Annotated in this window: 54 protein-coding genes (2 of these 54 cut by a window edge); 35 read left to right on the forward strand and 19 right to left on the reverse strand. The window is 71.5% G+C overall.

Annotated elements, in window-relative coordinates:
• The 4 genes from ACF1A5_RS02465 to ACF1A5_RS02480 form a co-directional block, all read left to right on the forward strand.
• Positions 1-383: the final stretch of an IclR family transcriptional regulator gene (locus ACF1A5_RS02465; RefSeq protein ID WP_392190941.1), read on the forward strand. 391 nt of this gene lie to the left of the window's left edge; the window shows 383 of its 774 coding nt (coding positions 392-774); its start codon lies off the left edge, out of view; it ends in the stop codon at positions 381-383.
• Entirely contained in the window at positions 380-790 is a 411-nt protein-coding gene (locus ACF1A5_RS02470) for a RidA family protein (protein WP_392190942.1), read from the forward strand. The genes ACF1A5_RS02465 and ACF1A5_RS02470 overlap by 4 nt, the downstream gene beginning before the upstream one ends.
• A 134-nt stretch (positions 791-924) precedes the next feature.
• Positions 925-2,400 (forward strand): GntP family permease, encoded by a 1,476-nt coding sequence (locus tag ACF1A5_RS02475; protein ID WP_392190943.1) that lies wholly within the window; start codon positions 925-927, stop codon positions 2,398-2,400.
• Between the two features lie 121 nt (positions 2,401-2,521).
• Complete coding sequence (locus ACF1A5_RS02480; protein ID WP_392190944.1) at positions 2,522-3,130, forward strand: hypothetical protein; 609 nt, start codon at positions 2,522-2,524, stop codon at positions 3,128-3,130.
• 111 nt (positions 3,131-3,241) lie between these two features.
• Here the strand turns inward: ACF1A5_RS02480 and ACF1A5_RS02485 are convergent, their stop codons facing one another.
• The 5 genes from ACF1A5_RS02485 to ACF1A5_RS02505 form a co-directional block, all read right to left on the reverse strand.
• Complete coding sequence (locus ACF1A5_RS02485) at positions 3,242-4,936, reverse strand: chitinase (protein ID WP_392190945.1); 1,695 nt, start codon at positions 4,934-4,936, stop codon at positions 3,242-3,244.
• 215 nt (positions 4,937-5,151) lie between these two features.
• Positions 5,152-5,592, reverse strand: a complete 441-nt coding sequence (locus ACF1A5_RS02490) for a hypothetical protein (RefSeq protein ID WP_392190946.1) — start codon at positions 5,590-5,592, stop codon at positions 5,152-5,154.
• Complete coding sequence (locus tag ACF1A5_RS02495) at positions 5,592-6,023, reverse strand: DUF3592 domain-containing protein (protein ID WP_392190947.1); 432 nt, start codon at positions 6,021-6,023, stop codon at positions 5,592-5,594. The genes ACF1A5_RS02490 and ACF1A5_RS02495 overlap by 1 nt, the downstream gene beginning before the upstream one ends.
• The gene (locus ACF1A5_RS02500; RefSeq protein ID WP_392190948.1) at positions 6,023-6,601 is read right to left on the reverse strand and encodes a hypothetical protein; all 579 of its coding nucleotides are present in this window, start codon (positions 6,599-6,601) and stop codon (positions 6,023-6,025) included. Before ACF1A5_RS02500 ends, ACF1A5_RS02495 begins: the two co-directional genes overlap by 1 nt.
• Positions 6,602-6,656: 55 nt before the next feature.
• Positions 6,657-8,255, reverse strand: a complete 1,599-nt coding sequence (locus ACF1A5_RS02505) for a hypothetical protein (RefSeq protein WP_392190949.1) — start codon at positions 8,253-8,255, stop codon at positions 6,657-6,659.
• 364 nt (positions 8,256-8,619) lie between these two features.
• Here ACF1A5_RS02505 and ACF1A5_RS02510 point away from each other — a divergent pair, with 364 nt between their 5' ends.
• The 17 genes from ACF1A5_RS02510 to ACF1A5_RS02590 all read left to right on the forward strand — a co-directional run bounded on the left by ACF1A5_RS02510 (position 8,620) and on the right by ACF1A5_RS02590 (position 25,656).
• A complete protein-coding gene (locus ACF1A5_RS02510) occupies positions 8,620-9,429 on the forward strand; it encodes a hypothetical protein (protein ID WP_392191201.1) in 810 nt (269 codons plus the stop codon).
• A 123-nt stretch (positions 9,430-9,552) separates the two neighbouring features.
• Positions 9,553-10,260, forward strand: a complete 708-nt coding sequence (gene cpaB / locus ACF1A5_RS02515; RefSeq protein ID WP_392190950.1) for a Flp pilus assembly protein CpaB — start codon at positions 9,553-9,555, stop codon at positions 10,258-10,260.
• Between the two features lie 9 nt (positions 10,261-10,269).
• Complete coding sequence (locus tag ACF1A5_RS02520; protein ID WP_392190951.1) at positions 10,270-11,514, forward strand: CpaE family protein; 1,245 nt, start codon at positions 10,270-10,272, stop codon at positions 11,512-11,514.
• Positions 11,514-11,918, forward strand: coding sequence for a TadE/TadG family type IV pilus assembly protein (locus ACF1A5_RS02525; protein WP_392190952.1), 405 nt, complete (start codon positions 11,514-11,516; stop codon positions 11,916-11,918). The genes ACF1A5_RS02520 and ACF1A5_RS02525 overlap by 1 nt, the downstream gene beginning before the upstream one ends.
• 1 nt (position 11,919) lies before the next feature.
• Positions 11,920-12,366 carry a TadE/TadG family type IV pilus assembly protein gene (locus ACF1A5_RS02530; protein WP_392190953.1) on the forward strand — a complete coding sequence of 149 codons (447 nt, stop codon included), beginning with the start codon at positions 11,920-11,922 and terminating at the stop codon, positions 12,364-12,366.
• 29 nt (positions 12,367-12,395) lie between these two features.
• A complete protein-coding gene (locus ACF1A5_RS02535; RefSeq protein WP_392190954.1) occupies positions 12,396-13,733 on the forward strand; it encodes a CpaF family protein in 1,338 nt (445 codons plus the stop codon).
• 11 nt (positions 13,734-13,744) lie between these two features.
• Entirely contained in the window at positions 13,745-14,686 is a 942-nt protein-coding gene (locus tag ACF1A5_RS02540) for a type II secretion system F family protein (RefSeq protein WP_392190955.1), read from the forward strand.
• Between the two features lie 33 nt (positions 14,687-14,719).
• Positions 14,720-15,607 (forward strand): DUF5936 domain-containing protein, encoded by an 888-nt coding sequence (locus tag ACF1A5_RS02545; protein WP_392190956.1) that lies wholly within the window; start codon positions 14,720-14,722, stop codon positions 15,605-15,607.
• Between the two features lie 695 nt (positions 15,608-16,302).
• Positions 16,303-17,496, forward strand: a complete 1,194-nt coding sequence (locus tag ACF1A5_RS02550) for a sensor histidine kinase (RefSeq protein WP_392190957.1) — start codon at positions 16,303-16,305, stop codon at positions 17,494-17,496.
• 61 nt (positions 17,497-17,557) lie between these two features.
• Positions 17,558-18,460 (forward strand): response regulator, encoded by a 903-nt coding sequence (locus ACF1A5_RS02555; protein WP_392190958.1) that lies wholly within the window; start codon positions 17,558-17,560, stop codon positions 18,458-18,460.
• A 148-nt stretch (positions 18,461-18,608) separates the two neighbouring features.
• A complete protein-coding gene (locus ACF1A5_RS02560; protein ID WP_392190959.1) occupies positions 18,609-18,839 on the forward strand; it encodes a hypothetical protein in 231 nt (76 codons plus the stop codon).
• Entirely contained in the window at positions 18,839-19,435 is a 597-nt protein-coding gene (locus ACF1A5_RS02565) for a pilus assembly protein TadG-related protein (RefSeq protein ID WP_392190960.1), read from the forward strand. The genes ACF1A5_RS02560 and ACF1A5_RS02565 overlap by 1 nt, the downstream gene beginning before the upstream one ends.
• 34 nt (positions 19,436-19,469) lie before the next feature.
• The gene (locus ACF1A5_RS02570; protein WP_392190961.1) at positions 19,470-20,042 is read left to right on the forward strand and encodes a hypothetical protein; all 573 of its coding nucleotides are present in this window, start codon (positions 19,470-19,472) and stop codon (positions 20,040-20,042) included.
• Positions 20,043-20,052: 10 nt separating this feature from the next.
• Positions 20,053-20,694, forward strand: coding sequence for an OmpA family protein (locus ACF1A5_RS02575; RefSeq protein WP_392190962.1), 642 nt, complete (start codon positions 20,053-20,055; stop codon positions 20,692-20,694).
• A gap of 184 nt (positions 20,695-20,878) precedes the next feature.
• A complete protein-coding gene (locus tag ACF1A5_RS02580) occupies positions 20,879-23,419 on the forward strand; it encodes a hypothetical protein (protein ID WP_392190963.1) in 2,541 nt (846 codons plus the stop codon).
• The gene (locus ACF1A5_RS02585; protein ID WP_392190964.1) at positions 23,409-24,713 is read left to right on the forward strand and encodes a hypothetical protein; all 1,305 of its coding nucleotides are present in this window, start codon (positions 23,409-23,411) and stop codon (positions 24,711-24,713) included. The genes ACF1A5_RS02580 and ACF1A5_RS02585 overlap by 11 nt, the downstream gene beginning before the upstream one ends.
• A gap of 73 nt (positions 24,714-24,786) precedes the next feature.
• Positions 24,787-25,656, forward strand: coding sequence for a hypothetical protein (locus ACF1A5_RS02590; RefSeq protein ID WP_392190965.1), 870 nt, complete (start codon positions 24,787-24,789; stop codon positions 25,654-25,656).
• A gap of 278 nt (positions 25,657-25,934) precedes the next feature.
• On the opposite strand, the gene ACF1A5_RS02595 is transcribed toward ACF1A5_RS02590, so the two are convergent.
• Complete coding sequence (locus ACF1A5_RS02595) at positions 25,935-26,312, reverse strand: DUF192 domain-containing protein (protein ID WP_392191202.1); 378 nt, start codon at positions 26,310-26,312, stop codon at positions 25,935-25,937.
• 408 nt (positions 26,313-26,720) lie between these two features.
• Between ACF1A5_RS02595 and ACF1A5_RS02600 the strand changes: the two genes are divergently transcribed.
• The 7 genes from ACF1A5_RS02600 (at position 26,721) to ACF1A5_RS02630 (ending at position 34,444) form a co-directional block, all read left to right on the forward strand.
• Positions 26,721-27,185: a hypothetical protein gene (locus ACF1A5_RS02600; RefSeq protein ID WP_392190966.1), complete on the forward strand. Its 465-nt coding sequence runs from the start codon at positions 26,721-26,723 to the stop codon at positions 27,183-27,185.
• 74 nt (positions 27,186-27,259) lie between these two features.
• Positions 27,260-27,553, forward strand: a complete 294-nt coding sequence (locus ACF1A5_RS02605) for a hypothetical protein (protein ID WP_392190967.1) — start codon at positions 27,260-27,262, stop codon at positions 27,551-27,553.
• 121 nt (positions 27,554-27,674) lie between these two features.
• Positions 27,675-28,481 carry a methyltransferase domain-containing protein gene (locus tag ACF1A5_RS02610; RefSeq protein ID WP_392190968.1) on the forward strand — a complete coding sequence of 269 codons (807 nt, stop codon included), beginning with the start codon at positions 27,675-27,677 and terminating at the stop codon, positions 28,479-28,481.
• 847 nt (positions 28,482-29,328) lie between these two features.
• Positions 29,329-30,102, forward strand: coding sequence for an isoprenyl transferase (locus tag ACF1A5_RS02615; RefSeq protein ID WP_392190969.1), 774 nt, complete (start codon positions 29,329-29,331; stop codon positions 30,100-30,102).
• A gap of 412 nt (positions 30,103-30,514) precedes the next feature.
• Positions 30,515-31,840: a PhoH family protein gene (locus ACF1A5_RS02620; RefSeq protein WP_392190970.1), complete on the forward strand. Its 1,326-nt coding sequence runs from the start codon at positions 30,515-30,517 to the stop codon at positions 31,838-31,840.
• 431 nt (positions 31,841-32,271) lie between these two features.
• Positions 32,272-32,973: a transglycosylase SLT domain-containing protein gene (locus ACF1A5_RS02625; protein ID WP_392190971.1), complete on the forward strand. Its 702-nt coding sequence runs from the start codon at positions 32,272-32,274 to the stop codon at positions 32,971-32,973.
• A gap of 160 nt (positions 32,974-33,133) precedes the next feature.
• Positions 33,134-34,444 carry an AI-2E family transporter gene (locus tag ACF1A5_RS02630; protein WP_392190972.1) on the forward strand — a complete coding sequence of 437 codons (1,311 nt, stop codon included), beginning with the start codon at positions 33,134-33,136 and terminating at the stop codon, positions 34,442-34,444.
• A gap of 97 nt (positions 34,445-34,541) precedes the next feature.
• Here the strand turns inward: ACF1A5_RS02630 and ACF1A5_RS02635 are convergent, their stop codons facing one another.
• Together ACF1A5_RS02635 and ACF1A5_RS02640 are read right to left on the reverse strand one after the other, a co-directional pair.
• Positions 34,542-35,075, reverse strand: a complete 534-nt coding sequence (locus tag ACF1A5_RS02635; RefSeq protein ID WP_392190973.1) for an alkyl hydroperoxide reductase — start codon at positions 35,073-35,075, stop codon at positions 34,542-34,544.
• 2 nt (positions 35,076-35,077) lie between these two features.
• Entirely contained in the window at positions 35,078-35,632 is a 555-nt protein-coding gene (locus ACF1A5_RS02640; protein ID WP_392190974.1) for a peroxiredoxin, read from the reverse strand.
• A 139-nt stretch (positions 35,633-35,771) separates the two neighbouring features.
• On the opposite strand from ACF1A5_RS02640, the gene ACF1A5_RS02645 reads away from it, so the two are divergent.
• The 4 genes from ACF1A5_RS02645 (at position 35,772) to ACF1A5_RS02660 (ending at position 38,671) form a co-directional block, all read left to right on the forward strand.
• The gene (locus ACF1A5_RS02645; protein WP_392191203.1) at positions 35,772-36,803 is read left to right on the forward strand and encodes a LysR substrate-binding domain-containing protein; all 1,032 of its coding nucleotides are present in this window, start codon (positions 35,772-35,774) and stop codon (positions 36,801-36,803) included.
• A 92-nt stretch (positions 36,804-36,895) separates the two neighbouring features.
• A complete protein-coding gene (locus tag ACF1A5_RS02650) occupies positions 36,896-37,807 on the forward strand; it encodes a MarR family transcriptional regulator (RefSeq protein WP_392190975.1) in 912 nt (303 codons plus the stop codon).
• Between the two features lie 71 nt (positions 37,808-37,878).
• Positions 37,879-38,238: a roadblock/LC7 domain-containing protein gene (locus ACF1A5_RS02655; RefSeq protein ID WP_392191204.1), complete on the forward strand. Its 360-nt coding sequence runs from the start codon at positions 37,879-37,881 to the stop codon at positions 38,236-38,238.
• Between the two features lie 4 nt (positions 38,239-38,242).
• Positions 38,243-38,671 (forward strand): hypothetical protein, encoded by a 429-nt coding sequence (locus ACF1A5_RS02660; RefSeq protein ID WP_392190976.1) that lies wholly within the window; start codon positions 38,243-38,245, stop codon positions 38,669-38,671.
• Positions 38,672-38,731: 60 nt separating this feature from the next.
• On the opposite strand, the gene ACF1A5_RS02665 is transcribed toward ACF1A5_RS02660, so the two are convergent.
• The 5 genes from ACF1A5_RS02665 to ACF1A5_RS02685 all read right to left on the reverse strand — a co-directional run bounded on the left by ACF1A5_RS02665 (position 38,732) and on the right by ACF1A5_RS02685 (position 43,611).
• Positions 38,732-41,038 carry an ABC transporter permease gene (locus tag ACF1A5_RS02665; protein ID WP_392190977.1) on the reverse strand — a complete coding sequence of 769 codons (2,307 nt, stop codon included), beginning with the start codon at positions 41,036-41,038 and terminating at the stop codon, positions 38,732-38,734.
• Positions 41,039-41,106: 68 nt separating this feature from the next.
• A complete protein-coding gene (locus ACF1A5_RS02670) occupies positions 41,107-41,805 on the reverse strand; it encodes an ABC transporter ATP-binding protein (protein WP_392190978.1) in 699 nt (232 codons plus the stop codon).
• On the reverse strand, positions 41,802-42,326 hold the full coding sequence (locus ACF1A5_RS02675; protein WP_392190979.1) for a PadR family transcriptional regulator: 525 nt from the start codon (positions 42,324-42,326) through the stop codon (positions 41,802-41,804). The genes ACF1A5_RS02670 and ACF1A5_RS02675 overlap by 4 nt, the downstream gene beginning before the upstream one ends.
• Before the next feature lie 104 nt (positions 42,327-42,430).
• A complete protein-coding gene (locus ACF1A5_RS02680) occupies positions 42,431-42,730 on the reverse strand; it encodes a hypothetical protein (RefSeq protein ID WP_392190980.1) in 300 nt (99 codons plus the stop codon).
• Positions 42,676-43,611 (reverse strand): SPFH domain-containing protein, encoded by a 936-nt coding sequence (locus ACF1A5_RS02685; protein WP_392190981.1) that lies wholly within the window; start codon positions 43,609-43,611, stop codon positions 42,676-42,678. Before ACF1A5_RS02685 ends, ACF1A5_RS02680 begins: the two co-directional genes overlap by 55 nt.
• A gap of 261 nt (positions 43,612-43,872) precedes the next feature.
• On the opposite strand from ACF1A5_RS02685, the gene ACF1A5_RS02690 reads away from it, so the two are divergent.
• Positions 43,873-46,182, forward strand: coding sequence for a transglycosylase domain-containing protein (locus ACF1A5_RS02690; RefSeq protein ID WP_392190982.1), 2,310 nt, complete (start codon positions 43,873-43,875; stop codon positions 46,180-46,182).
• A 104-nt stretch (positions 46,183-46,286) separates the two neighbouring features.
• On the opposite strand, the gene ACF1A5_RS02695 is transcribed toward ACF1A5_RS02690, so the two are convergent.
• From ACF1A5_RS02695 to ACF1A5_RS02715, 5 genes are all read right to left on the reverse strand, one after another.
• Entirely contained in the window at positions 46,287-47,750 is a 1,464-nt protein-coding gene (locus tag ACF1A5_RS02695) for a catalase (RefSeq protein ID WP_392190983.1), read from the reverse strand.
• A 137-nt stretch (positions 47,751-47,887) separates the two neighbouring features.
• The gene (locus tag ACF1A5_RS02700) at positions 47,888-50,053 is read right to left on the reverse strand and encodes a SpoIIE family protein phosphatase (protein ID WP_392190984.1); all 2,166 of its coding nucleotides are present in this window, start codon (positions 50,051-50,053) and stop codon (positions 47,888-47,890) included.
• Positions 50,054-50,348: 295 nt separating this feature from the next.
• Positions 50,349-51,041, reverse strand: a complete 693-nt coding sequence (locus tag ACF1A5_RS02705; RefSeq protein ID WP_392190985.1) for a DUF402 domain-containing protein — start codon at positions 51,039-51,041, stop codon at positions 50,349-50,351.
• A gap of 104 nt (positions 51,042-51,145) precedes the next feature.
• Positions 51,146-52,555, reverse strand: a complete 1,410-nt coding sequence (locus tag ACF1A5_RS02710) for a class II fumarate hydratase (protein ID WP_392190986.1) — start codon at positions 52,553-52,555, stop codon at positions 51,146-51,148.
• Between the two features lie 319 nt (positions 52,556-52,874).
• Positions 52,875-54,545, reverse strand: coding sequence for a fumarate hydratase (locus ACF1A5_RS02715; RefSeq protein ID WP_392190987.1), 1,671 nt, complete (start codon positions 54,543-54,545; stop codon positions 52,875-52,877).
• A 165-nt stretch (positions 54,546-54,710) separates the two neighbouring features.
• Between ACF1A5_RS02715 and ACF1A5_RS02720 the strand changes: the two genes are divergently transcribed.
• Positions 54,711-55,391, forward strand: a complete 681-nt coding sequence (locus ACF1A5_RS02720) for a DUF1707 domain-containing protein (RefSeq protein WP_392190988.1) — start codon at positions 54,711-54,713, stop codon at positions 55,389-55,391.
• Positions 55,392-55,565: 174 nt separating this feature from the next.
• Positions 55,566-55,943: a WhiB family transcriptional regulator gene (locus ACF1A5_RS02725; RefSeq protein ID WP_392190989.1), complete on the forward strand. Its 378-nt coding sequence runs from the start codon at positions 55,566-55,568 to the stop codon at positions 55,941-55,943.
• A 430-nt stretch (positions 55,944-56,373) separates the two neighbouring features.
• On the opposite strand, the gene glpX is transcribed toward ACF1A5_RS02725, so the two are convergent.
• Positions 56,374-56,744 carry the 3' portion of a class II fructose-bisphosphatase gene (gene glpX / locus ACF1A5_RS02730; protein WP_356191858.1) on the reverse strand. 664 nt of this gene lie beyond the right edge of the window, so 371 of the gene's 1,035 nt are visible here — the last part of the coding sequence; its start codon lies off the right edge, out of view — the gene reads right to left on this strand; its stop codon occupies positions 56,374-56,376.

Here is a 56,744-nt window from a genome sequence, read left to right on the forward strand (position 1 = left end):
TCGCGGCCGTGGCGAAACTGCTGCTCGCCGACCTGCCCGAGGCCGAGCGCCGCGCCGTCGCGGAGCGGCTCGACTACCCCTCCTACACGCCCCGTTCGACGCCCAACGCCGCAGCCTTCCTGCGCGAGCTGGAGAAGGTGCGCGAACAGGGCTGGGCCACCGACCTCGGCGGCCACGAGGAGTCCATCAACTGCGTCGCGGCCCCCGTCCGCGGCGCCGACGGCCGGGTGGCCGCCGCGATGTCGGTGTCCGCGCCGAACGTCGTCGTCACCGCCGACGAACTCCTCGCCCTGCTCCCGCTGGTGCGCCGTACCGCGGACGCCATCAGCGGCGAGTACTCCGGCAGGACCCCCGTACCGAACCCAGACAGGGACACCGCATGACCGAGAAGACCGCGCTCGCCCCGAAGACCCACACCGTCCCGCCCGCGCAGTTCTCGCACGGCGTCCGCAAGGGGAACATCCTCCAGGTGGCCGGCCAGGTCGGCTTCCTGCCCGCCGAGGAGGGCAAGCCGCCCACGCCGACCGGTCCCACCCTGCGCGAGCAGACCCTCCAGACCCTCGCCAACGTCAAGGCGATCCTGGAGGAGGGCGGCGCCACCTGGGACGACGTGATGATGATCCGCGTCTATCTGACCGACGTGAACCACTTCGCCGAGATGAACGCGCTCTACAACGCCTACTTCGAGGAGCAGGGCCTCACCCAGCCGCCCGCCGCGCGCACGACCGTCTACGTCGGTCTCCCCGCCGGGCTCCTCATCGAGATCGACGCGCTCGCCGTACTGGGCTGAGCTTCTGACGGTCTCTCACCCCCACCCCCCGCACGCCGCACGCCCGCACGGCGCGGCGCCCCCCACCCCGTGGGGTGCCGTGCCGCGCCCCGCCCTGCCCGAAAGCTCCATGTACTTACCCAGAGGACCCCCGTATGTCCCTCCCGCTCGCCGCCCCCGCGCCGCCCGCGCCACCGCACACCGGTGGCCTGCTCCTCCTCGTCGACGGCACCGCCGGACTGCTGCTGGTCGCCGCCCTCGGCATCGCCCTGCTGCTCTTCCTGATCATCAAGGCGAGACTCCAGCCCTTCGTCGCGCTGCTCGCCGTCTCCATAGCCGTCGGCCTGCTGGCCGGCCTGTCGGTCACCGAGCTCTTCGGCACCGTCCAGCGTTCCGACGCGGTCTCCACCATCGAGGCCGGCATGGGCGGCATCCTCGGCCATGTCGCGATCATCATCGGCCTGGGCACCATGCTCGGCGCGATCCTCGAAGTCAGCGGCGGCGCCGAGGTGCTGGCGTCCCGGCTGCTGGGTCTCTTCGGCGAACGCCGGGCCCCCCTCGCCATGGGCCTGACCGGTCTGATCTTCGGCATCCCGGTCTTCTTCGACGTCGGCATCTTCGTCCTCGCGCCCCTCGTCTACGCCGCCGCCAAGCGGTCGGGCAAGTCGATCCTGCTCTACTGCCTGCCCCTGCTGGCGGGCCTGTCCATGACCCACGCCTTCCTGCCGCCGCACCCGGGCCCGGTCGCCGCCGCGGGACTGCTGCACGTGCAGCTCGGCTGGGTCATCCTCATGGGCATCGTCTGCGGCATCCCCGCGGTGCTCGCCGCCTGGGTGTTCTCCGCCTGGATCGGCCGGCGCATCTTCGTCGACGTGCCGCAGGACATGGTCGAGGCGTCGGACGAGGCCCGGCGCGCCGTGCTCGAGGAGCAGCGCTCCGCGGGCGTCGAACCGCGCGAGAAGCCGGTGCCGCCGGCCACCGTCCTCGGCATCATCGGTACGCCGCTGGTGCTCATCCTCGCCGCGACCTTCTCCTCGATCGCCCTCGGCCCCTCCACCCTCCGCTCGGTCGTCGAGTTCTTCGGCCACCCGTTCGTGGCCCTCACCATCGCCCTGCTCCTCGCCTACTATCTGCTCGGCATCCGCCGCGGCTGGTCCCGCAAGTCCCTGGAGACGGTGTCGACCTCGTCGCTGAAGCCGGTCGGCAACATCCTGCTGGTGGTCGGCGCGGGTGGGGTCTTCGGCGCGGTGCTCAAGGCGAGCGGGGTCGCGCAGGCGCTGTCGGACACCTTCAACGGCGTCGGCCTGCCGGTGATCGTGCTGGCGTACCTGATCTCCGTGGTGCTGCGGGTGGCCCAGGGCTCGGCCACGGTCGCGATCGTGACCACGGCGGGCATCGTGGCGCCGCTGCTGGCCGAGGGCCACCACTCGCAGGCCTTCGTCGCCCTCGTCATCATGGCCATCTCGGCCGGTTCGATCTTCGCCTCGCACGTCAACGACGGCGGCTTCTGGATGGTCGCCAAGTACTTCGGCATCAGCGAGCGCGACACCCTGAAGACCTGGACGGTGCTGGAGAGCGTGCTGTCGGTGGTCGGGTTCGCGGTGGCGGCGGTGCTGAGCGTCTTCGTGTAGACCGGGACGCGGACGTGACCCGCGGCCGCCCGGGGCCGCGGGGCGCGGTCGTGGCCGAGGTGAGCGCCGGGGGAGGAGGGTTGGCTGTTGCCCGCACAGGGACATCGTCCATACTTCCCGCGTGGAGCAGCGCATAGGTTCGAGCAGCCAGCCCCTCGAGGGCGCCGGATTCGACCCGGCCTTCATCCCCGGGCTCTCCTCGCCCGCCTCGGCGGAGCCGGAGGACACCGTGCCGGTGCGGCCCGGGGAGAAGGCCGCGGAGGAGACCGCCCCCGGCGAGGGCGCGGCCCCGGAGCGGGCCGAGTCCGTCGAGGATTCCGCCGAGGCGCCCTCGGGGGCCGCCTCCGCCGAGCCGGAGGCGGCCCCCGAGGGTCCCGTCTTCGAGGCGTCCGACCGCCGCGCGAGAATCGTCGCCGACGGCAGGGGCGTACGGCTCACCCTCGACGACCAGGAGTGCGAGTTCCGCTGGGACGAGATCGGCGCCGTCGAGACGGCGACGCCGCGCTTCGGCAAGCGGTTCACCGTCACCGTGCACACCCCCGACCGCCGCTGGTACCCGATCGAGATCGAGGCGACGGCCAAGAGCCTCTTCCCGGAGTGGGAGGCGCAACTGGACGCGGTGCTCGACGCGTTCTTCGAGGACGGCGAGCAGGCCCGGGACGGTGAGCCGCCCAGGGACGGCGAGCAGCCCAAGGAAGCCGAGGCCGAGCCCGCCGGCCAGGAGGCCTAGGCCTCTCTTTCGGATCTTGCCGGGGTCGCGCCTCAGAAGGCACCGTCGCCCGGAGCCGGTCTGATCCGAAAGAAAGGCCCTGGTCGCGGTACGCCGACGACGGCGCCCGGGTCACGGCAGTGCGTGCACGTGCGGGCCCACCGTGTTCGACCAGGCGTTGCCCGACGCGGCGTCCCAGTTGGTCGACCAGGTCATCGCGCCCCGCAGGTCCGGGTACGTCCGCGAGGGCCTGAAGGTGCCGCAGCCGGTGCCCTTGGTCAGGCAGTCCAGGGCGTTGTTCAGCACCGTCGGTGACACATAGCCGCTGCCGGCCCCCCTGGTGGAGGCCGGCAGGCCGAGGCCCACCTGGGACGGGGCCAGGCCGCCCTCCAGCTGGATGCAGGCCAGGGCAGTGAGGAAGTCGACCGAGCCCTGGCTGTAGACCTTGCCGTCGCAGCCCAGCATGGAACCGCTGTTGTAGTACTGCATGTTGACGACGGTGAGGATGTCCTTGATGTTCAGGGCCGTCTGGAAGTAGGCGTTCGACGTCGACTGCATGTCGATGGTCTGCGGCGCCATCGTGATGACGAGCGAGGGGCCCGCCTTCGCCGAAAGGGCCCGCAGCGCCTGCGTCATGTACGTCGCGTTCAGGCCGTTCTCCAGGTCGATGTCGACGCCGTCGAAGCCGTAGGTCCGCATCAGCGAGTGGACCGAGTCGGCGAAGTTCGCCGCCGACGCCGGATCGCTCACCGACACGGTGCCGTTCTGGCCGCCGACCGAGACGACGACCTTCCTGCCCGCCGCCTGCTCGGCTCTGATGTCCGCCTTGAACTGGTCGGCCGTGTAGCCGCCGAGGCCCGCGGAGTCCAGTGTGAAGGAGACCGCGCCCGGCGTGGCCGTCGCGTCCGCGAAGGCCACCGCGATGATGTCGTACTGGGCGGGGACGTCCGAGATCCTCTGGACCGTGGCCCCGTTGTCGAAGTTCTGCCAGTAGCCGGTCACCGCGTGCTTCGGGACCCCGGCCCCGCCGCCCCCGCCGCCGGAGGCCGCCGTGGTGCCGGTCACGGTGGCCGACTTCGCCGACTCGCCCGCCGCGTTGGCCGCGGTGACCTGGAAGGAGTACGAGGTGGCGGCGGACAGGCCGGTCGCCGTGGCCGAGGTGCCGGTCACCGCCGTCACCTCGGTGCCGTCGCGGTAGACGTGGTAACCGGTGGCGCCCGGGACCGTGTTCCAGGACAGCGAGACGGACGACGAGGTGGTGCCGGTCACCGCCAGGCCGCCGGGTGCCGACGGGACGCCCGGAGCGGGGTCGCCGCCCCCGCCGCCGTCGGGCCCGAGGACCGACACGTCGTCCGCGTAGTACGCCGCCTGGCCGTACCAGCCGTGCAGGTACACGGTCACCGACGTCGTCGACGCGCCGGTGGTGAAGGTCGTCGACAGCTGCTTCCAGGCCGTCGTGTCCGGGGTCCACGTGGACACGTCCGTGGTGCCCGTGCCGGTCGCGCCGAGATAGGCGTACCCGCCCCGCACCCAGGCGCTCAGCGTGTACGTGGCGCCGGGCCGCACCGCGACCGTCTGGACGCACCGGGCGTTGTCCTGCCCGGCCGGCGCCGCCTTCAGGGCGGCCGAGCCGCTGTGCACCGGTGAGGAGACGGTCGTGCCGCTGCCGGCCGAGCACGTCCAGTCGCCGAGGCCCGACTCGAAGCCGGGGTTCCTGGCGTTGTCGACGTCCGCCGCCGATGCCTGGCCGCCGCCGGTGAGGGCGAGGGCGAGGGCCGCGGTGACGGCTCCCGACCAGACGCGCGGAAGCCGTCTCCGTCCGGGCATTGCTGGTACGCGGTCCACTGGGGCCTCCGTGGGGGAGAGGGAAGAGGAGGGGAGGAGCAGCGGACGGTGGCCACCGTCAGGTCGTCCTGGTCGTACAAGTTGGTCCAGACCAATTGACTTGTCAAGAGGTCCAGACCAACTCGCAGGTCACCGCCGGTCCACCCCAACACCCCAGCCCGGTAACCCCCTTGGGCTCGCTCTCCGGCGCCGGACCCCTACGCCCCCGCCTCCCGCCACCGGTCGAGGAGCAGCCCCGCCGCGCACCCCGTCAGCAGCACCGCCGTGGACATCCAGAAGGTGAGGGACTCGAAGCCGGTGCGCTCCCACCGCAGCGACAGCGTCAGCACCTGGGCGGCCGCGGGCACCGCGCACGCGGCCGCCGCGTGCCGCACCGGGACCTCCCGCCACGGCTCCGGATGCACCCGTGCCGCCGCCCACACGGCGAGCGTGACGCAGACCAGGTTCGGCAGATGCACCAGCAGCAGGGCCGCGCCGAACGACCCCACGCCTCGCGGGCCGACCAGATGCGCGTACAGCAGCGACATCTGGACGTACTCCGTGACCACCAGCACGACCACGCCCGCCGCCCAGGACCGCACCAGGGACATCTGCGAGCCGGGACCGGCGGCGGGCGCTCCGTAGCCCTGGCGCGCCATCACCGGCCACCCAGGACCTGGTACACCAGCACCGTCGAGAAGCCCAGCGCCGCCAGCCCGCAGCCCGCGGTCAGCGCCAGGGCCTGCAGGACCGGGGACCAGCTGTCCCGCCCGGCCACGGTCGCCGTGCCCCCGGGGTCCCGGGGGTCGTAGGTGACGGTGACCGGGGTGCCCTCCGTCATCGACCAGCCCGCCAGGTCCTCGAACTCGACGCGGGTGCCGTCGGCGGCGTGGAAGGCGAACCAGTGGCGGGTGGCGTCGGAGCGGTGGTACGGCTCCGTCTCCACGCGGACGCACTCGCCGCCGGTGCGCACACCCCGCCGCAGGACGCGGGCCACCGTCAGCAGCCGCCCGGCGTACTTCCACGCCAGCGCGCCGAAGAGGGCCACCAGCAGGCCCAGGACCACATGACCGGCACCGGGAACCTCCACTAGTGCACCTCGACCGAGTCGACGATCTTCTTCAGGTCCGCGGCCGGCAGCGCGCCGCGGGCCGCGTCGACGCGGACGGCGTAGGTCCTGCCGTGCGAGTCCAGGCCCGTCACGATCACGCCCTTCACGGGCGTGCCCCTGGGCGGACCGCCGTCCTCGCCCGTGGCCTTGAAGGTGAAGTCGACGCGCTTGGCCCCGGCGCCGCCGGCCGGTCTCACGTCCTTCTCGCCGGTGATCCTCGCCCCCATCTCGATGCCCGCCTCGGCGGCGATGGCCGCCTGCTCGGCCGAGTCCGCCTTGGTGAAGCCCAGTTGCACGGTGATGACGGAGACCGTCCGGGCGTCCTGCTTCCGCACCGCCGCGGCCGCGTTGTACCGGCTGCGCCCGGCCGCGCTCTGCTCGGTGAAGCCCTGCGGGCCCTTCGGGTACGACACCGAGACGCCCTTGGTGTCGAGGGTTCCCCAGCCGTCGGGCACGGAGGCCGTGCCGGAGCCGTCCTTCCCGCAGGCGGACAGGGTCAGGGCGGCCGCGGTCAGCAGGCCCGTGACCACGGCTCCATGGGTACGGCGGGTGTTCATCGGTGGCGGCTCCCGTCGGGGGCGATCGGCTGGCATGACTCTTCCCCGATCCCGATCAGTTCGCACAGTAGCTGTAGGGCAGGTAGGCGCGGCCGTCTCCCCGGGGGGCGCCCAGGAACTGCGCGTCCGTCAGCGTCTCCGACTTCTTCTCGGTGCTGATCGACAGGCCGAGGCTGAGCCCGAGGTTCAGCTCGAAGCCGTACTCGGCGGCGTTCACCTCGCCGGTGTAGGTCATCCGGCTCGACTTGCCCTTGTCGAACATCAGTCGACCGAAGGGGTCGTCGTCACCGGGGCGCCTGGTCGGCGCGTGGTCGTCGAACATGTACTGGAAGGGCGTCGCGACCTGCTCGTTGTTGCTGTCCAGCCACCGCTCGGCGACGGCCCGGTCCTGGTCGCCCGCCGGGCCCGGGTCGAAGCTGACGGAGTTGGTGACCACTTCGATGCCGGTGCCGCTGTCCGTGCCCTTCTCGCTCACCCCGCCGCCGCGCTTGTCGCCGCCGGACTTCCCGTTGTCGCCGCCCGCCCTGGCGCCGTCCTTCTGGCCGCCCTGCTCGACGGTGCGGGTCATGTCGACGCGGATCAGTTTGCCGGTGCTCTTGTCGTAGGTGACGGTGATGGTGCCGGTCTGCGTGGTGGAGGCGGAGTAGTCGCCGCCCAGCGGGCCCGCCTCGTAGCCGACCTTGGTGCCGTACTCGATGGACGAGGAGTACGTGTACGACTTGGTGTTCTTGTAGGCGTTGTCGGTCCAGGTGACGTCGGGGGCGTACTTGAAGTTGCCGCCGAGTGTGGCGCCCAGCTTCTTCTCGTCACCCGCCGAGATCTTCAGGCCGCCGGCCGCGGAGGCCTCCAGCCCCACCTTGCCGTAGCTGATCTTCCGGTTGTCGCCGAGGTGGTCCTTCACCCTCTTCTCCGTCTCCTCCTCGTCCTTCAGCGGGCCGGTGCCGAAGAGGTACAGGATGCTGTCGCCGAGGCTCGCGTCCGCGCCGCCCGGCGACTCGCGCCGCATCCGGTACATCTCCAGCTTCTCGATGTCGTCGCGGAACTTCCGCGCCTCCTCCGGGCTCTCGAAGGCCCAGGTGTCGCCGTTGGTCACCTTGATCCCGGCGCCCAGCTCCACCTTGTCCATCCCGAACCTGCCCACCTTCATGCCGGGCTTGAAGTCCTTCTTGGCGGCCACCGAGGCCGCGTCCGTGAAGGTGAGGTAGACGAGTTCGTCCCGGTCGTCGACCTTGCCGTCGTGGTTGACGTCCGTGTGCGCCTTGAGGTGCTGCTCCTGGAAGCCGTACTCCTTGCCGATCTCCCAGAACAGGATCTTCGCCTTGGAGCCCGCCCTGTCGGTCACGCTCGACACCTGGCACAGGGCCGGCTCGTAGTCCCCGTCGGTGAGCGGCCGGCCCGCGTCGCCGCCGTCCGTCCCGCAGGATCCGCCGCCGGTCACCTTGCAGATCTCCGCGCTGATCCGGTCGTAGACGGTGCGGCCGACACCGGTGGCGGAGACGCCGAGCGCGATCGCGACCGAGACCACGATCATCCCGAGGTACTCGGTCCCGGTCGCGCCGCGGTCGTCGAAGCGACGCGCACGGCGCCGCGCGCCCCGCTCGGGTCTCCCGGCCGTCCCGGCTCCGTACGTCCGTATGCCGCCCCCGCCCGTCACACGGCACCCCTTCCCGCCTCACGGCCAACAGCCCCTGCGTGGACGGCGAGCGTAGGAGCGGGAGCGGGATTCAGGCGTGGGCCCGGGGGCCCAAACGAAGGCCCAGAGTCAACGGTGCGTCGCGGGCCCATACTTTTGGGTACCCGCGGGATGTTCGTCCTGCCCTGGTTTGACGTGTCTTGTGCAAGGAGAGTTGCCAGGCAGCTACAGAATCGCTGTTCTCCGGTCACAGAGGCGTGGATACAGTGCTGAGGTAGTCACGCAGTGAAGTCGACTCGGTGAGCCGTGGGGAACGGCGGCGTACCGACAGGCGTGAAACGGGGAGCTGCGCGTGCCAACTGCCATTGCTGTGACCAGTGTCGACATGGCGCTGCCCGCCCAGGACGAGCGGACGGTGCCCGCCGTCGTCCTGCGCGACCTGGACCGCCGACCGCTGGAGCAGACGCTGGCCGAGGTGCAGGCGCTGCTCGACCAGCACGGACACCTCATCGTCGTCTGCTCCGCGGCCGTCGACAGCGGTGTGGAACAACGGCTGCACACCGTCCGCTCCCTGCTGGAGAGCGACCGCATCGCGCTGTTCCGACCGGACCTGCCGCCGCTCGGACTCGCCGTACTGGCACGGCAGTTGCGCCAGCTCGCCTCCTGCGACCTCAGCCCCGGCGTGCTCGCCTCGGCGGGCCGGCTGCTCACCCACTACGTCCACGCCGGCGCCGTCCTCAACTCCGTCACCCGGCTCGACCGCGTCCCCGTCGGCCTCCGGACGCACGCCAAGTCCTGGGTGCCCGGCAGCCAGTTCGGCGTGGTCGCGCACCCCTCGCCGCAACTGGTCAGGATCGGTCCCGAAGCGACCCTGAACGGACCAGAGTTCGGCACCTGGATGGTGGTCGCCAAGGGCCAGCTCCAGTCGGACTGGGTCAGCACCACCCTCGCCCCGTCCTGGAACGTGCTGGGGCTGCGGGAGGCCGCGCTGCCCGCCGAGTCCGCGAACTGGTGGGGGACCGGCAAGCTCGTCGAGTTCTGCACCTACCTGCCCGACCTGTCGGTCCTCTATCAACTGGTCACCTCGGTGCGCCGGGGCGTCTGCCACTGGTGCGGCATCGACGTCATCGGGGACCGCTGCGTCTTCTGCTCCGCCACCCCGCCCGCCTACGACGGCCCCGTCCCCGCCGGCTAGCCCGGACCGCGCAGCACCGGCCGTCCGGAGCCCCGGCGGCACCGAGTACACCCGAGGAACAGCGCACACCGCTCAGACCACTCGACTCCGCCCGACCGAATCCCCAACGAGGTTGCACGGTTCATGAACTCCCGTCAGCGCCGCGGCGTGATACTCCTGCTCCTGTCCGTCATCTGCGCCTTCGGCGCGTTCGCGGGCGTGCTCTCCGTCATCGGGGACGTCAAGTCCAAGGTGGGCCCCGAGGTCGCGGCGTACCGGCTCAGGACCGATGTGAAGCCCTACACGCCGCTGGACACGAGCCAGTTCGAGAAGATCAAGATGCCCAAGCGGTGGCTGTCGTCGAACGCCGTCACCGACCTGGCCCAGATCCAGGGCAAGATCGCGGTCACCACTCTGCGCGCGGGCTCCCTGCTGCAGAGCGACATGATCGTGAACCAGCCCGCCCTGCAGCCGGGGCAGCAGGAGGTCGCGATCATGATCGACGCGGCGACCGGCGTCGCCGGCAAGATCACGCCGGGCTCCACGGTCAACGTGTACGCCACCTTCGACGGACAGCGTGAGGGGGACCCCGCCCAGTCCAAGATCATCGTCACCAACGCCAAGGTGCTCGACGTCGGCCGGATCACCGCCCTGGAACCCGACGCCGGCAACAAGAACCAGCAGCCCACCGACGCGGTGCCCATCACGTTCGCGCTGACCACCGTCGACGCCCAGCGCATCACCTACGCCGAGTCCTTCGCCCAGCGGGTCCGGCTCGCGCTGGTCGCCCCCGGCAGCGACACCAGCGTCCCGGCCAAGGACCGGACCTACGAACTCGCGAACGACAAGTGAGAGGCCCGCATGCCCACCAGGATCCTCCCGGCAGTCGGTGACGCGGACGCGGTCCGGTCCATCACGACACTGCTCAGCCAGCTCCCCGACGCGGAGCCGGTGTCCCCGGTCGCCGACTCGACCCAGCTCATCGACACCCTGGCACGGCTGGCCGCCGAGTCCGTCGACGAACTGCCCGAGATCGTGGTGGTGCACGAGCGGATCGGCCCGGTGCCGGCCCTGGAACTGATCCGCGAAGTCGCCCTGCGCTTCCCGGCCGTCGGGGTCATCCTCGTCACCTCCGACGCGAGCCCCGGCCTCTTCGCCGCGGCCATGGACTCCGGCGCCCGCGGCCTGGTGGCGCTGCCCCTGAGCTACGAGGAACTGGTCAGCCGGGTCCAGGCGGTGGCCCAGTGGTCGGTGGGCGTCCGGCGCCACCTCGGCCACGGCAGCGACGTGTTCAGCGGTGTCGGCGGCCGGGTGGTGACCGTCAGCGGCGCCAAGGGCGGGGTGGGCGCCACGCTGGCCGCCGTCCAGCTCGCCCTCGCCGCCCAGGCCTCCGGGCACAGCACCGTCCTGGTCGACATGGACCTCCAGGCCGGGGACGTCGCCTCCTACCTCGACGTCCAGTTCCGCCGCTCGGTGGTGGACCTGGCCGCCATCACCGACATCTCGCCGCGCGTCCTGGCCGACGCCGTCTTCCGGCACGACACCGGCATCGCGCTGCTGCTCGCCCCCGGCGAGGGCGAACGCGGCGAGGAGGTCACCGACCGCGCCGCCCGCCAGATCGTCAGCGCCCTGCGCTCCCGCTACGAGGTCGTCGTCCTCGACTGCGGCGCCCAGATGAGCGGCGCGGGCGCGGCCGCCGTCGAGATGGCCGACACGGCCCTGCTGCTGACCACCCCGGACGTGGTCGCGGTCCGCGCCGCCAAGCGCACGGTGCGGATGTGGGACCGGCTGCAGATCCGCAAGGCCGAGGAGACGACCGTGGTGGTCAACCGCCACACCCGCGGTACGGAGATCCAGCCGCCGCTCGTCCGGCGGATCACCGGCACGCCGGTGGCCGGCACGGCGATCCCCGCGAACTTCAAGGAGCTCCAGGCTGCGGTGGACGCCGGGCGCATCCACGAACTGGACAGCAGGAGCGTGGTCAAACAGGCCCTGTGGGGCCTCGCGGGCGAGCTCGGACTCGTCAAGGTGCCCGACGGCACGCAGAAGGGCGGCGGCCGGGGAGCGATGAGCTTCCGGCGGCGCAGAGAGGCAGGGGGAGGGTGATGACGGTGCTGGGGATCATCTCGGGACGACGACCGCGGCTGCGTTCGGACAGCGGGCAGGTGGCCGTCGAGTTCCTCGGGATGCTGCCGACGATCATCATCACGCTGGTGCTGCTGTGGCAGGCCGTACTGGTGGGATACACGTTCACGCTCGCGGGGAATGCTGCCGACGAAGCCGTACGGGCGGGAACGGCGGCTCAGGACCGGCAGGCGGCGTGCGAACGGGAGGGCAGGCGGGACCTGCCGAGCGCATGGCAGGGCGGCGACATCAACTGCCGCTCGGGCGCGGGCGGGTACGTCACGGCCGACGTCTATCTGGAGGTGCCCGTCCTCTTCCCCGGGTCGGTGGGCTTCCCCTTCCCGAGGATCCACGGGCACGCGGGCGCCGTCGAGGAGGCGAAGTGACATGGCGTTTCAGCGCGGGTGGCACGAGCGCGGGCGGCACGGCCGCGGAAGGCGGGAGCGCGGCCGGCCCGAGCGCCGGTGGCGCGACCGCTCGCGGCACGAGGGCGGGCGACGCGACCGCGGGCAGGCCGCCCTCGAGTACCTCGGGTTCGTCCCGATCCTGATGATCGTCGCCATGGCCGTCGTCCAGATCGGGCTGATCGCGTACACCGCCCAGCAGGCGGGCACGGCGGCCCGGGCCGGGGCCCGCGCGGCCTCGCTCCGCATGGGCGCGCAAGCGGGCTGCCGGCAGGCGGTGGCCGACTGGCTGGCCGGCCGCACCAGCTGCGGGGAGGCCCCCGGCGACGACACGGTCACCGTCACCGCGACGGTGACCATCCCGTCCATCGTCCCCGGCTGGGACTTCGACCCCGCCCGCAAGCGCGCCACCATGCCGCTCGACCACTGAACGAGGAACGGACCGAGGAAGCAGGACCCATGAGCCTCCGCGCACGCATCAACTCACCCGAGGAGAAGAGCAGTCGGGGCGAGGACGGTCACCTGGTCGCCTCCTACCGGGCGAAGCTCCTGGAGGAGATCGACCTCGCGGAGATGAGTTCGCTGGCCGCCGCCGAGCGCCGGGTGCGGCTGGAGCGGGTGCTCGGGCACATCATCAGCCGCGAGGGCCCGGTCCTGTCGACCGTCGAGCGCTCGCAGCTGATCCGCCGGGTGGTCGACGAGGCCCTCGGCCTCGGCATCCTCGAACCGCTCCTGGAGGACGCCTCCATCACCGAGATCATGGTGAACGGCCCCGACGCGATCTTCGTCGAGCGCGGCGGCCGGGTGGAACAGCTCCCGCTCCGCTTCGCCTCCCACGACCAGCTGATGCAGACCATCGAGCGGATCGTCTCGACCGTCAACCGCCGTGTGGACGAGTCCAATCCGATGGTCGACGCCCGCCTCCCCTCCGGCGAACGCGTCAACGTCATCATCCCGCCGCTGTCGCTCACCGGCCCCATCCTCACCATCCGCCGCTTCCCGCGCTCCTTCACGCTCCAGGAACTCATCGGCTTCGGCTCGCTGGACGAGCACATGCTGTACCTGCTCGCCGGGCTGGTGCAGGCGAAGTTCAACGTCATCGTCTCCGGCGCCACCGGCACGGGGAAGACCACGCTGCTCAACGCCCTGTCCGGCCTCATCCCGGAGGGCGAGCGCATCATCACCATCGAGGACTCCGCCGAACTCCAGCTCCAGCAGTCGCACGTGATCCGGCTGGAGTCCCGGCCGCCCAACGTGGAGGGCCGGGGCCAGGTCAGCATCCGCGACCTGGTGCGCAACTCGCTGCGTATGCGCCCCGACCGCATCGTCGTCGGTGAGGTCCGCGGCGGCGAGTCGCTGGACATGCTCCAGGCGATGTCGACCGGCCACGACGGCTCCCTCGCCACCGTGCACGCCAACAGCGCCGAGGACGCGCTGATGCGCCTGCAGACCCTGGCCTCCATGTCCGACGTGGAGATCCCCTTCGTGGCCCTGCACGACCAGATCAACAGCGCCGTCGACGTCATCGTCCAGCTCACCCGGTTCGCCGACGGCGCCCGCCGCGTCACCGAGATCGCGCTGCTCGACAGCCACGGCGGCGAGGCGTACCGGCTGGCCACCGTGGCCCGCTTCGCCGCGCTGCCCATGACCGCCGACGGCCGGGTCCACGGGACCTTCGAGTACCACCCGCTGCCGCGCCGCACCGCCGACCGCCTCTACATGGCCGGCCAGCCCATCCCCCAGGCCTTCGGCGTCGCCCAGTCCGCAGACCAGCTCGCCACCCGAGAAGCCAGGTAGGAAGCCGTCCCATGGATCTGCACACCCTCGTCCCGCTGACCGTCGGCGTCACCCTGCTGACCTGCGTCCTGGCCGTCATGGGCCTGCACTCCTACGCCACCGGCCGGGCGCAGCGGGCGGCGCTGGTGGACCGTCTCTCGCAGACCGGCCAGATCCCGGTGGGCCGCCGCCGGCGCTTCCGCACCCTGGACCGCCGGCTGCGCCGCACCCGGCTCGGCCGGAAACTGGAGCTGCGGCTGGCCGCGACGGGACTGGACGTCACCCCCGGCGAGTTCTTCGTCTACATGCTCGCCACCGTGGCGGCCCTGTGGCTGATCGGCCAGGCGTCCCTGGCGCCCTTCTTCGGCCCATTGGCCGGGCTGCTCGGCATCTGGGCGGCCTTGCAGTTCCTCAACTGGCAGCGGCAGAAGCGCATCGAGAAGTTCATCGGCCAACTTCCCGAACTGGCCCGCATCCTGGCCAACGCCACGCAGGCCGGTCTCGCCCTGCGCACCGCGATCGGCATGGCGGCCGAGGAGCTGGAGGCCCCGGCGGGCGAGGAACTGGGCAAGGTGGCACACCAGCTGGCCCTCGGCGCCTCGATGGACGACGCGCTGGGCGAACTGGCCGACCGCCTCCCCTCCCGCGAACTGGTCGTCCTGGTCACCACCCTGGTCCTGTCCAACCGGGCCGGCGGCCAGGTGGTCAGCGCCCTGCGCAACCTCACCGAGACGCTGGAGGAGCGCAAGGAGACCCGCCGCGAGGTCCGCACCCAGCTCTCCCAGGTCAACATGACCTCGTACGCGGTGCCGGTGCTGGGCGTGGGCTCGCTGTTCCTGATGAACGGCGTCAAGTCGGGCGCGCTGGACCGCATGACGGGCTCCCCGATCGGCCAGGGAGCCGTGATCATCGCCTTCGCGCTGTACGCCGTCGGCTTCTTCCTCATCCGCCGCCTGTCCCGCATCGACGTCTGAGTCCACCCTTCACGGAAAGGAGGTGAGGCCGGCATGGCACTGCTGCTCGCCCTCGTCATGGGCCTCAGCGTCTGGGGCGCCTTCGCCGGCGTCCGCATGTACCGCGCGGACGCCAAGCTGCCCGGCGACCTCGCGCTGGCCCTGGAGGTCGGCGCCACCCGCACCGGCGCGGTGGACTCGCTGATCGACCGACTCGGCATGCGCTACGCCCCCGCCGTCCTGCGTCTGATGGGCCCCAAGCTGGTGGCCCGGTACCGCCGCAGGATCGACCTGGCGGGCAACCCCGGCGGCCTGACCATCGACCGCTACGCCGCCCGCCGCGCGGTCTACGGCTTCCTCGGCGGGGTCGGGGGCCTGGTGTTCCTCATGCGTGGCAGCGTCTTCGTCGCGCTGCTGCTGTTCGCCTTCGGCGCGTTCTGGACGGAGGTCGGCATCTGGTCCGCGATCCGCATCCGCAAGGACGTGATCGAACGGACCCTCCCCGACTTCCTGGACGTGCTCGCGGTCGTGGTCAGCGCGGGCCTCGGCTTCCGCCAGGCCCTGGACCGCGTCGCCGCCAAGTACGAGGGCCCCTGGGCGGACGAACTCCGTATCACCCTGCGCCAGATGGACCTCGGCATGAGCCGCCGCCAGGCCTTCGCCGAACTGCGCCGCCGCAACGACTCCGAGCAGGTGGCGATGTTCGTGACGGCCCTGCAGCAGGGCGAGGAACTCGGCGCGCCGATCGTCGACACACTGGTCGCGCTGGCCAAGGACATGCGCCGCACGGACGCGCAGAACGCCCGCCGCAAGGCCGCCCGCGCGGTCCCCAAGGCCACCATGATGATCACCACCTTCATGGTCCCGGCCACGATGATCCTCCTCGGCGCGGGCCTGCTCCTCGGCTCCGGCGTGGACTTCGGCTCCGTCACGGGCAAATAGGGGGCGACGAGGACATGACCCCGGCCAACGAGCGCGTCGGCCTGCTGCGCCGCCGCCCCAAACCCCCGGAGATCACCACCCCTCCGGCGGGCACGGTCCTGCCCGCCCACGTCCGCACGGGCGCCCCCGACATCCCGGTCACCTCGGTGACCCCGGCCCTCCCACCCGGCTGGGAACCCGCGACGGCCGCCCTCCCGGGGGTGCCGCAGCAGACGAGCCCGTGGACGGGCGGCGCGCGGCCGGCGGGGACGGACGCCGGGGGCGGGGACGGAGGCGGCGCGGGGCGGACGGTGCGGATCGGCCGGAGGGGCGGGAGCCCAGCGGGCGGCACCGGGTCGCCGGGAAGGCCGGGCGGGCCGGGTGAGCCCGGTGTACGGGGTGCGCCGGAGGTGCCGGTACCGGGTGCGCCGGCCGAGCCGTCGGCGACCACGACCGGGGCCGGCTCGGGGTCTGGATCCGGGCCCGGGCCCGCCGGGCCGATGGCGGCACAGACCGGACCCGCCGGTCCTCCTGGTCGCGTCCGTCCTCCTGGCCCTGCCGGCCCCCCCTCTCCTGCCGGGCCCCCGCCCGCCGCACCGCTGCCGGCGCACGAGGGCCCTCCCACCGCCGATGCGGGCACCCCCCTTGCCACCCCCGCACCGACCGCACCGACGGCCCCCGAGAAGACGGCCATCCAGATCAACGCGCTCCAGGCCATGTGCCGGCAGGTCTTCGGCTTCCGCCTGGCCATGATCGCCCTGGCCGCCCCCTCCGCCCTGGTCAACGCCGCCCCCGGACTGGCCACCCGCCTGGTCGGCGCGGCCGTCGTGGTCACCTTCATGGGCTCCTACGTCCTCTTCCGGGACTGGGAACGCTTCGGCCCCCTCCTCCTGCGCCACCCCAGCCTCCTGGCCGTGGACACCCTCTTCGGCTCGCTGCTCCTGGTGTCCGCGGGCCCCGACACCACCCTCGCCTACGTCAGCGTCTGCACCCCGCTGCTCGCCGGCCTGGTCTACGGCTGGCGCGGCGCCGCGGCCTTCGCGTCCCTCCAGTCCCTGATCCTCCTGCTGGTGCTCACGGCCGGGAGGCACGCGCACCCGCACCTGGCGCAGGTGGCACTCCTGCCCGGACTGTGCGTCATCAGCGGGGCGGTGGGCTCCACCCTGCGCAACCTCATGCTCCGCTTCGGCGAGGCCACCGAGGCTCTCACCACCGTCCAGGCCCGCCTCGCCGTCACGGAGGCGGTCGCCGCCGAACGCGCCCGGCTGGCCCGCGAGATGCACGACTCGGTCGCCAAGACCCTGCACGGCGTGGCCCTGGCCGCCGACGGCCTCGCCGGTTCGGCGGGAGCCGGGCGCATGGACCAGGCGCTGGTCAGGCAACAGGCCGAACTGGTCGCCCGCTCGGCCCGCCGCGCCGCCGCGGAGGCCCGCGAACTCCTGGCGGACCTGCGCCGCGAGTCCGACCCCGGCCACGGAACCGACGTACTGGTCGAACTGGCGGCCCGCACCCGGGACTTCGGCAAACGGACCCGCCTGCCCGCCACCTACCGCCCCACCGGCGAGCACGCCGTCCCACCGGTCCCGCCCGCCGTGGCCCGCCAGCTCCTCACGATCGCCTCGGAGGCGATGGAGAACGCCCACCGCCACGCCGAGCCGACGCGGGTCGACGTACACGCCGGAGTCCACGACGGCCTGCTGCGCATCAGCGTGTACGACGACGGGCGCGGCCTGCCCGCGGGCACCAGCCTCGAACAGCTGCGCCGCGCGGGCCACTTCGGCCTGGTCGGCATGGTCGAGCGGGCCGCCTCCGTCGGGGCCCGCATCCGCATCGGCCGTGGTGCCCACCCACGGGGCACCGAGGTCCGCCTGGAACTCCCGCTGGCGGCCCTGACCGGACCACCCGCATGACATCGACGTACGGATCCCGCACCACCCCGTCCCCCACCCACCATCCGAGAGGAGGCCGCAGATGCCGGACCGGACGACATCCCACCCCGGCCCCCAGCAGTCCCCGCCCCCGAACCCCTTCGAGGGCTTCCCCCGCCCCGCGCCGAGCGCACCCCTCAGGGTCGTCGTCGCGGACGACAACCCCGTGGTCCGGGCCGGCCTGACGGCGCTGCTGTCCGGCCGCGCGGACATCACGGTGGTCGCGGAGGCCGCCGACGGCCGCGAGGCGTGGGAGGCGGCCCAGCAACACCGCCCCGACGTGGTCCTGCTGGACGTCCGCATGCCCGGCGTGGACGGCATCTCGGCGCTGCCGTACCTCGTCCGGATCGCCCCGGTCGTGATGCTCACGTACAGCCGCGAGTCCGAGATCGTCCAGGAGGCGCTGCGCCGCGGCGCGGGCGGATATCTGGTGCACGGCGAGTTCACGGCGGATCAGCTGGTGACGGCGGTAAGGGACATCAAGGAGGGCCGGGCCCACTTCACCCCGACGGCGGCGGGCGCGCTGCTGGCGCAGTTGCGCCAGGATGACCGGAGCCCCGCGGGCGGCGGACCACTCCCCGAGGGCCTGGGAGGTGCAACTGCACACACGTCCGACTTCGCAACAGGCGCCGTTCAGGCTATTTCTGCAGAAAACCTTTCGCAACTGCAACCGAATGTGGGAGAGTCGTCGTCTGGATGGACAGGTGGCCGTCCGGCCGCCGTCGACAGGTCGAGGTTCCAACTCAGCACGAGGGAGGCGGAGATCATGGACCTCATCGCGTCCGGCATGACGAACCAGCAGATCGCCGCCACCTGCTTCATCAGCGAGAAGACGGTCAAGAACCACATCAACCGCATCTTCGCCAAACTCCACAGCACCAGCCGGGCGGAGGCCGCGGCGAAGTGGCTGGGCACGGCCCCGGGCTCCGGACGAGGGGTGGGGTGACCCCTGATGACGACGGTACGGGGGATGAGCGGCTGGGCCTCGCATTGGGCCCGGGATTGGGCCCTGGGGCCCTCGGGCGGACGGGATGTTCCGGCCTACCTTTCCGGTGTCGCAAGCGACACCAAGACTCGACCCGGAGGGGAACACCATGAGCGACCTGATGCTGAAGACGGCCGTGGCCACCAAGGTCCGCGTGAACGGCTGGAGGAACACGACGGCCGAGGCGATGCAGCGCCGCGCCGGCGACAAGGGACAGACCGCGGTCGAGTACCTGGGCATCATCGCGGTGGTGGTGGCGATCGTGCTGGCGATCACGGGTACCAACATCGGGCAGACGATCCTGCAGAAGATTCAGCAGAAGATCAACGAAATTACCTGATGCGGCCGCGCAAATACGGCGACGCAGGGCAGGCCTTCCCCATCTACATCACGGTGGTGGCGGGCCTGCTCTTTCTCGCGTTCGCTTACCTTGCGGTCGGCCAGGCCGCGGTGAACAGGAACGGCGCTGAGACGGCGGCCGACGCGGCGGCGTTGGCGGCGGCACAGGCTACCCGGGACCAACTCGCGGGCGCGTGGGTGAAAGACGTGCGCGACCCGAGCAAGTGGCGGGACATTCTCCAAGGCCGGAACACGGTTCTCGCCGGATGCGTACGGGCACGACAACTCGCCACGCAGAACGATGCGGACGTGACCGGGTGCGAGCCGAACCAGTGGCGGATGAGCTACACGGTCGAGGTCAGGACCGCGAAGCCCGTCGGCGATTCACTGGTCCCCGGTACGGAGAACCGGCACTCGCATGCGTCTGCCGTTGCAGTGATCGAGTCTCGCTGCACGTTCAAGCCTCCCGCAGAGGGTGCCGAGGAGAAGGCCCTGCCACCGCTCACGTGCGGCGGCAGGAAATGGGAGTTGGACCCCGAGCATCTCACCGACCTTCCTGGACCCGAGGACCTCTTCGACGTCCACCTGGCCGACTGACAAGCGAACGACGAGTGATGAAGGAAGCAGAGTGATGAGCATTCGGTGCACTGCGAAGGCCCGTAGGGGCCTGGTCGCGCTGACTGTTGCGGCCGGTCTGGCCCTTGGTGCGGTCGGTTGCGGCGACGGAGGTGAGAAGCCGAACACGCCGGCGTCCGCCTCCAAGGACGACGCGTCCAAACCGAGTGCTCAGGAGGGGCAGTCGGATCAGCCGCTGGCGGAGTTGAGGGGGCAGGACGGGCTGCTCCTTCAGATCACCTCTGCTGACCGTGACTCCGGCGGATTTGTCACCGTGAACGGGGACCTGAAGAACGATGGTGCCAAGTCGGTTGTTGTCCCGCCACAAATGAGCGGAGACGAAACCGAGATCGTCAAGCACGGTCCTTCGCTCGGTGGTGCAACACTCGTGGATTCTAAAGGGAAAAAGCGCTATTACGTGCTGCGCGACACGGAAGGGCGACCTCTGACGACGACGTCCCTCGGCACGATTGAGGCGGGCCGAAGTCTGCCAGTCTTCATGCAGTTCCCGGCGCCACCGGCCAATACGACCGAAGTGAGCTTCCAACTGCCCACCTTCTCCAGCGCCACCATCCAGATCTCCGGGTGAGGCGGCCGCGATGACCCACACCCCTGGCGGGCGCCCACGTCTCGCCCTCGCGTTCACCGCCGCCACCGTCATGGTCGCCGCGAATTTCTACGGCGCCGTCGTCGCGCACGCCGACGGCGGTCCCAGCGTGCCCCCGGGCACGGAGGCCTCCGCGACGGCCCCTGTGAAGGTCGACCCGAACGACCCCGACCTGAAGCTGCCGGAAGGCGCCACCCTCGCCGCCCCCAAAGTCCTCGACATCAAGTCGGTGGTGGAGGACCAGGGCGGCGAGGAGCGCCGTTCGGACACCAACACGGACGTGACCTTCGCGCTCCAGGCCGAGGTGCTGTTCGGCAAGGACAGCGCGAAGCTCAGCGACGAGGCGAAGTCCCGTATCGCCGCGATCGCGGAGGAGATCAAGAAGCAGAAGTCCACCCACGTCCGGGTCTTCGGCTTCACCGACAACCTCGGCTCCTCCGCCCACGGGGACGTCCTGTCCAAGCAGCGCGCCAACGCCGTACAGGACGTCCTGGACCAGGACCTGAACGACTCCGACATCACCTTCGAGGTCCGCGGCTACGGCGAGCAGTACCCGATCGCCGACAACTCCACGGAGGCCGGCCGCAAGAAGAACCGCCGGGTGGAGGTGTCCTTCCCCCGGACCCAGAGCTGATCACGGCGGCAGGCGACCGGCCCTCCGCGTCCCGATCTCCCGGATCGCGACGCGGAGGGCTTTCGGTTGTCGGTGGCGCCGTGTCATGCGCTTTGGGTGTCGTTTTGGGCCCACGGGCCCATCCTGGGCGGGCGCTTCCTTCCTAACCTCCCCCTAGTTGTGTGCCGACGTGGGGGGAGGGGGCATGGCCTCGGTCGGGGGAGTGCCGGAGTTCGAGGGATCGTGGTCGTCCGGGCGTGGGGGGCGCCGCGGGATGCCGCGGTCGCTGTCGGTGGCACTGACGCTGGTGCACGTGCTGTTCGTCGCCACCGTGCTGGGCGGGGTCGGGCTGCTGCTGACCGCCTCGTCGTACGACGTCCTCGACGGAGGCGTGATCGCCCTCGTCGCCTACGCGGCCGCGCCCGGCGTCCTCGGGTGGTGGCTGGCCCGGCGGACGTGGGAGGGCGGGGCCCGGGTCAGGCGCGGGCTGATCGCCGTTCAGGTCTGGCTGATCCTCGGCGGGCTCACCAACCTCGCCGCCGGTTCCGCCCGCGGCGGCGTCCAGCTCTTCCTCCCCGTCCTCATCGTCTACTTCCTGCTCCAGTCCGAGAGCCGGGAGTGGTACGGACTCCCGGAGCTGGAGCGGGCCGAGCGCCGCCCGTTCTCTCTCGCCCGGATGATCCGGTGGCGGCGGGGCGGCGACGAGGGGCAGACGGCGATCGAGTACGCCGGCCTGGTCGCCATCGTCGTCGCCATAGTCACCGCGCTGGTGGTCAGCGGTCTCGGTACGCAGATATACGGGGGCATACAGGCCCACGTCTGCAAGGTCGTCGGCATGGGCTGTCCGGCCCCGGCGGACGGCACCGCCACGGACGCCTCCGGCACCACCACCGACGGTCGGAGCACCGACGGCCGGAACACCGGCCCCACGGGCGGTGACACGACCACCGACAGCGGCACGCACGGCGACGGAAACGAGAGCGGAAACGGGAGCGGAAACGAGAGCAGCGGGAACGATGACGGCGACCGGAGCGGCGACCAGAACGACGGGGGAGACCAGGGCGACGGCCAGAAGAAGGACGACGGCTGCTTCTCCGGCGTCGGCGCCTTCTTCGGCTGCGCCGGCGACCAGGTCAAGCAGGTCGGCCAAGGCCTGTTCGTCGACGGCGTGTGGGGCGACGTCACCGGCATCTGGGGCATGGTCCGCCATCCCCTCGACACCCTCAAGGGCATAGGCGACTACGGCAAGCAGCTCGGCGAGGACTGGTGGGACAACTCCCGGGGCGCCCGCGACGAGTGGTCCAAGGGTGACCACCTCGGCGCAGTCCTGGACTGGGGCGGAGCCTCGCTGAAGACCGGCGGCACGGTCCTCTACGACATGTTCATCGGCGACGACGTCGCGAACGACTGGAAGAACGGCGACAAGACCCGTGCCGTCACCCACGTCATCTGGAACGTCGGCTCCCTCTTCATCCCCGGCTACGACGCCGCCAAGGTCGTGGAGAAGGTCGGCGAGCTGGGCAAACTCGGCAAGCTCGCGAAGCTGGGCAAGCTCGCGGAGAAGGCGGGCAAGGCGGCCGAGGACGCCAAGAAGGCGGCCAGGGCGGGAGACGTCGAGGGCGCCGAGAAGGCGGCCAAGCAGGCCGACGAGGCGGCCGACGAGGCCGAGAAGAAGGCCAGGCAGTCCGGCTGCACCCTCTCCGCCCCGGCCCGCGGGACCCCGTACGACGACGGCCCGCGCGATGCCACCCCCGGCACCCTCACCGGCGCCCCCGGCACCGGCACCACCGTCCTGGCCGCCGGCGCCTCCCCCTACGTGATCCTCGCCGAGGACGGCTGCGACGAGGAGGCCAGGAAGGAGGCCCAGGAGGCCCGCAAGCAGGCGGACGAGGCGGACCGTGCGGCGAAGGCCGCCGATCTGGCGCACAGCAAGGATGCCGCGAAGAAGGCGCTCGACGACGAGGGCATCCCACACTCCGCGAAGAACGTCGACGACATCGCCGGCCGCGCGAAGGACGACCCCGACCCGGCCAAGAAGGAGATCGGCACCGGGGACGCGGCTCGAGCATTGGACGAGGTCGGGAAGCTGGCGAAGACGCCGAACGTCTCCAAGGAAGCGAGGTCCACCCTCACCAGCAAGATTCTCAACGCGAAGAACACGGACGAACTCGCCCAGGCCGAAGCCGAACTCAACGCCGTCCAGCATGCGGCCGACGTCGAAGCTGCTGCCGGTACCACGGTGCACACCGCCGTCGGCAAGGACTTCGGCAAGACGAAGGTCGATCTCGGCGGCGGCGAGAGCGTCGACATCTCCGACATCAACGACGCCGATGTGCTCTACAAGGGCAAGGACGGCAAGGTCCATGTCGTGGAAGTCAAGAACACCGGCAACGCCACCATCAAGGCCGACTTCGAGCGGCAGGTCGAGGACATGGCCCGCTGGCAGGGCAAGGACGGCGCGGGCCGTGCCACCAGGGTGGACATCGCGACCAACGACAAGTGGAGCAACATCTTCAGCGGATACAAGAGCGGCAAACGCGATGGAGTGAAATACAAGCCGGAGGGCACGCCGGCGAGCACACTGGCTAAGAACAACGTACCGATCCGGATCGCCGGCCAGGACATCTCCCCGAGTCAACTCGCGAGGATGCAGACGGAGATCGACGCGCGCCGGGCGGCGGGAACGCTGGACTGGTCGAAGATGAAGACCCCGAAGGAAGCAATGGAGTACCTGGGTGTCTCGTGATGATCACCTCCTGCCCCTGGCGATGCGCGAGCTTCCGCCGCCCTGGAACGACCTCACCCATCGCAGGCGTCCCGCCCTTGCGGAGCTCCCGCCCACGCACGCGGAGCAGGCGCTCGAGGTCCTGCGGGCCTCCCTGCCCGAGCGCCGCCACAGTGTGCACGACTGGGACGAGCCGCTGCGGGACTTCTACGACGAGCGCGACGACCGCACCCTGGACGAGGCGGACGCATGGCTGCCCCGGCTCATGCCGACCACCGCCGACGTCACCCGGGACCGCGTGTCCCAGGTGCTCGCGAAGTGGTCCGAACTGGGCATCCCCTCGGTGTCCTCCCCACCGACGCGGGAGCAGATCGACGTCACGGCCGCCGAGTGGGCCACCTCGGTACGGCAGGCCCTGGCCTCCGACGCGTTCGCCCTCCTGGAGCGCGGGATCCACCTGGGGCACGCCAGCGAGGCGGTCCGCCTGGCCAAGGCCTACGTCCGGGTCGGCCTGGCCGTGGAACCGGCGGTCCGCCTGCTCCTGACCCTCGGCCGGCCACGCGGCGAGGAGGCGCTGCTGGCCCTGGTACACGACGACGAGGTCCGGGACTTCCGCCCGTACATCCGTTCGCGGCTCCTCCTGCTGCGCCGCCCCCGCTACGAGGCGCGCGCCCGGAAACCGGCTTCCGACGAGGAGCCCTTGCTGCCACCCGTGGTACGAGAGCTGCCCTACGGATGGGCCGCGGGCTTCCAGTGGCCGGCCGATCTGCCGGCGGCCGAGGAGAACGTCGCCCGGGCGCGGGCGATCCTCCTGGCCTGCAGGCCGGCCGAGCCCGTGCCCGATCCGGTCCCCGCCCCCGCTTGGAGCGGGAGGGAGAGCGGCGACGAGGAGCCGCCCGCCTGGCTCGAGGTCCGGGAGGTCATGCGGAACTTGATGCCGTACGCGGCCCACGTCACCCGGGAGCGCATGTTCGAGGCGATGCGGGAGTGCGCGCTGCTCGGCATCCCCGGCGTTCCGCCGGAACCGGACGAAGAGGAAGGATCACGGTTCGTCCGGCGGTGGACGACGTGGGTCGGCGGCTGGATCGCCGGAGAGGTCTTCACCTGGCTCGGTCTGTACGTCGACGACGAAGCTCTCGTCACCCCGTGGGCGATGGAACTGGCCGAGCAGTACGCCCGGTGCGGCGTGGCCATGGAGCAGGCCGTGATGACGCTCCACCGGTACGGCACGGTGACACTCAGCCGTGAGGCATTGGCCCGCATCGCGGCGGACGGCACCCTCCCGCCGCAGGTGCGCGAACTGGCCACACGGTGACGGTCGAACCATCGAGTCGTTCGCTCCGAGCCGTGACCTCTCCGACGTGCGCGGAGCCACGAAGGGGGAACGAGTGACCGGTACAGAGCGGTATGCGCCTCTGCTGGGCAACCTCTTCACTGTTGCCGCGCTGCCTCCGGCCGGTCTCCGTCGAGCGGTGGCGGAAGTCCTGTCAGCTCCGGACGAGGCGGTGGACGTGGCCGACGCGGACGGAGACCAGGAAGGACGGTACTGGCAGGCGCCCGTGCTCTGCACGTACCGTCGGCTGCCGCCGGGTGACCTGGCGCTCGAACTGGACATCGTCGTTGAGGAGGAGACCGCCGACGGCCTCACGGAGGAGGGGCTGGCGCTCGGCCTGGCCGAGCGCACGGGGTCCTCCGTGCTCTACCCGTCGGAAGTCGACATACCGAGCGCCTACTGGGTCGGCACACCGGACGGACGCTCGGTCGGATGCCGTCTCGAGGCGGAGGACACCGACGACGACGCCGGGTACCGCGTCGATGTGGTGGAGGAGCCGGTGCGGGATCTCCCCGGTGCGAGGGTCGAGGCACTGCCCGAGATCCTGGACGGGCAGCACATCGACACGCCGCTGGCCGACGCCTTCCTCGCCGGCTACCCGACGGGTACGACGGCGACCGTGGAGGGACGTGTGCACTACGCCCTGCACATCTGGGCGCGGCTGGGCCGCCGTCTGGAGTCGGACTGGTCGCCCTCGGGCCGGTACCGGGAGGATCTGTTCCATCGTGACCTGAAGGCCCGGGACGACCTCGCCGACGCCCTTCCGTGCGTAGGCAAGGCATATGCCGACGGCTTGCGGTCAGCCCTGCAGGGACTGGACTCGATCTTCCGTGAGCACACCGAGGAATGGGAGGCCGGACACAAGGCCGGCGTGCCGGCAGAGCGCTGGTGGTGGCATCGTCGGCCTCGGAGCCTTCCGTGGTGACCCTGGGAACGTTCGGGTGAAGACCGCGCTCGCCGCCTGCTGCACGCGACCCTGCGCGGGCTGCCATCGTCCTGGAACGACCTCGTCCCATCGCAGACGTCCGGCACTGGCGGAGGACTCGGCCCGGCTGCTGTCCTCGGACGACGAACCACCCGTGCACACGATCGACGCGGTGGCGTCCCCGGTGGCGGAGCTGCCACTCGTTCCCGTTTCGGAGTTGCCCGAGATCGTCCGGGAGCCACGGGCGAACCAGGGCGACGCCGATGGACGACGCCCCGTCACCTGACCTGCTCCGCCACCACCGTCACCCGCACCCCCGCCCGCAGTCCCCAGCCCGCCATCACCCCCGCGTCCGTCTCCAGCACGTGCCGGGAGCGGAGGCGGGGCAGGCCCAGGCGGTTCGGGGGCATGGTGCGTACCGCGAGGACGGTGAGGTCGCGGTCGAGGTGGGCGACGTCGATGGGGAAGCGCATCCGGAAGGTGTGCACGCTGTTCGCGGGCGAGAGCAGGATCGCGCCGTCGACGGTGTCCCGGCCGAGCAGGCCCCTGGTGCGGGCCCGGTACGAGGTCGCCAGCTCCAGCGGGACCGTCACCGGTGCCGCTCCGTTCCCGTGCACGGTCAGCTCTCCCCGACCGTCCCGCCAGCGCCGTCCCATCCCCGCCCCGCCTCCGCCCGTCGTACCGACGTACTCCCGTACGGCCAGCACCGTATCCACGGGAAGGCGGGCCCACATGGGCCCACGGGCCCATCCGCCCTACGGATCGGCTGTCACCGCGGGTGCGAGGACGTGGGTTGCGGGGGGTGAATAAGTGCCGCGGGCCGATCAGGTACAGAGGGCCGATTCAGGCGAAAGGTTCCGTTCGCGCCAGTGATTCCTTGCACACGCTTTGCGATCCAAAGGGATGATCTTTACTGCTAGAGTCCCTTTTCGACCGACCGGCACGACCAACCGGTCGGGCGTGAATGCGGGGGAAGAAGCGCATTCGGGGGGCCGTTAAGTTTGGACGCCTACCGGCGTTCCCGCACGTCCTCTTCCCCCTTGGAACTGCAAGGGGAAGTCTACGTGAAACCCATTCGCATACGTCTCGCCGCCGTGAGCGTGCTGGCCGCTCTTGGTGTGGCCGCCGCCGCCCCCATGGCGATGGCCGAGGACGCGCCGACGCCGGTGGTGACGTCCGCGCAGGAGCCCGAAGCGGCTCAGGCGCTGCAGGCGCTGCTCGACAGCAAGGACCCCGAAGTGCAGGCCTTCATGGCCGAGTTCGGCGGCGGCCAGGACCTGGCGGCGCTTCAGCAGGCGGCTGCGGCACCCAGCAAGCCCGGCGGGGGCATCACGGCCCTCAAGGTGCCCAAGTGGGGCCAGATCGCCGCCGCGCTGAAGAAGATCGCCGGCTTCACCAAGGCCGTGGCGGGCAAGTACGACGACTTCAAGCGGTGGGTCGATTCCCGCCCGTGGTACGTCAAGTACGCCATCAAGGCCGTCTCTCCCGGCCTGAGCCTCTACGACATCTGGTGGCACTTCAACCACTGAGTCGGCAGTGAGCCGTCCGGCCCGCTCCCCGCGGGCCGGACCGCGCCGAAGGAACGACTCCGAAAGGAAGGGCAATGGCGAACGGCCAGTCCGCGGACACCGGTTCCCCCGTCACCGAGGGCACCTGGGGTGTGCCGCTGATCGTGCTGATCCCGGTCGCGCTCCTGCGGGTGTTCACGGGTCTCTCGACGCCGTGGCTTGTGGCGGCGTGGGCGCTGTGGGGGCTCGCGCTGCTGCTGACGGGCGTCGGCTGGGTGCAGGTGGTCCGTCACGGCCCGCGGCGGGCGACGGGATGGTCCGCCTGCGTGCCGCTGCATTGTGCGCTCCTCTGGCTCGGGGCCCAACTGGTGCTCGCCCCGGCCGAGTAGGCGGGCGGCCCTGTCGGGCGTCCCCCGGTTCCGTCGGCGTGACCGGCGCCCCGGCCGTGGTGTCGTGCGCGGGGCGTAAATGGGGAGGCGGGCGGCGGTCGTGTCCTGCGAGCATCGGGGCATGGCAGACAGCAGGCACCGCAGCTTCGAGGACCTCGTCGCCGAAGGCGCCGCCGTGCCCACCGAGGGGTGGGACTTCTCCTGGTTCGAGGGGCGGGCCACGGAGGCGCGGCCGTCCTGGGGGTACGCCGTATCGATGGCGGGGAGGCTGGCCCGCGCGCGGGCCGCGCTCGATGTGCAGACCGGGGGAGGGGAGGTCCTCGACTTCGCCCTCGGCCGGGCCGGCCGGGTCCCCTCGCTCGTCGCTGCCACCGAGGGCTGGCCGCCCAACGCCGCCGAGGCCACCGGACTGCTCCGCCCGCGCGGCGTCGTGGTCGTCGCCTCGCCCGACCACGCGCCGCTGCCGTTCGCCGACGGCGCCTTCGACCTGGTGGTCAGCCGGCACCCCGTACGGCCGCAGTGGGCGGAGATCGCCCGCGTCCTCGAACCGGGCGGCACCTACTTCGCCCAGCACGTGGGGCCCGCCAGCGCCTTCGAGCTGGTCGAGTGGTTCCTCGGGCCGCAGTCCGAGGCGGTGCGCGGCGGCCGTCACCCCGAGCGGGAGCGCGCCGACGCCGAGGCCGCCCGGCTGGAGATCGTCGATCTGCGCGCCGAGCGCCTGCGCATGGAGTTCCACGACATCGCCGCCGTCGTCCACTTCCTGCGCAAGGTGATCTGGATGGTCCCCGGGTTCACGGTCGAGGCGTACGCACTCCGGCTGCGGGCGCTGCACGAACGCATCGCGCGCCACGGGCCGTTCGTGGCCCACAGCACCCGCCACCTCTTCGACGCCCGCAAGCCGACGCGAGCGGGCAAGCCGGTGGGCTGACCCGCTGACCCGCTGACCCGCCGACCCGCTGCCCCCCCGCGTCCCTCCCACCGACCCGTCCGCCGCCCCGCCCCACCGGCGCGGCGCCGCGCCCCCTTTCGCCGCGCGATGAGAGATGGCTAGAAAGCGACCGTCCGGAAAGTGCCCCCGAGGGGCAGGCCAGGGCGTCCCGTTTTTCACATCGTTATCGTCCGCCCCTCGCGTCACCCGTCCGCCTCACGTAAGTTCAGACCAAGGCAATTCGCGTGAGCAAAGCTGCGCGGGCGGTACCGCGCGGTGGAGGGGGCCGCGCGGTGCCGTGCCCGCCTGCTCTGAGCCTGTCGGCATGGGCCGGAGGGCCGGGGCGGAACACGTGCCGGCGTCAATCGGGCGTTCGCGGCCGGGTCGCCCGGGGGAGGGACGCGGAGGCAACGCGCCGCGCGGTCACCAAGAAGGCCCAATTCCTGCGGTTCCCGCCGCATCCCGCCCGATTCACCTGTGAATCCGCTGTGATCCGGCCACTGTCACCCCCGGAATGACAGCCTCCAAGCCTCTCACGGCGTCGCCGGGCGACTCCGGAGAGTAGTTGTTGCACGCCGATGCACGCGACATCACTTACGAAGGGTTATGGTGGAAACCCCCCCTCGGGCCGGTCCGTCTCCCCCCCACGGACCGGCCCGTTTCTTGTAGGAGCTCCGGGGGGAGCGTCTGATGCACCCGGGCGCGCACGCGCACCCGTTGGGGGGACCCTTGCCGGGTCGGGGGTAGGCTTCGCCCCCGGGGACCGCCATACGGACGAGGCCGCCGCGCGGGCAGGGATCGCCCCCGGCCGCGCCTGTCCGATCCAGACGGAGGGGCTGACGAACACGTGAACCTGCGCGACAAGCTGCGCGGCCTGCTGGTCAGGCTGTACGCACGCCGGGTGGAAGGTCACCTGGACCACGCTCAGGTGCCCAAGCACATCGGCGTCATCATGGACGGCAACCGCCGTTGGGCGAAGGCCGCCGGTTCCAGCACCGTCCACGGTCACCGGGCCGGCGCCGAGAAGATCGAGGAATTCCTCGGCTGGTGCAGCGAGACGGACGTGGAAGTCGTCACCCTCTGGCTGCTGTCCACGGACAACTTCGACCGCCCCCAGGAGGAGCTCGTCCCGCTCCTCGGCATCATCGAGGACGTCGTACGGACCCTGGCCGCCGACGGCCGCTGGCGCGTCCACCACGTCGGCACGCCCGACCTGCTTCCGGCGCAGATGCAGACCGCGCTGAAGGAGGCCGAGGAGACCACCGCCCACGTCGACGGGATACTCGTCAACGTCGCGATCGGCTACGGCGGCCGCCAGGAGATCGCCGACGCGGTCCGCTCCATGCTGCTCGACGCCCACGACAAGGGCGTCGCGCTGGAGGACGTCGCCGAGTCCGTCGACGTCGACATGATCGGCCGGCACCTCTACACCGGCGACCAGCCCGATCCGGACCTGGTGATCCGCACCAGCGGCGAGCAGCGGCTGTCCGGATTCATGCTCTGGCAGACCGCCCACTCGGAGTACTACTTCTGCGAGGTCTTCTGGCCGGCCTTCCGCAAGGTCGACTTCCTGCGGGCCCTGCGCGACTACGCCGCCCGCCACCGGCGCTACGGCGGCTGACCGCCGCGCGACCTCCGGCACGGCCGCTGACCGGCGGAAACTCCGCCCGGCGCCCCTTCGCCGCGGCCCGGCGGGCCCGGCTTCGGCGGGTCCGCCCGAAGGGCGCATGGATACCCCCTCAGAGGCGGATGTAACGCGGAGTTCACACGTGCGCCGCCCCGTGCATTTGCATGACGGCGCATGTTCGAGGGCATAAGCCAGACAGGTCGACACCCGAACCACGGGTGTCGGATCTCAGCGGGCGGCACGGGGCCGTCCGCCCGGGAGGCCCTTTGCACCAGCCCGACCGTGCGGTCACAGCACGGACGCAGCCGCGGAGGGCCGGTCCTCGGCCCGCCGCGCGCGGGTGCCGTCGACCGGCCCAGCTCCATCTCGTCGCTCCCCGACCTCATCCGAGGGGGTACGTCCTTCCGTGGTGACCAGCACAAAGCGCCGCAAGCCCGACCGGCGCACCTATGTTCTCGACACCAGCGTCCTGCTGGCCGACCCGAACGCCCTGAGCCGCTTCGAGGAGCACGAGGTCGTGCTGCCCGTCGTCGTGGTGACGGAGCTGGAGGCCAAGCGGCACCATCCCGAACTCGGCTACTTCGCCCGTCAGGCCCTGCGCCTGCTCGACGACTACCGGGTCCGGTACGGCCGTCTCGACGCCCCCATCCCGATCGGGGACCTCGGCGGAACGCTCCGCGTCGAGCTCAATCACTCGGACCCCAGCGTGCTGCCCACCGGCTATCGCCTGGGGGACAACGACTCCCGCATCCTCGCGGTCGCCCGCAATCTGCAGGCCGAGGGGTTCGACGTCACCGTCGTCTCGAAGGACCTGCCGCTTCGCATCAAGGCCTCCTCGGTCGGCCTGCTGGCCGAGGAGTACCGCGCGGAACTCGCCATCACGGACGCCTCCGGGTGGACCGGGATGTCCGAACTGACCCTGTCCGCGGAGCAGGTGGACACCCTCTTCGAGGCCGGGCGCGTCCAGGTCCCCGAGACCGACGGCCTGCCCGTGCACACCGGCCTGACCATCCAGTCGGAGCGGGGCAAGGCGCTCGGGCGGGTCACGGCCGAGGGCGACGTCCGCCTGGTTCGCGGCGACCGGGAGGCCTTCGGCATCAAGGGCCGCAGCGCGGAGCAGCGCATCGCGCTCGACCTGCTGCTCGACCCGGACGTCGGCATCGTGTCGATGGGCGGGCGGGCCGGCACCGGCAAGTCGGCGCTGGCGCTGTGCGCGGGCCTGGAGGCGGTTCTGGAGCGCCGTCAGCATCAGAAGGTGATGGTCTTCCGCCCGCTGTACGCGGTGGGCGGGCAGGAACTCGGCTATCTGCCCGGCAACGAGGCGGAGAAGATGAGCCCCTGGGCGCAGGCGGTCTTCGACACGCTGTCGGCCGTCACCAGCCGCGAGGTCATCGAGGAGGTCACCGCGCGCGGGATGCTGGAGGTCCTGCCGCTCACCCACATCCGCGGCCGCTCACTGCACGACGCGTTCGTGATCGTGGACGAGGCGCAGTCCCTGGAACGGAACGTGCTGCTGACCGTCCTTTCCCGGATCGGCGCCAATTCACGGGTCGTTCTGACTCATGACGTGGCACAGCGGGACAATCTGCGGGTCGGTCGCTACGACGGTGTCGTCGCCGTCGTCGAGAAACTGAAGGGCCATCCGCTCTTCGCGCACGTGACGCTGACGAGGTCCGAGAGGTCCCAGATCGCGGCCCTTGTGACCGAAATGCTGGAGGAGGGGCACATCTGATCGAATCCGCCCCCGAATGCCCCGTCTCGGGGCGACGGAGCGGAAGTTGGCGCCGTCCGGTAAAGGCCGAGAGCTTAGCCGGGCGGCGTCGGCGTGTGCGGAGGTTTCTCGAAATCCCCAGGGCCAAACCCGGTGTGAGCTTTCACACGCATTTCGGAATTGCCTTGCGGCGCGGGGTTACGGCAGAGTCTCTCTCCTGTCAGGCCCCGCATACGACACACCTGTGCCCCCAGCGGTACAGCAACACCTGAGCATCACAGCCAACTCCATAGCGTCGTCGTATGCCGCCCGAGCATCACGTGGCTCTCCCGTGAAGGGAGTTGCACAGCGGGCCCGTGCCTCCGTGACCCCGCAGTTGGGAGGCCAGTGCCAGGGGGCACGATTGCGTCCGCCAGGGTCACCGAAGCGGGCGATGCTGGAAGGAAAACCGTGTGAGCCGGATCTCGGTCCGGGGATTCGCAGTGGCCTCGGCCACCGCGGTCACCGCTGTCGGAAGCGTCGTCGGCGTTGCCTCGGGCAGCACCGCGCAGAACAACGACGCCGAAGCGACGGCAGCAGACGCGACGACGCTTCTTGCGGACATACCCGCGGGTCAGCAGGCCCAGGTGCAGACCGCCTCCCTCGCGCAGCAGGCCGACGCACAGGCCATCGCCGCGGACGCGAGCGCGAAGAAGGACGCGGAGGAGGCCGCCCGCAAGGCTGCCGCCCAGACCGCGATCGCCAAGAAGGCGGCCGCCGAGAAGGCGGAGCAGGAGGCCAAGGAGCGCGCCAAGGCCAAGGCCGAGGCGGCCAGCCGCAGCGCGAGCCGGGACTCCTCCAGCTTCCCCGTCCAGAGCTCGTACACCGCCGCGCAGATCCAGGCGATGGCGCGCCAGATGGTCGCCGCCGACCAGTTCCAGTGCTTCAGCAACATCGTGAACCACGAGTCGAGCTGGAACTACCAGGCGGTGAACGCGTCCTCCGGCGCCTACGGTCTCTTCCAGGCGCTCCCGGCCGGCAAGTACGCCTCCGCCGGTGCCGACTGGCGGACCAACCCGGCCACCCAGATCAAGTGGGGCCTCAACTACATGAACGAGCGGTACGGCAGCCCCTGCCAGGCCTGGTCGTTCTGGTCGGCCAACCACTGGTACTGAGCCCGAGCGGCCCACGGCGCCCGTAGCGATCGTCCGGCGGGCGCCGCTCTCAACCCCGCGCAGCCCCTCCCCGTCCTAGGGGGAGGGGCTGTCGCCATGTAGCGTGACGGAACGACTCCTGGGGGGAGTGGTGGGGACGGACGGGGGAAGAGGACGGATCATGTCGAAGGTGCCAGGGTGGCTCGGCCGGCTCGGCGCCGGACTCACCGAGATGGGTGAGCGGTTGGACGAGCGCCGCGCGGAGGCCGAGAAGGAAGACGCCGGGTCCGTCCCGGAGCCGTCGGGGGGCACGGGCCCGGTGCCCGACCGCGAGAGCCTCGCCCCGGCACGTCCCGACCCCGTCCAGGCCGTGCCCTGGGGCGTCCGGGTCGCGGCGGAGGCCGGCTGGCGGGTGCTGGTACTGGCCGGAACCGTCTGGGTGCTGATGCGGGCCATCAGCGCCGTCCAGCTCGTGGTCCTCGCCTTCGTGGCCGCGCTGCTCATCACGGCGCTGATGCAGCCCACGGTCGCCCGGCTGCGCCGCCGCGGACTGCCGCGCGGTCCGGCCACCGCGCTCACCGCGATCCTCGGCTTCGTCATCATGGGGCTGATCGGGTGGTTCGTGACCTGGCAGGTCATGGAGAACATCGACACGCTCTCCAGCCAGATCCAGGACGGCATCGACGAGCTGCGCAAGTGGCTGCTGCACAGCCCCTTCCACGTCACCGACAAGCAGATCAACCAGATAGCCAAGAACCTGCGCGAGGCCGTCGGCGCCAACACCGACCAGATAACGTCGGCCGGGCTGGAGGGCGTCACGGTCGTGGTGGAGGCGCTGACCGGCATCCTCCTGACCATCTTCTCGACGTTGTTCCTGCTGTACGACGGGCGGCGGATCTGGGAGTGGACCCTGAAGCTGGTGCCGGCGGCGGCCCGGCCGGGAGTCGCCGGGGCGGGCCCGCGCGCCTGGCGCACCCTGACGGCCTACGTCCGCGGCACGGTGATCGTGGCGCTGATCGACGCGATCTTCATCGGCCTCGGCATCTACTTCCTGAACGTCCCCATGGCCGTGCCGCTGGCCGTGTTCATCTTCCTGTTCGCGTTCATCCCGCTGGTGGGCGCGGTCGTGTCCGGCGCGCTGGCCGTGGTGGTCGCGCTGGTCACCCAGGGTGTCTTCACCGCGCTCATGGTGCTGGTGGTCGTCCTCGCGGTGCAGCAGATCGAGGGCCATGTGCTGCAGCCCTTCATCCTGGGCCGCGCGGTCCGGGTGCACCCGCTGGCGGTGGTCCTGTCGGTCGCCGCGGGCGGGATGATCGCGGGCATCGGCGGCGCGGTCGTCGCGGTCCCGCTGGTGGCGGTGACCAACACGGTGGTGGGCTATCTGCGGTCCTACTCCGAGGAACGGACCGTACGGCTGCCCGCCCGCCCCCGCCAGGAGCCCGTGGCCGAAGAGGTCCCCGCCGACGCACCGGCCGGCGACCCGGCCGGCTGAGCCCCGCGGCCGGGCCCGGCCGCACGCCGTGACTACGGCCCCCTCGCACCGCGGTGGGAGGGGGCCGTGATCATGGCGTCGTGCGACGCGGCCGGAGCTACTCGGCCAGCGCGGCCTCCGCCTCCAGGGTCGTAGCGACCGCCTCGATCACCGCGGCGATCTTGAAGGCCTCCTGGATGACCTCGCGCTCGAGACCGGCCTTGCGCAGGACCTGCTCGTGCGAGTCCAGGCACATGCCACAGCCGTTGATCGCGGACACGGCGAAGGACCACAGCTCGAAGTCGACCTTGTCGACGCCGGGGTTGCCGATGACGTTCATCCGCAGACCGGCCCGCAGGCTGCCGTACTCGTGGTCCGACAGCAGGTGCCGGGTGCGGTAGAAGACATTGTTCATCGCCATGACGGCGGCCGCGGACTTGGCCGCGGTGTACGCCTCCGGCGACAGGTTCGCCTTCGCCTCCGGCTCCAGCTCCCGCAGGACGATCGGCGAGCGCGCGGTGATGGCGGTCGCCAGGACCGTGCCCCACAGCTGCTGCGTGGGCAGGTCCGAGTTGCCGATCACCGAGCCCAGGTTGAGCTTCAGGTCCTTGGCGTAGTCAGGAAGGGCGGACTTCAGGGAGTCGAGCGACATGCTCACTCACCCGCCAGCAGCTTGACCGGGTCGAGGGTCTCCTCGCCCTTGGACCAGTTGCAGGGGCAGAGCTCGTCCGTCTGCAGGGCGTCCAGGACCCGCAGGACCTCCTTGGGGTTACGGCCGACGGAGCCCGCGGTGACCATGGTGAACTGGATCTCGCGGTTCGGGTCCACGATGAAGACGGCGCGCTGGGCGAAGCCGTCCTCGCCCTCGATGCCGAGGTCCCGCATCAGCTCGTGCTTGGAGTCCGCCATCATCGGGAACGGCAGGTCGGTCAGGTCCGGGTGGTCCTTGCGCCAGGCGTGGTGCACGAACTCGGAGTCACCGGAGAAGCCGAGGATCTGCGCGTCGCGGTCGGCGAACTCCTCGTTCAGCTTGCCGAAGGCGGCGATCTCGGTCGGGCAGACGAAAGTGAAGTCCTTCGGCCATGCAAAGACCACCAGCCACTTGCCCTCGTAGGACTTGTGGTGGATCTGCTCGAACTCCTCGCCCTTCTCCAGCGAGACGCAGGCGGTCAGTTCGAACTCGGGGAACTTGTCACCGACAGTGAGCACACGCTCTCCTTGCAGCGAGGAGACACCGGTTGTGCCGGCGTCCCCCATGGGTTGGACGCTCACGATGCTGGCACAGAGTGCATTGATTGCGGAAATAGCTACACTCGGTCAAGTTGATCGGAGGTGGTTATCAGTGACCATGGGTAGTAAGCGCAGGCAGCCGAGCCTCGCGCAGCTGCGGGCCTTCGCGGCCGTGGCGGAGCACCTGCACTTCCGGGACGCCGCCGCGGCGATCGGGATGAGCCAGCCGGCGCTCTCCGGCGCCGTCTCCGCCCTGGAGGAGGCACTCGGTGTCACCCTCCTGGAGCGTACGACGCGCAAGGTGCTGCTCTCACCCGAGGGTGAGCGGCTGGCCGTCCGCGCCAAGGCGGTGCTGGTCGAGGTCGGGGCGCTGCTGGAGGAGGCCGAGGCGGTCCGGGCCCCCTTCACGGGCGCGCTGCGGCTCGGTGTCATCCCCACCGTGGCGCCGTACCTGCTGCCCACGGTGCTGCGGCTCGTCCACGACCGCTACCCGGACCTCGACCTCCAGGTGCACGAGGAGCAGACCGCGAACCTGCTGGAGGGGCTTTCCGCCGGGCGGCTGGACCTGCTGCTGCTCGCCGTGCCCCTCGGCGTGCCCGGCGTCGTCGAACTCCCGCTGTTCGACGAGGACTTCGTGCTGGTCACCCCGCTCGACCACCGGCTCGGCGGCCGCGAGGGCATCCCCCGGGAGGCGCTCAGGGAGCTGAACCTGCTGCTGCTCGACGAGGGGCACTGCCTGCGCGACCAGGCCCTCGACATCTGCCGGGAGGCCGGGCGTGAGGACGCGCCGGTCACCACGACCGCCGCGGGCCTGTCCACGCTCGTCCAGCTCGTCGCCGGCGGACTCGGCTGCACCCTGCTGCCGCGCACCGCGCTCAAGGTCGAGACCTCCCGCAGCAACCAGCTCCTCACCGGCTGCTTCGCCGAACCCGCCCCCTCCCGCCGCATCGCCCTCGTGATGCGCGGCGGCGCGGCCCGCGGCGCGGAGTACCGGGAACTGGCCGCCGCCCTGCGCGAGGACCTGCGTCCGCTGCCCGTACGGGTGCTCGGCCCGGACGTCCGAAGGGATCACGGAATCGATCAAATGAGCGCCGAACAAAGCTCTTTGGGTTGCCCGGCTCCTCAAATTCCGTCAAGTGGCGGCAGGTAGGAAGACCCGGGCCGACCCTGCGCCCCCCGGTTGATACACATACCCCCGCGGAGTGATGCGTCAGGCGTATGTGCGACAGGCCAGGGGGAGTGATGTCGGATTTCGGAGATTCCCTCGGCCCCCTCGGGTACGCCGAACTGGGGCAGGCGCTGAGCGCGAGCAGCCGTGAGGGGTTCACCGGCGAGCTGCGGGTGTCCGGCCGGCCCGGCGGCACCTTCCACCTGCGCGACGGACTCGTCGTCGCGGCCGAGAGCCCCGGCGCGCCCGGGGCCACGGTCCTCCTGCTGCGCTCGGGCCGGCTCACCGGCGAGCAGTGGGCCGAGCTGGTCCGGGAGGCGGGCGGCGCGCCCTGGCCGGCGGCCGCCCTGATCGCGCACGGGCACGCGGGCGCCGCCCAGCTCAGGGTCATCTGCGTGATGGCGCTGCACGACGCGGCCTTCGCCATGGCGGCCGGGCCGGTCGACGGCTGGGAACGCGCCGCCGGCGGCGAGCCGCTCGCCCCGGTCGCGGTCGGCGAGCCGCCCACCCGCATGATGCAGGACGTGGGCCGGAAGCTGACCGCCCTGGCCGCCCTGCCGTACCCGGTCCGTCCCGACCGGGAGCGGCCGAGGCCCGCCGCCCGCCACCACGCCCGGGTCACCGAGCTGCAGCAGGAGCTGCTCGGTCACGCCGACGGCCGCCGCACCGCACGGGACCTCGCCTTCCGCACCGGCCGCGCGGTCTACACGGTCACCGTCGAGATGGGCCGGATGCTCGCCCGGGGCCTGCTGGAGTGCGCCGAGACGCCCACGCCCGTCGCGGTCCGGATACCGCCGCAGGTGCGGGTCGTCAGCCACCGCAGACCCCCGCCGCAGCCCCCGAGGCCGCCCGAGCAGACCGGCCCGCCGGTCTCCCTGCCCCGCCGCACACCCGGCGCCAGCGGCATCACCGAAGCCCTCACCCCGCGCAAGCACGGGGCGAGCTGGAAAGGCTTCTTCCGCCTGCGGAACGGATCCGCGAAATGAAGAACACGCACCCATGCCATATGTCATGTAGGGGAGTTGATTACGTGGATCACGAAGCCCTCGCGCTCGAAATGCGCGGGCTGCGCGAGCAGGTGACCGGAATCACCGACACGGCGGTCGCGGCCGCCGACGGCCTGCTCATCGCGGCCGACACCGCCGACTCGATCGAACCCGAGTCGCTGGCCGCCCTCGCGGCGGCCGGCCTCGGACTCGCCCGGCGCACCGCCGAGGCGACCGCGCGCGGGGTGCTGCGGCAGACGGTGACGTACGGCAGCCACGGCTGCGCCGCCTTCTACGCGGTCGGCGACACCGCCCTGATGGTCGTGCTCGGCGACGAGGGGATGGACGTCGACCGGCTGCACCGCGCGACCCGGCCCGCGCTGCGGCGCATCGACTCGATCCTGACCGAGAAGGCCCCCGAGGGAGTGTGAAGGGATGGCGACGAAGCGTATGACTGCCGGTTTCTCCGACCAGGTGATGGGCCTGGTCAAGTCCCTGCGGTCCGAGGCGCCCGACTGCCTCGCCGCGGGCGTGGTCGACATGTCCACCGGAATGCTGCTGTCCTACGAGACCGTGGACAACCACCCGCCGGAGGTCCTGGACCTGCTGGCGGGCGCCACCCTGGACCTGTTCCAGGGCCGTACGGTCGTGATGATCGAGGACGTCTTCAAGGAGCGCCGGGGCAGCGCGAGCGAGAACCACTTCTTCCAGGAGATCCTGGTCAACAGCGACAACCTGACCCACCTGTTCCTGCGGATGACCGAGCAGCAGGACGTCGTCGCCGTGGTGGTGTGCCGCAAGTCCGTCAACGTGGGCATGCTCTTCGCCCAGGCCCGGCGCGTGGTGAAGGAGTACGGCCTCTGAGCGGGCCCGGCAGCGGGCCGGGCCCCTCCCGGCGAGGGGAGGGGCCCGGCGCGGCGGGCGCTACTCCGTCCGCAGCCCGTCCGGGCGCATCAGCCGCAGCAGCGGCGGCAGGCTGAGCAAGGTGACCACGAGGACGACGGCCGCGCCGATGCCGGTCATCGTCAGCACGCTCGCCCAGTCCACGCCGACCGTGGCGTCCGTCATCCGCAGCAGCACCGCGCCCAGCGTCAGCCCCACCACCGACGCCAGCAGCAGGCCCAGCGTGATCGGGACGGCCGTCTGCCACAGCACCGACAGGCTCAGCGTGCGCCGCCGGGTGCCGAAGGCCACCAGCGACGACAGCAGCTTCCTGCGCTCGCGCAACTGCTCCAGCTGCGACACCAGCAGGCTCGCGCCGATCAGCGCCAGCACACAGGCGGCGCCGACGAACAGGCCGGTGCGGATGGAGGTGAACTTCCTGGACTGCTCACTGGCCGCCCACAGCATCGGGTCCGCCGTGGGGGCGACGCGTGCGGTGGTGTTCCGTACGTACTCGACCGCGTCCGGCACCGACCGGTCGAGCGAGAGGTAGATCTGCCCGACGACCGACGTCTCGGCTCCCGGGGGCAGCGCGCCCGGGGTCATCAGGAAGCCGCCGTGGCGCACCCCGGTCGGGTCCTTGACCGACCGGGCCGGCTTCAGCCCGTGCGGTACGGTCCAGGCGACCTCCGGGACCGCGCGGGGGCCGGCGTAGGACGGGTCGAAGAAGAGCTTCCTGCCGGGCTCGGCCAGCGCCGGGGTGTCGGTGTCGTACTCGCCGCCGCTGACGACGAAGAGGTCGCCGTCCCGGCAGGAGGGCAGCGCCGCCACCTCGCGCAGGGACGCGCAGTCCCCGACGGTCACCTCGGCGGTGCGCTCCGGCCCCTTCGTCCAGGACGCGTCGCCGAGGCTGCCCCCGTACAGGGCGGTCACCCCGCGCACGCCCCGGGTGCCGGCGAACTCCCGCGCGGCCGGGCCGGTGCGGACCCCGGGGGGCAGGTTCACCTGCATCTGCGCCCGCGACAGGTCGTTGCGGGAGGCCTTGGTGTAGTCGCCCTGCACACCGGCGAACAGCATCTGCAGCGCGATCGCCCCGGCCACCGCGACCGCGATGCCGTTGACCGTGCGGGCCGCCGTGCCGCTGCTCAACTGAAGCCTGCGCACGGCCAGTTGCCAGGCCAACGGGCCGGAGCCGAGCCGGGCGACCACCGTCTCCACGATCCACGGCAGCAGTGCGGTCACGCCGACCAGCAGCAGGACGACCCCGCCGGTCACCAGGTACTGGTTGAAGTCCCCGCCGGTGCGGCCCTGGCCGGCCATCGGGGAGAGCATCCCGAGACCGCCGAGCGGCGGCAGCAGTCGCCACCACAGCCGCCGCCGCGCGGGCTTGGCGGTACGGACCACGCCGAGTGGCTCGATCACCACCCCGCGCAGCGCGAACAGGGTGACCAGCACCGAGGCCGCCGGGACCGCGACGGCGACCAGCAGCGCGAGCCCGGGCGAGGGGTTGAGGTAACCGGGGAAGACGCTGATGTCGAGGATCTCGACCGAGCCCGCGATCTGCCGGCCGGTCAGGAAGAAGACGGTGCCGAGGACCAGGCCGAGCAGGGAGCCCGCGAGCGCCTCCCCGGCCGCGATCCGCCGGGCCATCCGGCTGTCGGCGCCGATCAGCCGCAGCGCGGCCAGCCTGCGGTCGCGCCGCTCGCCGCCGAACCGCACCGCGGCCGCGATGAACACGGCGACCGGCATGAGCAGCACCACGAAGACGACCAGCACGAGCAGGATCAGCACTGGGTCCGTCCGTTCGGACGTCGGACGCGGCTCGCCGTACTCGCTGATCCGGGCCACCGTCGAGCGGTTGATCAGCGGGGCGAGGTGCTCGGCGCCCGCGTAGTAGGCCAGTTCGTGCGAGCCGATCAGGCCGCGCTCGCCGATCGTCCCGGTCACCCGGTACGGCAGCCGCTCCCGCAGCAGCTTCCCGGCGTCCGAGGCGAGGAGGTCCCGCAGCGCGGGGGAGACCACCATCTCGCCCGTCGCCGGGTAGGCCGCCACGCCCGGGGGCAGCGGCGCCCGCGCGCCCTCGGGCTCCACCAGCCGCCCGCGGACGTCCTTGTCGTGGTAGCGCGTGTCAACGTCCGCGATCACCAGGGTGTCGTCGGCCCTCAGCGGTACCTTCTGGCCGTAGGTGTAGTCCTGGCGCGCGGCCTCCCGCGCGTGCCGGGCCGCCAGCGCGTTCGGTATCGCGGTGGTCAGCAGCAGCAGGGCCACGCCGAGCCCGACACCGACCGCCGTCAGCAGCGCCCGGACCCAGCCCTCGCGTCCGCCGGTGAAGGCGAACCTGACCCCCATGCCCAGGTCCCTGGTCCTCCCCCAGGCTCTCGGCTCCCCCCGAGCGGGGAGGTGCCCCCGTCGCGGGCTCATACGATCCGCTCCATGTCCCGCGACCTGCCGTCCCGGACGACGATCTCGCGGTCGGAGTAAGCGGCCACCCGCGCCTCGTGGGTGACGAGCACGACGGCGGCGCCCGCGGACCGGGCCGCGTCGGTGAGCAGTTCCATCACCCGCTCGCCGTTGAGGGAGTCGAGCGCGCCGGTCGGCTCGTCGGCGAACAGCACCCGCGGCCCGGTGACCAGCGCCCGCGCCACCGCGACCCGCTGCCCCTGACCGCCGGAGACCTCACCGGGCCGCTTCCGGCGCAGGTCGTCGACCTCCAGCCGCTCCATCCACGCCAGCGCGGCCCGCTCGGCCTCCTTGCGGGAGGTGCCGTTCAGCCGCAGCGGCAGGGCCACGTTCTCCACGCAGGTCAGCTCGGGCACGAGCTGGCCGAACTGGAAGACGAACCCGAACTCCGAGCGCCGCAGCGCGCTGCGGCCGGCGTCGCTCATCGCCGACAGCTCCCGGCCGTCGTACGCGATCGTCCCCGAGTCGGGGGTGACGATCCCGGCGAGGCAGTGCAGCAGTGTGGACTTGCCGGAACCGGAGGGGCCCATCACGGCGACGACCTCGCCGGGGTGGATGGAGAAGTCGGCGCCGTCCAGCGCGGTGGTGGGCCCGTAGGCCTTGCGCAGGTTCTCGGCGGTGAGCAGGGAGCCGGGGGGAGGTGCCGTACGGGTCATGCGGTCACCGCCGCACGGAGCTTCTCCAGGCGGGCGGCGGTCAGCTCCAGCCAGCGCAGGTCCGCTTCCAGGTGGAACAGCGCGTGGTCGCAGATGAGCTGGTCGGCCAGGTCGCCCTTGCGCTTGCGGTCGGTGAGGATCCGCATGCCGCGCAGGTGCTCGGCGCGTTGCGTGTCGAGGATGTCGGAGGCGTCGCGCCGGGTGAGCAGCGCGAGGACGACCTTGGTGTAGAGGGTCGACTGCAGGTACGGCTCGGGCTTCTCCGGTGTGGCGAGCCACCGCTCGACATCGGTGATCCCGGCCTCGGTGATGGCGTAGCGCTTGCGCTCCGGGCCGTCGCCCGCCTCGATGCCGTCGACTTCGACGAGCCCGTTGCGCAGCAGCCGGGACATCGTCGAGTAGACCTGGCCGTAGTGGAGCGGCCGGTCGTGACCGAACTTCTCGTCGAAGGCCCGCTTGAGGTCGTAGCCGTGGCGCGGCCCGGACTCCAGGAGGCCCAGAAGGGTGTGACCGATGGACATGGCCGCACTCTACACACGGTGTATACGTCGCGTGTATACGCGCCGTGGCCGACCGGTGGCGGCGGGTACGGCGGCACAGGTGGGGGCCGATTGTCACGGTTCTGCTACTGAGGCCGGGACGGGCCGCCGGGCGGGCGGCCGCGGCGGGGCAGCGGGCCCGCCTCGCCCGGCAGCCGGCCCGCCTCCGCGAGGGCGCGGCGCAGCAGGAACTCGATCTGCGCGTTCGCCGACCGCAGCTCGTCCGACGCCCACCGGGCCAGCGCGTCGTACACGGACGGGTCCAGCCGCAGCAGCACCTGCTTGCGCTGCCGCGGCCGGCGCTCGGGGGCGGGCCCCTCGGCGGGATCCGTCACTGGTAGAGCGTCCCGGTGTTGAGGACGGGCTGCGGCGCCCGGTCCCCGCACAGCACCACCATCAGGTTCGACACCATCGCCGCCTTCCGTTCCTCGTCCAGCTCCACGATGTCCCGCTCGGCGATCCGGGCGAGCGCGGCCTCGACCATGCCGACCGCCCCGTCCACGATCTCCCGCCGGGCCGCCACGACCGCGCCGGCCTGCTGCCGCTGGAGCATCGCCGAGGCGATCTCGGGAGCGTACGCGAGATGCGTGAAGCGCGACTCGATGATCGTCACGCCCGCCGTCTCCACGCGTGCCTGCAGTTCGGCGGCGAGCTTCTCGGTGATCTCCTCGGCGTTGCCGCGCAGCGACAGCCCGTCCGCCTCATGGGCGTCGTAGGGGTACTCGATGGCGATGTGCCGCACGGCCGCCTCGGTCTGCGTGGCGACGAACGCCAGGTAGTCGTCCACCTCGAAGGAGGCCTGCGCGGTGTCCCGCACCTTCCACACCACCACCGCGGCGAGCTCGATGGGGTTGCCGTAGGCGTCGTTGACCTTGAGCACCGGGGTCTCGTGATTGCGCACCCGGGTGGAGATCTTCTCCCGGGAGGTGAACGGGTTCACCCAGCGCAGCCCGTCCTCGCGGATCGAGCCCCGGTACCGGCCGAAGAGCTGCACGACCCGCGCCTCGCCCGGCGCCACCATGTTCAGGCCGCTCATCGCGAGCAGTGCGGCGACGCCGACCAGCACGCCCACGACGATCAGCCCGGCCTTGGGGCCGTCGGCTGTGACGACGGCGGCGGTGGCGATCATGGCGGCGGCGACCAGCAGCCCGAGCAGCCCCAGCAGCAGGGCGAAGCCGCCGCCGATGCTGCGCGCCGGGAACTCCCGCACACGCGGCGCGGGCATCTCGGGTATGTCGGCGGCGGGTGCGTGGTCGTGTGCGGACATGGGGTCCCCCGTTCTCCTGCGGCTCGAAGCGGTCGACGGGCGGCCGCTCTCATTGGTCTAGCTAAGTGATAACACTTTTTCTGTTCCTGGCAACCCTTGGCGCCTCCCGTACGTCGGTTTCGTTGGGGCGGGTGCTGATTGTCACGTCCGTAAAAGAGCGGATCGCCCCCTCTTTGTCATAGACGGCGGTGTTAGCTTTGCGAGCTGATCTCCGTCACCCACGCGAGTGACACCCGAGCAGGAAGCGGAGCGGACGGACCCATGGGACGAGCGGAAGAACGACGAGCGCGACAGCGTGGTGGCCACCGCGCGGCGCTGGCGCAGCCCTCGTCGCGCGGAGACGTCGGACCGGGCAGGGGCGGCATACGCCGGCTGTTCACCTGGAAGAGGATCCTCGGCACGTTCCTCGGCCTGTGCCTGCTGGGCATCGGCGGGTTCATCGTGCTGTACCTCGTGGTGCCCATCCCCAAGCAGGGCAACGAGGCCGCCCAGCGTGAGAGCAACGTCTACAAGTACAGCGACGGCTCGATCCTGGCGCGCGACGGCGAGGTCAACCGCGAGAGCGTGGACCTGGCCAAGGTGCCGAAGAAGGTCCAGCTGACCTTCGTGGCCGCCGAGAACAAGACCTTCTACCACGACTCCGGAGTCGACCTGAAGGGCACGGCCCGCGGACTGATCAACACGCTCAGCGGCAAGGGCGCGCAGGGCGGCTCGACGATCACCCAGCAGTACGTCAAGAACTACTACCTGAACCAGGACCAGACCGTCACGCGCAAGCTGAAGGAACTGGTCATCTCGCTCAAGGTGGACCAGAAGCTCAGCAAGGACGACATCCTCAAGGGCTACATCAACACCAGCTACTACGGGCGCGGCGCCTACGGCATCCAGGCCGCGGCCCAGGCCTATTACCGCGTCGACGCCGACCGGCTCACCGTCGAGCAGGGCGCCTACCTCGCGGCCCTGCTCCAGGCGCCGAGCCAGTACGACTGGGCGGCCGCGACGCCGACCGGCAAGAAGCTGGCCCGGGCCCGGTGGAACTACGTCCTGGACAACATGGTCGAGGAGCGCTGGCTGGATTCCGCCAAGCGCCGGGCCATGAAGTTCCCCGTGCCCAAGGACCCCAAGGGCGCCCCCGGCCGGGAGGGCCAGAAGGGCTATCTGATCGACCTCGCCAACAAGCAGCTCGAACAGAAGCTGATGAAGGACGAGGGCATCACCCCGTCCCAGGCGGAGGCCGAGGTCGAGGGCCGCGGCTGGACCATCACCCTGAACGTGGACCGGAAGAAGCAGGCCGCGCTGGAGAGGGCGGTCAAGGAGCGGCTGACCAGCAAGCTGGAACCGAAGAAGCGCACCGTCGACGCGGCCGTCCAGGCCGGCGCCGTCTCGGTCGACCCGAAGACGGGCAGGATCGTCGCGCTGTACGGCGGCAAGGACTACTTCACGCACTACACCAGCAACGCGACCCGGGACGACTTCCAGCCCGCCTCCACCTTCAAGCCGGTGATCCTGGCCGCGGCCCTGGAGGAGGGCGCCACCACGCAGGACGGCCGCCCCATCGGCGCGAGCACGATCTACGACGGCACCAGCGGACGCCAGGTTCTCGACCACGGCCGCAGGGTCGGCTTCGGCCCGCCCAACGAGGACAGGACCGACTACGGTCCCATTCCCGTCCAGACGGCGATGAACAAGTCCGTCAACTCCGTCTTCGCGCAGATGGGCGTCGACGTGGGCATGGAGAAGGTGATGGAGGTCGCCGGCAAGCTCGGCATGGACACCAAGGGGATGCAGCCCGTGCCCGCCCAGACCCTGGGCTCCATGGGCGCCAGCCCGCTGGAGATGGCCGGGATCTACGCCACCCTGGACAACCACGGCAGGAAGGTCACTCCGAGCATCGTCAAGGAGGCCGAGCAGAGCAGCCGCGTGGTCAAGCCGGCCGACCCGATCGGCGACCAGGTGATCAGCCGGGAGAGCGCGGACACGGTGACCTCGGTCCTGACCGGCGTGGTCGACGACGGAACGGCGACGACGTCGGTGGCGGCCAACCCCGCCCGCGACGGCCAGCAGGTCGCCGGCAAGACCGGCACGTCCGACTTCGACCGGTCTGCCTGGTTCACCGGCTACACCCCCGACCTCGTCACCTCGGTCGGCCTCTTCGGCGAGCAGCCCAAGCCGCCGTACCGGCACGTCGGCCTGACGGGTGCCACGGGACTCCTCCCGGGCACCGGCCGCGTCAACGGCGGCGGCTACCCGGCGCAGATCTGGGCCGACTACACCTTCGGGGTGACCAGCAGGGCGGCGTTCGACCTCGAGACCACCCAGGGCGCGGCCGTCCAGCCCACGCCGACCCCCTCGGACACGCCGTCGCCGTCGCGGACGCCGTCGCAGTCCCCGAGCACCAGCGCGCTGCCGACGTCCGAGGCGCCGAGCCGGACGCCCAGCGCCACGCCGTCGCAGTCGCCGTCCAGGACTCCCACGCAGACACCGACCCAGTCCCCGACGACGAAGGTGCCGACGGTCGGTACGAGCGACAAGCCGTTCGACCCGGGCGGTCAGCAGAACAGCGGACAGTGAGCGACGAGTGAGGGGCACCCGGCCGGACCGGGTGCCCCTCACTCGTGCGCGGCGCGGCGGCCGGGGGCGCTCCTACCGGGGTGCGGCCGCCGTAGGAGGCCGGATCAGCCGCCGTTGATCTCGGCGGCGATCCGGTCGCCGATGTTCTTGTCGATGTTCCGCCAGTACTGCAGCGCCCGGTCGAGCACCGGACGGGACACGCCCTGCCGGAGGTGGCCGACGACGTTGGAGACGAGCCGGTCCCGGGCCGCGTCGTCCAGCACCTCGCGGACCATCGTGCCCGGCTGCCCCCAGTCGTCGTCCTCGCGGTGCGGCTTGTACGCCTCCCGTACGAGCTCGCCGGCGGTGTGCCAGCTCGCGGGCTCGCCGAAGCGGCCGAAGTCCGCCGCGGGGCCGCCGTAGGAGTTCGGCGCGTAGGGCCGCGCCGCCTTCGACGGCTCGTACCGCATGGGGCCGTCCTTGGCGTAGGAGTTCACCGGCGCGTGCGGGCGGTTCGGCGGCAGCTGGGCGTAGTTCGGGCCGATCCGGTAGCGGTGGGTGTCCGGGTAGGAGAACAGCCGGCCGAGGAGCATCTTGTCCGGCGAGGGGCCGATGCCGGGCACCATGTTCGACGGCTCGAAGGCGGCCTGCTCGATGTGGACGAAGTAGTCCTCGGGGTTCTTGTCGAGGACCATCCGGCCGACCTCGATGAGCGGGTAGTCGCCGTGCGGCCACACCTTGGTGAGGTCGAAGGGGTTGAAGCGGTAGTCCGCCGCGTCCTCGAACGGCATGATCTGGACCTTCAGCGTCCAGCTCGGCGCGTTCCCGGACTCGATCGCCTCGAACAGGTCGCGGCGGTGCTTGTCCGCGTCGGAACCGGCCAGCTCGTCGGCCTCCGCCTGGGTGAGGAACTCGATGCCCTGGTCCGTCTTGAAGTGGTACTTGACCCAGAACCTCTCGCCACCCCCGTTGATCCACATGTAGGTGTGCGAGGAGTACCCGTTCATGTGGCGGTAGGTCCTCGGGACGCCCCGGTCGCCCATCAGCCAGGTCACCTGGTGCGCCGACTCGGGGGAGAGGGTCCAGAAGTCCCACTGCATGTCGTTGTCGCGCAGACCGGTCACCGGGTGGCGCTTCTGGGAGCGGATGAAGTCCTGGAACTTGATCGTGTCCCGGACGAAGAAGACGGGGGTGTTGTTGCCCACCATGTCGTAGTTGCCGTGCTCGGTGTAGAACTTCAGTGCGAAGCCCCGCGGGTCGCGCCAGGTGTCGGGGGAGCCCTGTTCGCCGGCCACGGTCGAGAAGCGCGCCAGCATGGGCGTGCGCCTGCCGGGCTGGAAGAGGTCGGCCCTGGTGAACTGGCTGACGTCGTTGGTCACTTCGAAGAACCCGTACGCGCCGCTGCCCTTGGCGTGCACCACGCGCTCGGGGACCCGTTCCCGGTTGAACTGGGCCATCTTCTCGATGAGGTAGTGGTCCTGGAGCAGGATGGGGCCGTCGGGTCCGACGGTGAGCGAGTGCTCGTCGCTCTCCACCGGAACGCCGACGTTGTTCGTGGTGTACGGGGCCTTCTGGGGTTGCTGCGTCACGAGCGTCCTCCCGGCTTGAGAGAGTCATCAGGTCGCTTCGCTCACCCCAGCAGTCAACTCCGCCGCCGTGACGTCGGCAACATTTGGACAAAGTCCAGATCGAGTCCCAATCCGGGGTGGCCCCGGCCGCGTACCCCTCAGCCCCGGTTCAATTCGAACCAGACCACCTTTCCCGTGCTCAGCCGGGTCGCGCCCCAGCGCCGGGCCAGCCGGTTGACCAGGTAGAGACCGCGACCGCCCTCGTCCGTGGCGCGCGCCTGCCGCAGCCGCGGCAGCTGCGGCACGTCGTCGCCGACCTCGCAGCGCAGCACGTCGGTGCGCAGCAGTCGCAGCGTGATCGGACGCGAGGCATAACGCACCGCGTTGGTGACGACCTCGCTGACGAGCAGCTCGACCGAGTCGGTGAGCTCCTCCAGGCCCCAGCGGGTCAGCGCCCGGCGGGCCAGCCGGCGGGCCCGGCCGGGGGCCGCGTCCTCCGGCTCCAGGAACCAGTACGCCACGTCGCTCGGCGCGATCCCGTCGAAGCGGGCGGCGAGCAGCGCGATGTCGTCGTCCCGGTCGCCCGGGCCGAGCATGTCGAGCACCTCGTCGCACAGCGCCTCCAGCGGCGGCGGGTGGTCGGGTCCGGTGAGCTGCGCGGTCGTGGACAGCTTCTCGCGCAGCTGCTCTATGCCGGTCCACACGTCCCGCAGCCGCGACTCCACCAGCCCGTCGGTGTAGAGCAGCAGGGTCGCGCCGGCCGGCGCGTCCAGCTCCACCGCCTCGAAGTCGACCCCGCCCACGCCGATCGGCGCGCCCGGCGGCACCCGCAGCACCTCGGCCCGGCCGCCCAGATGGAGCAGGACGGGGGGCGGATGACCGGCGTTGGCGATCGTGATGCGGTGCGAGACCGGGTCGTAGACGGCGTACAGGCAGGTCGCCATGCGGTCGGTGCCCAGGCGCTGCGCCTGCTCGTCCAGGTGGTGCAGCACCTCCTGCGGCGGCAGGTCGAGCCCCGCGAGCGTCTGCGCGGTCGTACGCAACTGGCCCATGATCGCCGCCGACGTCATGGAGTGCCCCATCACGTCGCCGACCACCAGGGCCACCCGGCTGCCCGGCAGCGGGATCGCGTCGTACCAGTCGCCGCCGACCCGCGCCGTCTCCGCCGCGGGCAGATAGCGGGAGGCCAGCCGCACGCCGGTCGGCCGGGGCAGGGTCTCGGGCAGCATGGTGCGCTGCAACTCGTCGGCGATGTACGCCTCACGGCCGTACAGCACCGCCTTGTCGATGCCGAGCGCGCTGTGCGTGGCCAGCTGGGCGGCGACCAGCAGATCGTCCGGCTCGAAGGGCAGGCGCTCCGGACGGCGCAGGAACAGCGCCGCGCCGATCACCCGGCGCCGGCCGCGCAGCGGCGCGAGGATGGCGCGCTGCCCGTCGGGCACGGACAACTCCGATGCCTCACCCAGGAGTTCGTCCAGCGCGGCGCGGGCCGCCGAGGCGTCCGTGAACACCGGCCGCACCCCGCGCAGCACCTCGCCGAGCGCGCTGCCCGCCCGCACCTCGCACAGCTCGTTGGTCACCACCGACAGCTCCGACGGCTGCTCCGGGGCCGGGACGGGCAGGAACCCGTTCTCCGTGTCCCGCTCCGCCGGTATCCGGTCGGTACGGCGCAGCCGCAGCACCAGCGGGCCGACCGGCCGTTCGTCGCCCACCGGCAGCGGCTCGCGGAGATAGACCAGGATGGCGTCCGAGAAGGTCGGCACGGTGGCCCGGCACAGACCCATGACGATCTCGTCGAGATCCATGCCGCGCGCGATGCGCCGCGTGGCCGCCCCGACGAACCGCAGCCGGTCCCCGTCCCGCCGCATCGGCAGCGGACCGCCGTTCGGCAGCCGCTGCCCGGTGCGCCGCTCGCCGCCCGGCCGCTCCGGCGCGGAACCGGTCCTGGCGCCGGGCTGCTCCGGTACGTGGTCGACGGCCTCCGGCGCGGGACGCGGCCGGTGGGTGTCCGGCTCGGCGGCCGAGGGCTGGGCGTGCTCCGGTCCGTTGCCCGGGGCCAGGGGCGCGCCCTGGCCGGTGACCGGGCCCGGGGGCGGCGGGCCGGCGGGGCCGCCGGAGGCCGCCGGCTCCCGGCCCGTGCCGCCCGGCGCCGTCCTCGGGCCCGGTGCCGGACCCGAGGACGGTTCGCCGGTGCGGGCCTGTACCGGTAAGGCGGCGGCGCCGGAGGCGCGCGGCGGCGTGGAGGTATGCAGGAGCGCCCCACGGCCGTCCGCGGGGTCCACGCCCGCCTGGGGGCGCTCGAAGGAGGTCGGCTGCTCCGTCACGCGTGTCGAATCCGTCCGTCCGGGGCTGCGCGCCGCGCGCGCAGATGGTCCCGCCGAAGACCCGATACCCGGAATGCGTGTCCCGGGAACGGATTTCCGGCGTGGTCAGAGGCTGCTCCTGTGCCACCGGCGGACCGCCTGCGGCCCGCACGGGTGTTGCCGTGGTACCCCTCGCTCACGTCCTGCCGCCCCTCGGTGACAATCGGTCAGACTCGTTTCGCGCTCGCGGAGTTGTGCCTCCGCATCCTTGCGGAGGACGATCCTACGTTTTGTGCCCCGGGGCGCATCAAGGGTCTCATGAGGACACGTACGCGGGAGTACGGTCCCAGTCCTCCGGCAGTGACGGTACCGTCCAGGACGGATCCGGGCGCCAGTGCTGCCAGCCGTCGGCGAACGGCGGGCCCCAGACGCCGATGAGCTCCACGGCGGCCCGCCCGGCCGCCCTGACCCGCTCGGCCTGGGACGCGTCCATCAGGCCGTCCCGCTGGGCCTGCGCGAACTCGTCCTCGTCCCGCCAGTGCCAACTGCGGTCCGGGTGCACGGAGATGTCCAGAAAGTGGTCCTCGGAATCGACCCCGCCCGCCCAGCGGGCCAGCGGCTCCTCCAGATTCACGTACCAGTTCTTGAACCGCCAGCCCGGCTCCCAGAACAGCCAGACCGACCAGGGGTCACCGGGCCGGGCCAGCTTCAGCACCCCGGTGCCGAACCAGTGGTCGCGCTGCACCGCCCGCGGCTTGGTGTACCGCGACGCGAGGGGCTCGACGTGCACGGGCGTGCCGTCGGCGAGCACGGGCTTGACGCACTCGGTGCCGGGCGCCATCCACACGGCCAGCAGCTCCGGGTCGTCACGGACGACGGTCACGGGACGCGCGATGTGGAAGCGCGTGCCGCCGTTCTCCCGGTACCGCCACAGGATCCGGCTCCCGGGGGCCCAGTAGGCCGTCGCACCGCCCGTCTTCACGTCTCTCACCGCTCCGTCGTCCGTCATGCACAGATATTAGGTGTCCCCCACAGACGACGCTGCGGCGCGCGTCACGGTTCACGGCCCGGGGGCGGGCCGCAGGGTCCGCCCTCCAATCGCCCGGGTCCAGGTCACGGACGCGTCATCCGCAGGACGTCCAGGGCCTCGTCGAGCTGCTCGACGGTCAGGTCGCCACGGTCGACGTACCCGCTCTCCAGCACCACCTGACGGATGGTCCGCTGCTCGGCCAGCGCCCTCTTGGCGACCTTGGCGGCCTCCTCGTAGCCGATGTACCGGTTGAGCGGCGTGACGACCGAGGGCGAGGACTCGGCGTACTCGCGGGCCCGGTCCCGGTGGGCGGTGATCCCGGCGACGGTCCGGTCGGCGAGCAGCCGGGAGACCCGGGCGAGCAGCCGGATCGACTCCAGGACGTTCTTGGCGATGACGGGCAGCATCACGTTGAGCTCGAAGTTCCCCGAGGCGCCGGCCGTGGTGACGGTGACGTCGTTGCCGATCACCTGGGCGCAGACCATCAGCACGGCCTCGGGGACGACCGGGTTCACCTTCCCGGGCATGATCGAGGATCCGGGCTGGAGGTCGGGCAGGGAGATCTCGAAGAGTCCGGTGCGCGGTCCGGACGCCATCCACCGCAGATCGTTGGCGATCTTCGTCAGTCCCACCGCGACGGTCCGCAACTGCCCGCTGGTCTCGACGATCCCGTCCCGGGCGCCCTGCGCCTCGAAGTGGTCGCGCGCCTCGGTGAGCGGCAGCCCGGTGACGCGGGCGACCTCCTCGATGACGGCGGCCGAGAAGCCGGGCGGGGTGTTGATGCCGGTGCCGACGGCGGTGCCGCCCAGGGGCAGTTCGGCGAGCCGGGGCAGGGAGGCGGTCAGCCGCTCGACGCCGTACCGCACCTGGGCGGCGTACCCGCCGAACTCCTGGCCCAGCGTCACGGGCGTGGCGTCCATCAGATGAGTGCGCCCGGCCTTCACGACGTCGGCGAACTCCTCCGCCTTGCCCTCCAGGGCGTGCGCGAGGTGCTCCAGGGCCGGGACGAGGTCCCGGGTGACCGCGGCGGTGGCGGCGACGTGGATCGACGACGGGAAGACGTCGTTCGACGACTGCGACGCGTTGACGTCGTCGTTGGGGTGCACCTCCCGCCCGAGCCGCTCGCTCGCGAGGGTGGCGATCACCTCGTTGGCGTTCATGTTGGACGAGGTCCCGGACCCGGTCTGGAACACGTCGACGGGGAAGTGGTCGTCCCAGCGGCCCTCGGCGACCTCGGCGGCCGCCTCCTGGATCGCCTCGGCGACGTCCGCCTCCAGCACGCCCAGCCGGGCGTTGACCTTCGCCGCGGCGCCCTTGATCCGGGCGAGGGCCTCGATGTGCGCGCGTTCGATGCGCTGTCCGGAGACGGGGAAGTTCTCGACGGCGCGCTGCGTCTGCGCCCGCCACTTCGCGTCGGCGGGGACCCTCATCTCGCCCATGGAGTCGCGTTCGACGCGGTGGCCGCCGTCGCCGGTACCGGGCGTGGATGTCATCGTCGTACCTCCGAGGATCCTCAGCGCGGGTCGAGGCCTGCCGTATTCCCTCTCACCGGCATCTCGTGCGCAAGACTCCGCACCGCGACCCGCATGTCCCTCTTTCGGTGGCTTCTCGCCATTTTGTACCACTTCGCAGTCGGACGTTCGCCGGCACCTCGGCCGGCCCCTGGGGGCCGGCCGTCGACGCCGTCACCGTCGAGCGCTGCGCCCCGCGCGGCTGACGGCCGCGCCCGCGGGCCGGGGGCCGCGCCGTCCCGCGGGCGCCCCGGACGGATACGCGGCCCGGCCGGGGGGCCGGGGCCGCGTACCGCGCGCCCTACGCCAGGCCCGGGCCGCGGACCGGGATCGAGGTGAACGTCGGCTGGGGGGCCGGGTTCTGGAAGAAGTCGTTGCCCTTGTCGTCGACCACGACGAACGCCGGGAAGTCCTCGACCTCGATCCTCCAGACCGCCTCCATGCCGAGCTCCTCGTACTCGAGGACCTCGACCTTCTTGATGCAGTCCTGGGCGAGGCGGGCCGCCGGGCCGCCGATGGAGCCCAGGTAGAAGCCGCCGTGCGCGGCGCACGCGTCGGTGACCTGCTTGCTGCGGTTGCCCTTGGCCAGCATCACCTTGGAGCCGCCCGCCGCCTGGAACTGCTCGACGTAGGAGTCCATCCGGCCGGCCGTCGTCGGGCCGAAGGAGCCGGACGCGTAGCCCTCGGGCGTCTTCGCCGGGCCCGCGTAGTACACCGGGTGGTCCTTCAGGTACTGCGGCATCTCCTCGCCCGCGTCCAGCCGCTCCTTGATCTTGGCGTGGGCGATGTCGCGGGCCACCACCAGCGGGCCGGTGAGCGACAGGCGGGTCTTGACCGGGTACTTGGTCAGCTCGGCGAGGATCGTGTCCATCGGCTGGTTGAGGTCGATCCGGACCACGTCGGAGGACTCGTCCAGGTGCTCGTCGGTGGTCTCCGGCAGGAAGCGCGCCGGGTCCGTCTCCAGCTGCTCCAGGAAGACGCCCTCCGCCGTGATCTTCGCGACCGCCTGGCGGTCCGCCGAACAGGAGACCGCGATGGCGACCGGGCAGGAGGCGCCGTGCCGCGGCAGGCGCACCACGCGCACGTCGTGGCAGAAGTACTTGCCGCCGAACTGCGCGCCGATGCCGATCCGCTGCGTCAGCTCGAAGACCTTCTCCTCCAGCTCCTTGTCCCGGAAGCCGTGGCCGAGCGGCGAGCCCTCGGCGGGCAGGTTGTCCAGGTAGTGGGCCGAGGCGTACTTCGCCGTCTTCAGCGCGTACTCGGCGCTCGTGCCGCCGACGACGATCGCCAGGTGGTACGGCGGGCAGGCGGCCGTGCCCAGCGAGCGGATCTTCTCCTCCAGGAACTTCATCATGGAGGCCTCGTTCAGGACGGCCTTCGTCTCCTGGTAGAGGAAGGACTTGTTGGCGCTGCCGCCGCCCTTGGCCATGAACAGGAACTTGTACGCGCCGCCGTCGGTGGCGTACAGCTCGATCTGCGCGGGCAGGTTGGAGCCGGTGTTCTTCTCGTCCCACATCGTCAGCGGGGCCATCTGCGAGTAGCGCAGGTTCAGCTTCGTGTAGGCGTCGTAGATGCCGCGGGAGAGGGCCTCCTCGTCGCCGCCCTCGGTCAGCACGTTCTGGCCGCGCTTGCCCATGACGATCGCCGTGCCCGTGTCCTGGCACATCGGCAGCACCCCGGCCGCCGCGATGTTCGCGTTCTTCAGCAGGTCCAGCGCGACGAACTTGTCGTTCGCGCTCGCCTCGGGGTCGTCGATGATGCGGCGCAGCTGGGCCAGGTGGGCCGGGCGCAGGTAGTGCTGGATGTCGTGGATCGCCTCTTCGGCGAGCTTGCGCAGCGCCTCCGGCTCCACCGTGAGGAACGTACGACCCTCCGGACCCTCCACGGTGGAGACGCCCTCGGAGGTGACCAGCCGGTACGGGGTGGTGTCCTCTCCCTGGGGGAGCAGATCGGTGTACGCGAACTCAGGCATCTTCGCCCATTCCTCACTCGACAGACTGCGGCCTGCCGGCGCCGACAGGCCTCACCAGCCTAGAACCTGCCGTCGGCCCGGAACCTGTGAGGTAGGGCTCAGTCCGACACGCGCGGCCACTCCGACCCCTAGTCGCGATCTATCGCGTTTGGGTACGCTGCTGCCGTGGACCTTCAGAAGCAGACCGAACCGCGTGCGGCCGTGGCCGAGATGCGCGCCTCGGACGCCGACCGTGACCGCATCGCCGACATCCTGCGCGAGGCCCTGGCCGAGGGCCGGCTGACCGCGGACGAACACGCCGAGCGCGTCGAGGGGGTGCTGAACGCCAAGACCGTCGGCGAGCTGGAGCTCTTCGTCCGGGATCTGCCCGCCGCCCACCAGGCCCGCCCGGCCCCGGCGCCGAACCGCCCGGCCGCCGGCGCCGTCCCGCCGGAGGCCGACGAGAACGTGGTGGCTGTCTTCAGCCAGGCCATGCGCAAGGGCCGCTGGCGCGCGGGGCGCCGGCTGCACGCCTACGCGATCTTCGGCAGTGTCGAGATCGACCTCAGCCAGGCGATCTTCGAGTACCAGCACGTCGTCATCAAGGCGGTCTCCGTCTTCGGCAACGTCGAGGTCCACGTCCCGGAGAACGTGTCGCTGCGCGGCACCGGCGGCGGTGTCCTCGGCAACTTCGAGGTGGACACGCTGGACTCGGCCGAGCCGGACGCCCCGGTGGTCTACGTCGACGGCTGGGCGGTCCTCGGCAATGTGGAGGCGCGGCCCAGGCGGGGCAGGACCGTCGCGGACATCCTCGACCGCGTGCACCACAGGGTCGACCGGCGTTTGCGCAGGCATCTGGGGCATTGACGGTTGTGAATCCGGCCGGCGGCGCCCGGCGCGGACGGCCCGCGCCGGGCGCCGCCGGTGCCGGCGCGCAGCCGCCGGATCCAGCGGTTGGGAACTCAGTGCATAGGCGCGCGCACAGCGGGTAGGCCTTGCTGCATCGTCTCTCGCTCGCGAAGCCGTCGTCAGGAGAAGACCGTGCCGCAACCGCCGCATTCGTCCCTGCAGGTAGCCGCCGTACCGGCCCAGCGGGGCCCGGCGCGAGACAGGGATCAGGACGCACCGTGGCACACCGAGGCGGTGTGCCGACGCGACGAGGCGGGCCTGTTCTTCGCTCCGTCCAAGGAGCCAACGGCCGCCCGTCTGTCCCGCGAGGAGGCGGCCAAGCGGGTCTGCGCCCGCTGTCCCGTGATGGTGGAGTGCCGCGAGCACGCCCTGCTGCAGCCCGAGCCCTATGGCGTCTGGGGCGGTCTCACCGCCGCCGAGCGCCGCGTCGTCCTGGCCCGGCGCCGCCGTCGCGAGGTGGAACTGAAGAAGACGGCCCGCGCGACGGGCCGTATAGCGGCGGCCGGTTAGGGCCTTTCTCCCGGATCGGGCCGGCTCCGGGCGACGGTGTCTTCCTCGGCACCGGACCCCGCGGCCGGCGAGATCCGGCGGAGAGGTCCTGGGGCCTGCCCGCGGCGTGAGCCGCCGGGGGACGGGCCCCGAGGAACAGGCCGCACGGCGGGCGGGCCGGAGCCGGTCGCCGGGTCACGTCGTGCCGCAAGCGGACATGTGGACCGGCGGGGGCCGGCCGGCGGGCCGTGCGGTGGTGGCCGGCCGGATCCGCCCGGCGCCTCGCACCGCGGCGGCCGGACTCGCCGGCCGGGCGGGCCGCGGCACGGCAGGCGGGCCGGGCACCCGTCGCCGGACACGCGTATGGGGCGCCCCCTCCGCACCGGGGGCACCCCATCGCCGTACGGCCGCCGGCGGACCGTCCCGCACGGGAACGGGCCGTCCGCGCCGTCTACTTGGCGCGGTCGAAGTCGATCGCGCTGTACGCGCGCAGCTTCCTCAGCCGGTGCTCGGAGTCGATCCGGCGGACCGTGCCCGACCTGGAGCGCATGACGATCGAGTCGGTCGTCGCGGTCTCCGAGCGGTAGCGCACCCCGCGCAGCAGTTCGCCGTCCGTGATGCCGGTGGCGACGAAGAAGACGTTCTCGCCGGAGACCAGGTCGTCCGTGGTCAGCACCTTGTCGAGGTCGTGCCCGGCGTCGATCGCCCGCTGCCGCTCCTCGTCGTCCTTGGGCCACAGCTTGCCCTGGATCGTGCCGCCCAGGCACTTCACGGCGCAGGCCGAGATGATGCCCTCGGGCGTGCCGCCGATGCCGAGCAGCA

Source organism: Streptomyces sp. NPDC014864 (genome assembly GCF_043081525.1).
GTDB lineage: Bacteria > Actinomycetota > Actinomycetes > Streptomycetales > Streptomycetaceae > Streptomyces.

Coding starts and splice junctions, on each gene's coding strand:
- ACF1A5_RS02470 (WP_392190942.1), top strand. CDS start 380: ATGACCGAGAAGACCGCGCTCGCCCCGAAGACCCACACCGTCCCGCCC.
- ACF1A5_RS02475 (WP_392190943.1), top strand. CDS start 925: ATGTCCCTCCCGCTCGCCGCCCCCGCGCCGCCCGCGCCACCGCACACC.
- ACF1A5_RS02485 (WP_392190945.1), bottom strand. CDS start 4,936: ATGCCCGGACGGAGACGGCTTCCGCGCGTCTGGTCGGGAGCCGTCACC.
- ACF1A5_RS02490 (WP_392190946.1), bottom strand. CDS start 5,592: ATGGCGCGCCAGGGCTACGGAGCGCCCGCCGCCGGTCCCGGCTCGCAG.
- ACF1A5_RS02500 (WP_392190948.1), bottom strand. CDS start 6,601: ATGAACACCCGCCGTACCCATGGAGCCGTGGTCACGGGCCTGCTGACC.
- ACF1A5_RS02510 (WP_392191201.1), top strand. CDS start 8,620: ATGGCGCTGCCCGCCCAGGACGAGCGGACGGTGCCCGCCGTCGTCCTG.
- cpaB (WP_392190950.1), top strand. CDS start 9,553: ATGAACTCCCGTCAGCGCCGCGGCGTGATACTCCTGCTCCTGTCCGTC.
- ACF1A5_RS02520 (WP_392190951.1), top strand. CDS start 10,270: ATGCCCACCAGGATCCTCCCGGCAGTCGGTGACGCGGACGCGGTCCGG.
- ACF1A5_RS02525 (WP_392190952.1), top strand. CDS start 11,514: ATGACGGTGCTGGGGATCATCTCGGGACGACGACCGCGGCTGCGTTCG.
- ACF1A5_RS02530 (WP_392190953.1), top strand. CDS start 11,920: ATGGCGTTTCAGCGCGGGTGGCACGAGCGCGGGCGGCACGGCCGCGGA.
- ACF1A5_RS02535 (WP_392190954.1), top strand. CDS start 12,396: ATGAGCCTCCGCGCACGCATCAACTCACCCGAGGAGAAGAGCAGTCGG.
- ACF1A5_RS02540 (WP_392190955.1), top strand. CDS start 13,745: ATGGATCTGCACACCCTCGTCCCGCTGACCGTCGGCGTCACCCTGCTG.
- ACF1A5_RS02545 (WP_392190956.1), top strand. CDS start 14,720: ATGGCACTGCTGCTCGCCCTCGTCATGGGCCTCAGCGTCTGGGGCGCC.
- ACF1A5_RS02550 (WP_392190957.1), top strand. CDS start 16,303: ATGTGCCGGCAGGTCTTCGGCTTCCGCCTGGCCATGATCGCCCTGGCC.
- ACF1A5_RS02555 (WP_392190958.1), top strand. CDS start 17,558: ATGCCGGACCGGACGACATCCCACCCCGGCCCCCAGCAGTCCCCGCCC.
- ACF1A5_RS02560 (WP_392190959.1), top strand. CDS start 18,609: ATGAGCGACCTGATGCTGAAGACGGCCGTGGCCACCAAGGTCCGCGTG.
- ACF1A5_RS02565 (WP_392190960.1), top strand. CDS start 18,839: ATGCGGCCGCGCAAATACGGCGACGCAGGGCAGGCCTTCCCCATCTAC.
- ACF1A5_RS02570 (WP_392190961.1), top strand. CDS start 19,470: ATGAGCATTCGGTGCACTGCGAAGGCCCGTAGGGGCCTGGTCGCGCTG.
- ACF1A5_RS02575 (WP_392190962.1), top strand. CDS start 20,053: ATGACCCACACCCCTGGCGGGCGCCCACGTCTCGCCCTCGCGTTCACC.
- ACF1A5_RS02580 (WP_392190963.1), top strand. CDS start 20,879: ATGGCCTCGGTCGGGGGAGTGCCGGAGTTCGAGGGATCGTGGTCGTCC.
- ACF1A5_RS02595 (WP_392191202.1), bottom strand. CDS start 26,312: ATGGGACGGCGCTGGCGGGACGGTCGGGGAGAGCTGACCGTGCACGGG.
- ACF1A5_RS02605 (WP_392190967.1), top strand. CDS start 27,260: ATGGCGAACGGCCAGTCCGCGGACACCGGTTCCCCCGTCACCGAGGGC.
- ACF1A5_RS02610 (WP_392190968.1), top strand. CDS start 27,675: ATGGCAGACAGCAGGCACCGCAGCTTCGAGGACCTCGTCGCCGAAGGC.
- ACF1A5_RS02630 (WP_392190972.1), top strand. CDS start 33,134: ATGTCGAAGGTGCCAGGGTGGCTCGGCCGGCTCGGCGCCGGACTCACC.
- ACF1A5_RS02635 (WP_392190973.1), bottom strand. CDS start 35,075: ATGTCGCTCGACTCCCTGAAGTCCGCCCTTCCTGACTACGCCAAGGAC.
- ACF1A5_RS02645 (WP_392191203.1), top strand. CDS start 35,772: ATGGGTAGTAAGCGCAGGCAGCCGAGCCTCGCGCAGCTGCGGGCCTTC.
- ACF1A5_RS02650 (WP_392190975.1), top strand. CDS start 36,896: ATGTCGGATTTCGGAGATTCCCTCGGCCCCCTCGGGTACGCCGAACTG.
- ACF1A5_RS02655 (WP_392191204.1), top strand. CDS start 37,879: ATGCGCGGGCTGCGCGAGCAGGTGACCGGAATCACCGACACGGCGGTC.
- ACF1A5_RS02660 (WP_392190976.1), top strand. CDS start 38,243: ATGGCGACGAAGCGTATGACTGCCGGTTTCTCCGACCAGGTGATGGGC.
- ACF1A5_RS02665 (WP_392190977.1), bottom strand. CDS start 41,038: ATGGGGGTCAGGTTCGCCTTCACCGGCGGACGCGAGGGCTGGGTCCGG.
- ACF1A5_RS02670 (WP_392190978.1), bottom strand. CDS start 41,805: ATGACCCGTACGGCACCTCCCCCCGGCTCCCTGCTCACCGCCGAGAAC.
- ACF1A5_RS02675 (WP_392190979.1), bottom strand. CDS start 42,326: ATGTCCATCGGTCACACCCTTCTGGGCCTCCTGGAGTCCGGGCCGCGC.
- ACF1A5_RS02685 (WP_392190981.1), bottom strand. CDS start 43,611: ATGTCCGCACACGACCACGCACCCGCCGCCGACATACCCGAGATGCCC.
- ACF1A5_RS02690 (WP_392190982.1), top strand. CDS start 43,873: ATGGGACGAGCGGAAGAACGACGAGCGCGACAGCGTGGTGGCCACCGC.
- ACF1A5_RS02705 (WP_392190985.1), bottom strand. CDS start 51,041: ATGACGGACGACGGAGCGGTGAGAGACGTGAAGACGGGCGGTGCGACG.
- ACF1A5_RS02710 (WP_392190986.1), bottom strand. CDS start 52,555: ATGACATCCACGCCCGGTACCGGCGACGGCGGCCACCGCGTCGAACGC.
- ACF1A5_RS02715 (WP_392190987.1), bottom strand. CDS start 54,545: ATGCCTGAGTTCGCGTACACCGATCTGCTCCCCCAGGGAGAGGACACC.